The following is a 41,318-nucleotide window of genomic DNA, read 5'->3' as shown; positions in this document are numbered from 1 at the left end:
GCCCGGTGCAATACCGGACTCACTTTTATCAAGCTGCCTAATGAAATAACCGTGTCTAACTTTTAGGGGTCACTTCATTTTTAATGAGAATATTTTATGAATAAATGGATTGCTTCTTCTGGTATATAGAACTTGCCATTGCTTTCTACAACGACACTACCTAATTCATATTCTTTATTCTTAATACGAATTATATTTTTATTTACAAATAATTGAGCTTTTACATTATTACGTTTTACTATGAGCACCGGGTTTTCTGCAACAGTATTATCTATTGTTACTGTTGCACCTTTTCGTTTAAAGGCTAATTCACTCTCTACAAATAATTTGTTTGTTACTTCTTCTAAGTTAAAGTCCATTGCTTTCGCCATCGTCTTCGCAATGTCTGTGTTTTGGATCAAACCGTTTGGCTTTTGAGGACCGTAAGAATATAAAAACACATCCTCACCTGTATGGCCTCCTGTTGTGAAGCCTATGTTCGCATGATTGGCCAATAATGTAGTAAGTATTGGACCTACATCCGATTTCTTTTTTGCTGCTTTTACTCTTTCTTTTTCATCATAAGTTAAATTGTCCAAACCGTATAATTTAGCTACATCTTCTACATTTGATAAATCAGATTTTAGTTTATTTGTAGCACCTTCAAGTGTCATTTTCGATTTTTTTAATGGACCAATGTATGCAGAGACCGGCGTAATATTATAGCCTTTTGTCGTATTCGCATTCCCAATAGAAATACCGCTGTTACCATGATCAGTTACAGCTATTAACATCGTATTACCATCTTTTTTTGCAAATTCCACTGCTTCTGCAACTGCGTTATCAAATGCTAATACATCACTAATCATCCCTATTGGATCGTTCACATGAGCTGCCCAGTCTGGCTTACTTCCCTCTACAAATAAAAAGAAACCATCTTTATCTTTTGATAGTGTTTGAATTGCTTTTTCCGTCATTTGAGAAAGTGTTGGTTGCTCCGGATTTGTTGCTTCACGATCCATATCAAACGCAAGGGCATTATGTGAGAAGGAGCCCCAAATTTTCTTAGATTTAGAGTTCAATAATGCATCTTTCGTTTCAACAAAGTCGTATCCTTTGTCTTGAATCACCTTTACTAAATCTTCACCATCTTTTCTTTTTATAGGTAGCAGTGCCTCTTTTCCCCCACCTAATACGACATCTATATTTTGATACACTTGCTGCTCCGCAATTACGTCAAAACGCTTACGGTTAATATGGTGAGCAGAAAATCCAGCGGGAGTAGCATGCTGAATTTCAGCTGTAGCAACTATTCCAGTTGCGCGACCAGTGCGCTTGGCACCTTCTAAAACATTGGCAACTGGACGTAACTTGTCCTCTTCTTTTATTGATTTTAAGCCAGGTGAACTTACAATAGAAGGTAATATACCTACATATCCTGAATTCGATTTATTCCCCGTCGCTAAAGCTGTAGCTGCTGGGGCTGAGTCTGTTATAGCTGATTCCGCCGAATAGGTACGAACTCCTCCTGTTACAATTTCATCTAGTGCAAGTGGTTTCCCTTTATACAAGCGAGCTAATGTCGTTGCTGAAGAACTCGTTCCGTCCATAACCATTATGATTACATTTTTCGGTTGCCGTTCTACTTGTTTCACCTTAGCTTCCACCGTATGATAATTCATCATGCTTTCCGTACATAACATACTTAGTGTGATTGTTCCTACTAACAGTAACCTTTTCATCAATAAACCCAAATTCGACATTGTTGTTCCTCCGTATGTTTCACATTCATTTATATACAAAAAGATTTCCACAACCTATATATGTTTTATTAGTCCCCAATTTTCATGAAGCTAACAATCATTACCTTCACTTTCTTTTATTAGTAAAGCAACGAACGGTACATATCATAGCTTTTTATGTTCAAATAACTAGAGACCACACCTTTTTTATAAAAACGTCTTATCATTCTCTTCACTAAAATTTGTTTCTCAATAAAAATCCGCTTGAAATAAATAAGAATTTATTGTTAAACGATAAAATTTATGTTAAATTAAAATGATAATTTAAAAATGAGGTGCTTTATATGAAACAAGGATCAACACTCTTTTTAAAGACAGCAATTATCCTTATCGGTATTCCTGTTTTTGCTTTGTGTATATTTTTAATTCCTAATATCGGGAATTACGCAGCGGACTTATACCCGGATATTGCATATATAAAATATCTTGTTTTAATCAATCTATATGTAACGGTGATACCTTTTTATTTTGCTCTATATCAAGCCTTTAAACTTGTAAGCTACATTGATAAGGGGAACGCCTTCTCGAAATTATCTGTTAGAGCTTTAAAAAAGATAAAACAATGTGCTATTACAATTAGTGTATTATATGTAGTAGGTATGCCGCTTTTCTATCTTGTAGCAGAGAGAGATGATGCACCAGGTATTATAATAATTGGCATGATCCTTATCTTTGCTTCAATGGTTATCGCAGTCTTTGCTGCCGTTCTCCAAAGACTTTTAAAAGATGCGATAGATATAAAATCAGAAAATGATTTAACGGTCTGAGGTGAATAACATGGCAATAATAATTAATATTGATGTAATGTTAGCGAAACGTAAAATGAGTGTAACTGAACTTTCAGAGAAGGTTGGAATTACAATGGCTAACCTTTCTATATTAAAAAATGGAAAAGCAAAAGCAATTAGAATTACAACTTTAGATGCTATTTGTAAAGCGTTAGAATGCCAACCAGGGGATATTTTAGAATATCAACCGGAAGATACCGAATAAAAAGAGTCCTTCATACGAGAAGGACTCTTTTTATTACATATTACGGCGCAAAACTAATTTGACCAGTAAACAATAATATAATCGTGATAATCCAAAATATAAATAATGATAAGGACAGTATTAATGAAAGAATAACAATCCCCTTCTTCTCTGTTTGTTTCGTCATCGTAATGCTAGAAAGTATGATACCTGCAACTGTGAGGGCAACTGTAATATAATCTCCCACTACATTACCCACATTGGCTATCCTTGTCGGTGTAATAAAAACGAACAGAAAACATAAAACACCGATGAGTAAAGATATGTAGCTTATTATACTGTACTTCTTTTTAGGAACTATTTCAGTTTTCATACTAACCCACCCCTTCTCTATAGCTATGTGTTTATATTAGTATGAATAACCATAATTTGGTTAAAATAAAAAAACAGATAAAGTGGACACAACCACTTTATCTGCCATTACATTTCTACCTAATTACTAACCCAGCTATTTCTTCTTTATCGTTATAAGTTACGATAAAGGTACGTTGTTCTTTACTATACTTTGCTACAAGAATAACAGTATATAAACCATCTTTTTCTTCAATCGATTTTTTCTCAATTTTTTCGAATGTACCAGCTTTTTCAATTATAAGCGTAAGTTCTTTCATTTGCTCTTCTGATAAGGCTGATTTCATTTTACTATCAAATTTTTCATGTACTTCTTTATACTTTGCTTCATTTAATAATGATACAATTTCTTCCGCCTTCAGAATAAAGTTTTTTGATGTACTTTCATCTACTTTATTACCGGTACATGCTGCAAGCGCGAACGCCGCGATAGCACTAATAATAATAAGTAACATTCTTCTCATTTTCATACACCCTTTCTTTTTAAAGTGAAACTATAACTAAAAACGAGTAAAGCACAAATTGCTATTGAAACTTCTGACATAATGATCCCGCTTTTCCCTGGTACATATAGCGATATAATGCCAGCTAATGCATTTGCAGTTCCATGGATGAGAATTGCATAGAAAACATAACGAAATTTCTTTTGGGCGACAGCTTGTAATATAATGAAGGAAAGTCCAATATGCAATATCATCGCGAAGATGCGCTCAATACCGCCGAAATAATAACTGTCACCATTTTGAATGACTGTTCGTGACAATAATAGGGATATTACCGGGATACCAACTATCAACACCGCTTCAATACCACCATGCCCTGCTCCAAATAAAAAACCAGACTGCCAATCTCGTTGCTTCATAAAATAACGCATTGCGATAAAACGAGCTATCTCTTCAAAAATTCCAGCTGATAAACTAAGCAAAAGTACAAATAATACAGGCTGCATTATTGAAAACATTTGAAAATCTGTGCTAATTCCATTTACATAATTCAGTATTGGTATGCGGATCAATATTTGCGATACAACAAAAGCCAATACACCTAACATATATGGAATATAGCGTTTCTTCCAAACAGCATATAAAAGTGCTACAAGCGGTAAACCAAAGCAAATCATTGTTGTAAAAATAAGTCCATTCATCTCGCTTCACCCCTTACTTGAAGTGTATAAAAACGAGTGAAGAAAGTATGTAGTTCTTTCCTATTCGGTTTCATTTTCATCATAGATGGTCATTTCATCTCTTTTAATATGAGTGTTTGCGTGAAATAAGGACTTACATAAGTTGTTTCTAACGTCGCGTTATTTGTTTTATTCATAATCCGTTTTAACGAAAATAGCCCGTATCCTCTCGCTCCTGCTTTACTTGAATGGTTTTTCTCATAAATTTTTTGCAAATCAATCGCTTCACTCTTTGAACTATTACGTACGATAAAATATTGTCGTGAATCCATTTCAAAAAATACGATTTGCAATATCTTTTCCTCACTATGTACTGCTTCTTCAATTGCATTGTCTACCAAAACTGAAATGATGCGAATAAATGAAATGATCGTCATCGAAACACTTTCAATGCTCTCCGGTATATCAAGCATTACTTTTATTTGATGCTGCTGGGCAGTGCCAACTTTCGCCCTTAATACACTTCTCACTTCAGGAATATGTATACGAGATAATTTCGCAATATCAAGTTCATGATCATTTATTGTTTTTAACGTAGGTGCTATAACGTCATAGTACACTTGCTCAATTTCTTTCACATTTTTCGTACGTATTCCCTCTTCTAACGATAGTAATACATTCATATAATCGTGACGGAAACTAGCAAGCTCATCATGCATATCCTCTAATTTCTCCACATAATCTAATAACTCTTTATCCAAACGTTTTTCATGCTCTTCTTGTAACTTTGCTTTCGATAAATGTGAACTTATAAGTACTATGATGACTAATAATAAAAATACAATAATCGCTGAAATATAACTTACATCACTGTATTGTTGATTTAACTTTGCTAAAAACGAAGAAGATGGCCGAGTTAAAATTAGTTCAATAATAAATCCGGCAATTAATAATATATAAGTTACATAGTATAGCCGACTACCTACTATATATTGAGCAATTTTTTGAATTCTTTTCCGAGCTACTAAAATACCGATAAAAGTAAGTGTCGATACGATAAGATGAATAATACTACCTGTCCATAAATATAAATTGAATGTTGTTAACATAAAGATGTTCATTCCTAAATCAAATAGCAACATTTTCACTAACGTTATAATCACCATACTCACTAGTGCAAAATATACATTATGCTTAAATTTCAATTCATTTTGCATTAATCCTAAACTTATTAAAAATAACACAATCGTACTATTCAACTCTGGGTATCTCGTTACTGTTACGACAATAGCAAGTAAAATAATGAATATCGCACTTAAAGCTATTAACATTCTATATGACAATCTATTGTACCGGATTAATTGAATGTATAAAAACGTATGGCTTATACTAGTAAGCAGTATTGCAAATAAATCATAAATATACATTACATCTCACCCTTTAAGATGTTGCGTACTTTACTGAATAAACGACGTGATACTGGAATACGTTTCCCGCTTTTTAAAACTATCATTTTTTGCTTCGCATCATAAGAAGACAGTTGCTTCGTATTCACGATATATGATTGATGACAACGAAATAAACGTTCATCTACTAATTCAATTTCTTTTAAAGTCCCATAAAAATAAACAATTCGATCTAACGTCACTAATGCTAAACGGTGCGGTTCATCGGTCATAACATATTCAACTTCATGAAACGGAACCCGCACAGTTGCATTACTATTTTCAACGATAAAGTCATCGGACGGAATAATATGCTTATTACGCGCTTCATATTGGAGTAAACATTGTTCAAAAACGTTACGCCTCTCCTCGTATGGCAACCCTTTATCAATAAAAGTTAAAGCTGATACCATGTATTGATATGAAATAGGTGCAAATTCAGAATGCGTCGTTACAAACACAATAATTCCTTGCGTATCATACTTTCGTATCTCTTGTGCCACTTGTAACCCTTTACGTTCTTCTCTTTTTATCTCTATATCTAAAAAATAGATTGGGATATACTTCGCCTTAGGAATGTTAGTAATGATGTTTTCACTTTTACTACTCACCTCGATAAAATCAAAAGGCAACATATATTTCTCACAAATCTCTTCAACTAGCCGTTTCATTTGCTGCGCTTGTATGACATCATCTTCTAAAATAAAAATACTCATGTAATCACTCGTTTTATTGAAATCTTTCCATCTATAGATTTATCTATAACTATATAATTCAAATTGTTATACTAATCTCCTTCCCAAGAATTAAAATAATTAATTTGCTATTACATAGAGAAACCTCAACTATTCAAGCACAAAGTTGAGGTTTTCTTCAAATCATTCTATAACTAAATCCGCCCGATCCTTCGGCAATTCCGTTTCTAAGTAATAATCCTCTGCTTTCCAATACCTATTTTCAAACTTTGAAAGGTTTTTCTGCGTTTCTTCACTCTCACGTAGAAACCGTGTCTCTCTTGGACAATCTAAATACACCATATAATGAAAGAAATCTCTCCATTCTTTTCTCTGTAGAAAAACACCTTCTATTACAATTACGCCTACTATGGGGATCTGTACTTTTTTCATCTCGCTTGAGTCTGTCTCATTATTATAGAACGGTAATTTCAGTTTTGTGTCATTTTGTAACTTCTGAAAAAACTTCTGCCGAAGCCATTCAATATCCCATTGTAAATAATAATACTCATACCATTCTTCATAGCCAGTATGATACCGTTTATTACGTTCTACTATATGATCATCAATATGAAAAATATGGAACGGAATACTTTCTTGTTTCATATTTTCTTTTAAGTTTGTTACAAATGTTGTTTTACCCGATCGACTTAGTCCATCAATACCTAGAATGAACCTATTTTCTTTATGCTTCTTCATAACATTTATAAGCTCATTTGTACGCATTACTTCTTCCACTCTTCTTTTAATAACGAGTATAAAATTGTATCATGAGCAACTCCATTTTGAATCATATGTTTTCGAAGTAATCCTTCTTCTTGAAACCCTGCTTTACTTAATAATTTTTGAGAAGCTTTATTTTCTATATATACAACAGCTGCAATTCTTATAAGTTGTAACGTTTCAAACCCGTAAGTTAAAATCGCCTGTAACGCTTCCCTTGCATACCCTTGTCCCCAATATGTATCGTCCAATTCATAACCAATTTCAGCTCGCTTATGATGCTTGTTTATTAAATGAAATCCGCACGTTCCGATTAATTGGCCCGTACCCTTTTTCTCAATTCCCCAGCGAAATACAGTTCCTTCTTCATAACGATTTTTAAACGTTTGAATAGTCGTTTTCGCTTGCTCAATATTTTCGAAAGAATCCATTCCAAAATAACGTATAACAGATTCTTTTGAAAAATAACGGAACATCGTTTCTGCATCTAACAGTGTTAGTTCTCTTAATTGTAAACGTTCTGTTTCTAGTTTCGGAAACCCCATCTCTTTTTCTCCTTCTATTCTAATGAACTGCAAATTTCAATATAATTCCCATCTGGATCGGCAATGTATGCAATTGTTTGTCCCCACGGTTTCACAATTGGTTCAACTAAGATTTTAATTCCTTGCTCTCTAAATTGTTCGATTGTTTCTTGTACATGATTAACAACGAATCCCAATTCAAAATGAGAAGATTGTAACTCGCCTTCTGTAAGTGGTAGACCTGTTAATTCTTTCACATCTTGCCTTTTGTTCATCGCTAAAATTGTAGAACCAGTATTAAATTCAATATATGTACCATGCTCCGCTTTTATAGGTAACTGTAAAATATCTTTATAAAATCTTAAACATTCTTCGAAATTTTCTACATATAAAATGATGTACTTCATTTTTAAATTCATTTTACATCCTCCTTTATATCCATCCCTAAAATTTCGACAAATGTCTCATAAAAACCTTGTTCCTTATAGCAACGAGCACAAAAAAACGAGGCCGATCTCTCGGCCCCCCCAGCTTATTGGCATAAAACAGGAGATTTGGTTTGGACATAACCAGTTCGTACTCTTATTATATTTTATTTTTTCTGAATTTTTAATACTTTGAACACCCATTTATATTGAGAAAGTTTTTTTCTTGCATAAAATTAATGAGTTTAAGAAATGCTACAAATGGAGGTGTATACATATGGAACCAATGCTATGTCCAAGCTGTAAAACGAACCGTACTCGCTTTAATATTCTTGAGCAACAAGTAAAACCAGTCAAGTTAAATCCACAAACTGGTCAAGTAGAAGAAGAATACACAAATGAAACGATGAATGCTTTTCATATGTCCTATCAAGGACCAACATATAGAGTCCAATGTGCTGTATGCGGACTTGTTGAAAACCCAGAACAATTTATTAAACCTGCGCAAAATCAGTCTTTTTCTTAAACATTTTTATTACCCCCTACCACTTTTCTATAGGGGGTTTTTTGTTTCATATGTTAATGAAAAAACATTTTTCTTCCTTATTATAAATTACACCTCACACCTTCTTTGTCATCTTTTATTTTTTGATCCTCAATATGAATCGTTTTTTCTTCATTTATTATTTTCGGGATATTGCGGTTTTAATCTTTGCAACTATTAATCCCTTACCTTTATATAGAGTTTTATTATATAAAAAAGAGCGAACAAAAATGCAATTATATAAAACCAAAAGAAGTTGATCCCGATATTTCTCCCTACAAAATCAACTTCTTTTTAATTCTACTTTTTATTATAATATTTCACTTTTTAATTTCTTAATTTTCCAAGTGAGTCTTATAAAGAAGTACATCCACATACAACCTGTAAGACCTGTCATAACTTTCGCCCAAATTGGCACTCTTGATTCCATCGGGCTTAAAAATAGGTTATACATTGTATTTTTGTAATGCCCAACCTTGCTGATGCATCTTTCGTAAAAAAGCTTCTTCTTTTTCTAAATTCCATGCCGTAAAAAACTTAAATACGCTTTTAGTCTCCATCTTCCATTCACTCCCCTAAAATACTATTCCCATTCCTTACAGATCTCTGCAACCTGTTATACTCTAGCTCTAACACTTCTCTACCCAGTGGTGTTAACTCGTAACACTTCTTTCTATCTGTAGAGGCAACTTCAACTATTAACATCTCTTTTAGTAACTTTGTCGTATTCCCATATAAAGTACCTGGACCGAGCTTTACTTCTCCATTTGTCATCTCTTCTACCATTTGCATAATTCCGTAACCATGCATTGGTTTCACTAGTGATAACAATATGTAATATGTCGCCTCTGTTAACGGAATATATTTTTTCGCTTTCGCATTCATAATAACCACCTCCGATATATCAAGAAGCGATATTGTATAACTACATTCCAAAATATGCAAGTATAATTTAATAACTGGATATTTATTTCTTTGAATTGAAAAATCATATCAATTTTCTGAATAATTTGTTAAAATATAGAAATATCCGTTTATATTTTGAAAGGAATGATACATATGATAAATAAATTGAAAGAAAATATAGGATCAGTTTTTGTCGGTAAAGAAAATGTTATTGATTTATTACTTGTTTCTTTGCTTGCTGATGGACATGTACTGCTTGAGGATGTGCCTGGTACGGGGAAAACGTTACTTGCGAAAACACTTTCTAAAAGTATTGGTGGTAATTTTTCTCGTGTCCAATTTACACCTGATGTACTTCCGAGTGATGTAACAGGTATTGAATATTTCAATCCGAAAACGAGTGAATTCGAATTAAGACTTGGACCAGTTATGACCAATATTTTGCTTGCGGATGAAATTAACCGCGCTATGCCTAGAACACAGTCTAGTTTATTAGAATCGATGGAAGAACGACAAGTAACGCTTGAAAAACAATCTACTCCTCTTCCGAAACCGTTCTTTGTTATTGCGACGCAAAATCCAATTGAATCACAAGGAACGTTTCCTCTACCAGATGCACAGCTTGATCGTTTTTTAATGACAATTTCAATTGGTTATCCATCTACAGAAGATGAACTACAAATGATGCGACGTTTTCGTAGCGATGTACCACTAGAAAGTATCACATCTGTTATTTCTTTAGATGATATTTTAGAAGCACAGAAACGAGTAAAAGAAATTTTCGTATCAGAACCGTTAGAACATTACATTATTAAACTTGCTCACGCTACAAGAAATCATGATTACATCGCTAATGGTGTAAGCCCGCGTGCCACATTAGCTTTAGTACGCGCAGTTCAAGCACTAGCCTTTTTACGCGACAGAGAATATTGCACGCCAGAAGATATACAATTTTTAGTTCCTTCTGTTTGGAATCATCGTATCGTCTTATCAATGGAAGGGGCATTACGCACGACAAAAAATGAAATTATACAAAGGATTTTAAAAGAAGTTGACGTACCAGTGGAGATTGAACAAACATGAATGGACAGCGTGTTGTAACTGTACCTTTATTTTTCCAACTTCATATTATTCAATTAAGTGTGCCAGGTGCTATACTATTCACATTTTTTATGCCACAACGAATCATTATGTTTTTCTTTTTCTTCTACTATTTATTTGCGATTTTTATTTATAAATATGTCGCTTACATAGAGAAGAAATTTGAAGTTATAAATGAGAAACAAACTACTCGGCTTTTTCCTAATGAATCTGGGCAATTTTTTATTCATTTAAAAAACGGAGCAAATATACCACTCGTTAACGGCGTTTGTTATTTCCATTTAAATCCGTCCCTACTACCACAAAAAGATCAAGGAATTGAACAAATATCAAAAACACTATTCTCTTTCCCGTTTTCACAACCTGCTCATTCGGCGCAAAAGTGGGATTTAACATTAACCGCAACGAAACGTGGTGTGTTTCAAATTGAACAGTTCGAATGTGTCTTGAAAGATCCTTTTCATCTTTTAACTGTACATTTGCCCATTTTTGATAAATTACGGACTGAAATTATTGTGTACCCTTCTCCTAAAGAAGTAGCAGGCTTACAAGAACTACAGCAACTTTTAACCGGATCTTATCGAACGAATTTTTCTTTTTACAATGATGAAACATCTATTATCGGTGTTAAACGATATGAACGTGAGTCTTTCCGTTCTATTCATTGGAAAGCATCTGCTAAAATGCAAGAATTACAGGCGAAGCAATATGAACCTGTAAAAAATTATAGTTGGACGATTTGTCTTTCATTAGCTGCTGATCGCGGGTTTGGTTGGAAAGATAATATAGAAGACCTTATTTCATTTGCAACATACATTTGTCAATACGCAACGAAGCATCAAATACCGTTTGAACTATTTATTAGTGTATTAGCTGAAGGTGGTCCTCTGCACTTACCATTAAACGAAGGGCAAACACATTACGGAATATCTTTAGAGGAATTAGCGCGTATTTCAGATGATAGTACTTTACTTCCGAAACAAGGATTTCTTCATTATGTAACGAGAAAAAGAGAACGATCGTCTACAATGATATACATTGGTTTACAGAGAAATGAACTCCCTCTTCTCTCTCAGCCTACGTTTCTCATTACTAACGAAGGGATGGTGGAAAAGCTTGAAAACTTGGCTTTATCACGTTAATGACTTTATTCTGCTGCTCCTCCTTTCGTTATTAACGGAAAGAGATGAACTCATCGGCATTGTTATATTTTTAGCAACAGGCTATATTGGAGTATTTCTTATCCATAAACTAATGAAGAAAAAAACAACAGGTTTTGTCATACTGTTAATGACTCAAATAATTGGTTGTTCTATCTTTCTCCCTTTCTCTCTGTTTGGCACAATTATGTTACCGCTTTTCTTCTTTATCGTACATGTAGTTGGACCCGGATATCCAGTTCAAAAGTCATTAGGTGGTATTGTATGGTTTAGTATTTCAGCCATATTTTATGCGCCCTTTCCACCTTTGTGGAAACTATTACTTTTAGTTTTACACATTATGATTACATTTTGGTTAACCGGGATAAACCGTAATCAACAGTTATTACGTTTCGCTTCTCTTATTACGATTGGAATAATTAGTGCTTTCCTTATTCCTATTTTCCCATACATTCGGCTTCTTTTTTCTTATGTCGTACAAGTAGTTGCTTTAGGATTTGGATACGCCATTAATCCGTTATTTTCGGCAGCTGAATCAAAAGAAACTGACGATTTTTGGTCGAATAAAGGGAATTTAAAAGATCCTCAAATTAAAGATGAATTTGGACATCGTGCTTTTGATCCAACACTTATAAATAGCATTACAATAATAGTCTGTACAACCATTGCTATTTACGTCGTTTGGAAAATAATAAAAAAACGAAAACAATTCAGTTTACCAAATATGCCTGCCTTCGAATCTACTATCATTACTGATAAAGAAGGTATGAGCCAAAAACGTTTGAAACAAAACAAACCGCCACATAACGAAATTCGAAAAGAAATTTTCAAACTTGAAAGTAAGTTAACTCCTCCTTTAAATAGAAAACGAGGAGAAACTGTTGAAGCATGGTTAGGACGAATAAATAGTGAAGAAGATGTAAATATTGAGAGTCATATTGTTATAGATGCTTATAATACAGTGCGTTATTCAAATGAGGAAAACACCGTACTGTTACATGAATTTAAGGAAGAGATTCAAAAACTCTATGCATATCAGAAGCGTTTGAAGAAAAGAAAGAAATAACACAACAAAAAGACTCCTATTTTTTCATAGGAGTCTTTTTATACTTCTACGTTACTTGTTAAATCGAAGCATTCTTCCCTGCTTCAATTTCTAACGACTCTTCATGCCACCAAAGTGTTTCTTCAGGGTTTTCTTTAGCGATTTGGTGTGCTTCTTTTTTCGTTTCTACTGTAGGATATGAGCCTTTTAGCGCACGTCCTGAAGTTGTAACGAATAATACACTAAATGCGACTAATCCAATAATACTTACACCTGCTAAATAAAATGCTGGTGCAAGCGGGTTACCAGTAGCATGAACTAAGTATGAACATACGAGCGGTGTTGTTCCACCGAATATTGATACAGAAATATTAAATGAGATCGAAAGTGCTCGATAACGTACATCAGTGAAAAATAGTGATGGTAATAATGAAGGTAGCGTTCCTTCATATACACTTAGGAAGAATCCTAAAATGAAAATACCTGCAAATATAGCAGCAATATGTCCGTTACCTATTAATATAAATGCTGGAATTGCAAATACAGTTAAACCAAGTAAACCAATTTGCACGACGCGTTTATTACCAATTTTATCACTTAATTTACCGAAATATAATGCCAGTGGAATCATAAGTGCCATCGTAATTGAAATAATTAATAAGCCAGTTGTTTCTTTGACTTTAAGTACTTGAGTTAGATAAGAAGGAATATACGAAAGAATCATATAATTCGTAATATTAAAGAAGGCGACAATTACTGTGCTTAATAAGAAGTCTTTTTTGTGATATTTTAATATATCCATAAATGAAAATTGTTCGTTGTCTTCAGATTCCTCTTGTGCTTTTTCCATCTCTTCAAAGATGGGAGATTCATCTAAATGACGGCGTAAATATAAACCGACCAAACCAATTGGTGCAGCTATTAAGAAAGGAATACGCCAGCCCCAGCTGAGCATTTGCTCATCTGTTAACAATAACGTCAAAATGGTAACAATTACCGATGCAGCAATGTAACCTGAGAGTGTTCCAATTTCAAGACCACTACCGAGTATACCACGCTTTTTATCTGGAGAAGATTCTGCGATATAAACCATTGCTCCTGAATATTCGCCGCCTGTAGAGAAGCCTTGAATCATTCGCGCAACTAAAAGTAGTATTGGTGCCCATACACCAATTTGTTCATAGGTTGGTAGTAATGCGATGAATAATGTAGAAAGTGCCATTAAAATAATAGTAGTACTTAACACGATTTTTCGGCCGTACTTATCTCCTATTCTACCAAAGAATACACCTCCGATTGGTCGAACGAGAAAGGCTGCTGCAAATGTACCGAATGTAAGTACAAGTTGCAATCCACTATTATCAACACCTGAGAAGAATAATTGACTTAAGATAACCGCTAAATACGCGTATAATCCGAAGTCAAACCACTCCATTGCATTCCCTATACCAGTAGCAACTACTGCTTTCCTGGCTTGTTTAGGATTGACAATATTAACGTCTTGAGGTTCAAAATTTAAATCATTATTTTGTTGCATATAATAAATCAGCTCCTTTTTTAATTTAACTTCTTTAAGCACACCTTCTCTTATTGAATAAAATTAATTCGAAGCACTTAAGGAAAATCAACGTCTCCTTGTCTGTTATTATTATTTCACATAATTAATTATTTGTCCAATTAAATGCTCTTTTTATATAAATTTACACCCTATTTAACTTTTTATAAAATGAAGTTTAGGCTATATAATATATACCTTTACACTACAAATGAACCTTTCATTTATTTATATTTATAACGTTTCTATAATTGTTTCCTATAACTTAGAAACCAGTAACTTTTACTAAAGATTTGCATATATTTAAAAAGTGAACTCATTAGCTCGAATTCTGTTTTATTACATTCAACTATAATATTATTATAGTTTTAAAGGAGGCTATTTTATGTTGGAAATAATACTTTCACTTACTACTGTTTCTTTTCTCTTAATTATTTCTGGATTTTTCATTACCTTAAAACAATATAAAGAAATTAAAAATATAAAGACTATATTAACTACAAAAAAAGAAAATGAGAAAACTCCATCCGAAAACTCCATCCCTCTGCAATTAGACCTTAGCGTTCTCAATAATTTACTCGCTTCTGGAATAAATAAAGGTTCTAATACAAGTAAAGAAAATTGTGAGTCTGATAAAACTAAATGATTGTTATGCTTATAACAAGAAGAAAATATATCTCCTCTTTTATCTAATCTTATTAACAACTACCTCTGATTAAAAAGGAGACTGCTTATGTGTAAAAATTCAATTTCTATTATTATCCCCATACAACATAAAATAAAAAATTTACCTAAAATTTTGAAAGCATGTGAACAACTACAACCTTTTGAAATTATCCTTACTATTATCAGTAGTGTCGATGATTCTATTGATATTGCGCGATCTTACAATTGTGAAATTATTACACTAAAAGAGCCGATAGAATCTACTAATTGTTATGTAATTGGTGCAAAAAAAGCAAAGGGAGAGTACCTCTTATTTTTAGATGAAAATTACATTATTCACTGCCCCTCACTTATACAATTTCTTCAACCATTACTAAAACAATCGGCTGACGTCGTATTAAATAATTTAGATAATTTTTTCTATCAAAAACAACAGCCAAATATAGCAATGATTTGGCAGCAAGTTACGAATCATTTTTTTCATCGCCCAGATTTAAATGTTAACTCCTTATTATTTCCTCCCTATGCAATGACAAAAGAAGTACTTGAGGTAATTACTTCAGATAGTTTATCAAATCCAATATTGGCACAAATGAAAATTATTGAACATAAATTTCGGATTTGCGATCAATTAAACATTTCTATCCCTCAAGTTCCCTTTTTTCCTTCAACTCAACTCATTCATTATCATCTTGCAGCCATTGCAAATTGGATCAATCTAGTGCGAGATCAAAGAGCAAACTATACCGATTGTAATCGAAAGCGTGATATTATTTTAGGGCTTCAAAATGGTGAACCAAAATACATCCCAAAAATAATTACAGGTAAAGAGTTTTATTCGAATACTTATGGAGATAAACAATTATCAGTTATCATCCCTGTTCAAAATGAAGAAAAAACGATAGAATCTGTCATTTTTGAGGTGCAGAAATTAAAACCTTTTGAAATTATCGTTATTGTTAATGGATCAACAGATAAAACAGAGGAATTGGCGAAGGATTGCGATGCAACAGTTATTAGTTACGAAGAAGCACTTGGAAATGATACGGGACGTGCTGTTGGTGCCTATTTTGCCAAAGGTGACATATTATTATTTATAGATGGAGATTTCTTAATTTCTAGTTGTGATTTATTACCATTTGTACAATCTATTCAAAATGGCACGGACTTAGCTTTAAATAAACTAGATTACTACTATATGTATCGTCTCCCCTATTCTATCGTCACCGCATGTAAATATGCTATTAACTTAGCATGTAATCGAAAAGATTTAGGTATGGGATCCACAATTGCTGTCCCTCATGCTTTTAGTCGAAAATGCATTCATACAATTGGGTTTGATTCACTTCTTTCACCAACCTTAAGTCAAGTTAAAACAATTTTAGCAGGCTTTCATGTGCAAAATGTCCATTCTGTCGACGTCGATAAAATGAATCGTGTTCGACCTGAAAAACACTTCTCTGAGCAAGGTTGCCTTTCATTAGCAACACAACAAATCATTGGTGATCATATAGAAGCAATTTCTTACCTGATCGAACAAAAAGAGTACTTTTAATTATACATCCTGCCTACTAAATAATATATTATCTCATTTTTAATATATGACAGAATAAAAAAGATGGTTTGTAACCATCTTTTTTATTTTTACATCAGCTCAAAAGAAAAGTAGAAGGCAGGCTTTTCATTTCTTATTTTCTTAAGAAGTTTGAAAAGAGAGGCTTGTTAATGAAGATTCAACACTTAAATCATCTTTTAGTGCAATTGAGAAACATGCAACTAATGGTAAAGTAATAACAATTGATCCACTAGGACTAATTACAATTGTAGGACTTGTCCCACATGTGCCCCCACAATCCACTTCTGCATCAATTCCACTACCAGGGGTAATTGTAATTTTAAGACACACATCTAAACAAACATTATTCGTAGTACATGCCATAACTCTCCCTCCTTTCTCTTAACAATATATGCAGTTTATCGAATTTAGACACGACTCTCCTACTAAATTTTATAAATTAGCTGCTATTTTCTTATCAGTTTTATATATGTTTAATTTATTATTAAACTAGATAAATTAATTAATAAATTCAGATCATCTTTTACTGAAATAGAAATACATGCGGGAAATGGTATTACATTAAAATTAGATGAAAATTCATAATTGCACCTTAGAAATATTTCTGCCCCAACATTTGGATAGACCTTAATTTCTAAATACATATTAAAACACCTTTTATTGATGTAAGAAAAGGTATTCCCTCCTTACTTGCATCTGATATTAAGTTATATAGAACTTATCGTTACTTCTTTATTTATTTTTTACTTGATATACTTAAAATAAGTTAAAATAAAAAAGTAAAAACCTCTTCATGTATTTTAAGAAGTTTTTACTTTTCACTTACACCTGAACCAAAATGGTCACTTTTTTAAATTTTGTTTTCATTCCAATACTCAACTTATACTCTATCCGTTGCTATTCTACGCTTATTAGTAAAGTATCTTCCAAATTAAAATAAATCTTTAAAATCCCTATTCTTTAGTAAATATGAAAGCCCTTCTACATGATCACCGGTAATTCTCAATACAGCTGGTGGATGTCCTACTGTTGCAAAGTGCTCATTTGGACGAATACGATTTGGTTTCATTACATCTACAAAATGGACACATTCAACTTTATATCCTTCTAATATTGCCTTTACTTGCGCAACACACGCTGTATGAAGAGTATCCCAGCCAATTCCCTCTAAACATTTTCGACTAATAGCGTGGGGAACAGCAATTGTGGATCCCACACCTAAATCTTTACGATTACAAGCAATATTCAACATATATTTATATAAACTTACAATATATAGAGGAAATCTGAAATTTAAATTTAAATTATTTAAAACCATATCAACACCATCCGCAACAGCCTGCGTTAACGGATGAAGATCTTTTGCTGGAATAGCAAAATCAGCATCAATAAAGAGAAGTATATCCCCTGTGGCTTCTTGTGCACCAATTGCCCGTCCTACATCATGCCCTAATGCTTCTTGATAAACAATTACGGTTGCTCCTAATTGTTTTGCAATTACTTCTGTCCGATCTGTTGACCCATTAATGACAACAATTATTTCTTTCGGTTCAACTTTTCTTGCCTCAAGAATAACTTCTTTAATCGTCGCTTCTTCATTTTGTGCCGGTATAATAATTGATAACTGTTTCCCATTATAAATCGATGAATTCATACCCCATCCTTTATGAAAACTTGAATAATTCTTTTGTTTTTTTAGTTGCTCTATAATTTCTCTTTTTCTTCCTCCATCTGTATAGTTACCTCTATCATCTTTTCGTTGTAACCAACTTTCCAAAGCTTTTACATTCTCTTTAATCTCACATACTTCTAATTTAGTTAATTCATTTTTATAGAAAGAGGTTTTGTTTGCGGGTATATTATTCAAGGAGGTGTTAGTGATGGCTGACGAGGATTGTAGTCGCCACCCTTTCTCAATAAGAGTTACTTGGGACAGAATAGGGTTCTGCAAGATATCATATCCAATGTCTTCAATTGCTTTTTTAGTAATAGCATATGGCATAGATAACATCGAATCATATTTTAAATCCATACGCCCCAATACATCGTTTACTATTTTTCTATACACCATAGCAATGCTTGGCCATTCTACTCTCATCTTTTCAAAACATACAGAGTCTATGTTATTCAAGATTACATCCTGTTCCTTTTTTAGTAGTGGTTCTATAAATCGTTCTAATTCTACCGAAAAAATAACATCTTCTCCATTTAAAAATAAAATTACATCTCCATTAGCGATTTTCGCCCCATAAACTGGTGCTTTCCATTTATTTTTCTCTTCAATAACAACAACGTTACTCTCAACAAATGTAGGTATGGATTGTATCGCACTCATTCTATCATCAGCTACAATGATAATTTCTAATGGTTTTATATGGTGCACTTTGTTTAAAATTTGATTCAATTTCGATTTTTCTTCTCCTAAAACTATAACGACTGACAGTGCCACTTCTTTTTGTTCTTTTTTTACAGTCTGATTAGGCTTTACTTTTTTTATATATTCAATTGTTTCACTCTTACCTACCGCTGCATGCCCTGCTTTTTTATCGAAATATAAGTCTATTACAATTTGATTTACTTCTGTATCTTTATCCAGTTGTTCTAATTCAGAAATGAATGGTATTAAATGATTTTGCACATCAAATTCACACGCGAAATTTTGCAAAAAATAAATATTCGGTACATATTTAATGTGATTAAAAAATTTCACAACATTAATTCTTTCGCCAAATTTCTCCTCAACTTCTTCTCTTGATAAACCTGGATAAGACAAATCGAAAACTAGATTTATTGGTACAGGTATCCATTTTAATAAATTTGTTTGAGGATTATTAATTAAAACTGTGGAGCCCTTAACGAATCCAGCTAAAATTAAAGACATAAACCCTCCCCCGGAACTGCCATAAAACAACACATTTTTCGAATCAATTTTTAACTTTGTAAATAATATTTCTAAAATATTTGCTATATCTTGTAAGTAAAATCTATCTAACTCCCCTTGTCCCCAACCTAAAGATAATTTTCCAAGATATAATGTAGGATCATTATAATATATAACAGTATCTTCAAACTCTTCCATCCAAGAATGTCTATGAAAAATAGGTGGACCGATTGGCTGTTCTTGAAATCCACCTGCTCCGGATCCAAAAACAATAGTGTTAGAAGCACCCGGCTTAATACGAATTAAAAATTCATACGTTACTTTACCCCAATCAACCTTGAGTATAAATGGTTCTGTAGTTTGAAAATCCATTTGCCATAATTCTTCATATGAAATGTTAATTTTTTTGTACTGGTCTAACAGTTTAATCACCCTTTCCATCTATTTCAAGGTGTTCTATTAAGTAAGAGAGAGCTTCAACGTGATCACCAATTATTCTTAATACCGCTGGAGGATGTCCATTATGACTTACATTCTCCATTAAACGAATTCTATTCGGTTTTACAACATCAACGTAATGTACACATTCTACTCTATACCCTTGTAATATAGCTTTTACTTGTGCAAGACTAGGGCATAGTAAACTTTCCCAGCCTATTGCATCTAAACATGATCTACTCATAGCATGTGGAATTGCTACTAATGAGCCATTACTTAATTCTGGACGATTATATGCTAAATTAAGCATATACTTTACGACGTCTACAACATAAAACGGAGGATGTAACATCGGATTCAAATCATTTAATGCTATGTCTACACCCGCTGAAACTGCTTTTGTAAAGTGATGCAAATTACTTCCTGAAACACTAAAATCACCATCAATAAATAAAAGGATATCTCCTGTAGCTTCAAGTGCTCCAATAGCACGTCCAACATTATGACCAAGTCGTTCATTATATTCAATAATAGTAGCACCAAGTCTTTTAGCAATATTGGCCGTTTGATCTGTCGAACCATTTACAACGACAATTATTTCTAGCGGTTCTATTTTTCTTGCCTCAAGTATTACTTGTTCTATAGTCTCTTCTTCATTTTGCACTGGTATAATGACAGAAAGTTGCTTCCCGTCATAAATTGATGAATTCATACCCCATCCTCGATGATAAGAAGGATATCGCTTGCATTCACCTAACTTTTGAATAATATCTCTTCTTTTTCCTGCATCAGTAAACCCTACTCTTTTTCCCTTTTTCTCTATCCATTTAGAAATACTGATTAAATATTTCCCCACTTTCTCCCTTTCATTTTCTGACAATTCTTTTTTAACTAAATAACCTTCCTCTTCTAACGTTTCATCTCTAGATAACGTTTTTATTGCATATTGATCGTTAATCCGCCAGCCTTGATTAACTATGTTCATATGAGCTAGAACGATATTTTTTATATAATCAAAGCCGATATTTACCACTACTTCTTTCGTAAGTGCATATGGTAATGAAAGTATTGAATTGCTTTTTAAATCTGGTCGACTTAAAATTTCATTTAACATTTTTCTCCAAACAATATCCGTATTTGGACATTTACCAACTTCTATAAATTTATCTATTTTGTTTAATACTACATCAGCCTGATTTGTAACAACTGGCTCAATAAAATTCTTCATTTCATTTGAAGATAATAAAAAATTACTATCTACAAATAACAATACATCTCCTTTAGCTGCCTTTACAGAAGCTTCATACCCATCATAATACGTACTATATTTATCCATCAAAACAATATGGCATTTATGTTTCTTTGCTATTTCATACAAATTACTTCTATCGTTAGGAACGAAAATTATAATTTCAAGAGGATTTAGCTTCCATATAGATTGAATTGACTCTTCTAATATTTGTGCTCTTTCACTATACAAAATAATAACCGTTAACGATTTCATTACACGCCCCCTTTACACATCATGTGACATAAAATATTAAGTATTACCATTTCCTATGAATTTGCTACTTTATTAACATATTCAAAAGTGAATTATACTGTGTAAAAACAACCGTCTATTTTTGAAAATATAAGTTCTGCACTTACCTCCTTCCTCTTATCATTGTTTGTTACAACTCTCACCATTTAAAAACAAAAAAAGTCCTAATTTCTTTAGGACTCTATTAAACAAATTTATCAATATTATTAATTTTATATACTACCTTTTTCCATGTTATACCGCGATCTGTTGTAGTAAATATTTCTTTTTTATTACACGCCCAACCTTTACGCCGATTAAAAAAATGCAAACAAAATACATTTTTTAACAATGGATTACTTGATACTTTTATCCATTTTGATCCTTTTTTTATTATTTGATATACACTTCCATTTTCACTATTTATAACCCAGCCATAATAGGAACTAAAAAAAGAAACAGCCACTTTACTAGTATTTATTGTTTTATTTGAAATATGCCACGAATTCCCCTTATCAAATGAGTAATTCATTAAAAATTTATCATCATTCATTTTAGTTGGTATTACTAATAGGTTATTTTTGTAGATTGCTTTATAAGCCATAGCAGTCCCAGTATTAATCCCTTCAAGACTTGGAATATCTTTTATAGCTTGCCAACTTTCCCCACCATTTATTGTTTTAAATACCGTTGATGTTTCATAATGTTTTTGTAATGAAATAAATCCGACTAAATCGTTTATAAATGTTATCCCTGAAATACTATCACTAATACTTATATTTTTTATTACTTTCCAAGCTTTCCCTTTCGTTTTCAAATAGTATAAATTATGTTCAAATTTATTTGATGCAAGCTTTCTAGATAATACAATCCATATACTATCCATATTCGTAGCATGCAATTGCACTTGAACATCAGTCGATTTCTCCCAATCTTCTTCAACCGGTAAAATAAACTCACTCCATCTTTCCCCTCTATTAACTGTATAAAATATAGCTGGCAATAGATCGTCATTCGTTTTTGTTAAACCATATGCCCAAGAGCTTCGAGCGTTTATTGGATATGCAAATAATACAATTGAATTTAGAGGATTAACAACATCCCATGCTACTCCTCCGTTTCGAGTATATAAGATGGCTTGCTTTTTATTTGCATATTGAATACTAGCCCAACCATATTTATCCGTTCTCATTTGTAAAGAAGTAAATTGAATATCATTATTTTCCAATATATCACCTCATTCTTATTATTTATATATTCGTATGCTATTATTTTCAAAACGTTCTATCACTCGTTGTTAGTACCACTCGTTTTATCTACTATCTTTATATTTACTTTCTCTTTTCTTCAACAGTAAAATATCATTCAATCATGTATCAAATATAATGAAATCCCTTCTATTTTTTTCGTTATCATTTACCAACAACTGTATTTTACAAAATTCAAATATAAAAAATGCACCCCAATTGTAAAACTATTTTTAACAATTAGAGTGCACTTTATATAAAATTTAGCTTTTAACTTTTAAGCACTTACTACAGCAGCAACTTTATCCATACAAGAAATAAATTGAGTAATAAATGCATCAATTTCTTCTTTTTTAATTATATATGGAGGAAGTAAACGGATGATATTCCCTTGTGTAACATCAACTAACATCCCTTTCTCCATTAGCTCTACCTGTAATTTCTTTACATTTTCATTCGTATCATTCAAACTAATTCCAAACATCATACCAGCATGGCGGACTTCCTGAATATAATAAGAATTTTCTTTCTGAATTTCTTGCAATTTATCATTTAGATAGTGTGACGTTTCATACGCTTCTTGCATTAAACCATCGTCAATCAATGTGTTTAATACCGTTAACCCTAAAGCGGTTCCCATTGAAGAATGAGCAAACGTTGTGCCGTGATCTCCTGGTGCAAATACATCACATAACTTTTCACCTACAATAATTCCGCCAAGCGGTATCCCGCCTCCTGCTCCCTTACCAATTTGAATAATATCCGGAGTAATATTGAAATTTTGATAAGCAAATAGTTTACCAGTTCTCCCCATACCACTTTGAACTTCATCAACGATAAGAATAACATTATATTTATCACATAAGTTTTGAACACCATGTAAATATTCACTTGATAAAGGGTATATCCCCCCGCTTCCTAATACAGGCTCTAGCATAATCGCAATTGGATTTTCTTTAACGATTGTTTCTTCTAATTGCTCTATATTCTCACGCTCTACTTCATATACCGGAATCGATGTTTTAGGAAAATTTTGATATACACTTTCTTGTCTCGTAAAATGAAGTGCTCCTAACGTACGCCCATGGAAACTATTCTTCAGCACTACGATTCCTTCACGTTCCTCTCCCGTATTAGCTCTATATTTATCAATTAATTTTAATGTCGTTTCTGTCGCTTCCGTACCAGAGTTTGTAAAAAAGACCTTTCCGTTTTTTAAAGAGCAGTCAACTAATTTCTTTGCATACTCAATCGCAACTGGATTTAAAAAATGAAATGGAAGATGCAACGATTTCGTAACTTGTTCCATTGTCATTTGCACGATTTTCGGGTGATTGTACCCTAATACATTCACTCCGACACCAGAAAATAAATCTACATATTCTTTACCATCCACATCATATAGTTTGCAACCTTCTCCTCTTTCTATCGCAACCCTCGTACGACAATACGTAGACATCATATATTCTTTATCTAATTGAAACCAATCCGACATTTTAAATTCCTCCTAGTTATTTTCCCTGTTTATTTATGTTCATTCTCTATAAAGTCATGTATAAATTCATTTTTCAGATTAAAATTTTAATAGTAATTTTCTTCACGATATTCATTTTTCCATAATTTCTTCTATTTCAACAGGTCCACTACATGTGCATTTTTTTCATCTAGCGGTCTGTTACCATTTTGGACTTTGCGTGTCATACATAATCAAGGCTATGAAATCATATTTAGTAACAATGGACAAAAAAGATTTGGAGGCTATATAGATGGATGAAAACTATGATAAACAGGGGCAATCTTTACTAGGGAATGACTTTAATGAAAATAGAGAACGTAATGAACAAGCTATACTTCACTCACAAACAGTTGGTTCACGTGGACCTATTCTAAAGCAAGATAGTGTACTTCACGAGACGCTACAAGAATTTATTCACGAAAAAATTTTAGAAAGACCTGTTCATGTAAAAGGATTTGGTGCGTTCGGTTATTTTCAAACGATCTATCCAATGTCTGAACATACTAAACTACGTTTTTTACAAAATTCTAATGCGAGAGTTCCTGTTATGGTGCGATTTTCATTAGCCGTTAGTACGAAAGGAACACCTGACACTTCTAGAAATGTACGCGGTTTTTCTACAAAGTTTTATACAGAAGAAGGCATTTTCGATCTTTTATGTAATCACATCCCTGTCTTTTCCGTTCGTGATCCGATGCGTTTCCCTGAAACGATTCAAGCGTTGTTACCTTCACCTATAAATAACTTAATAGACCCTAATAGATTTTGGAGCTTTGTCGCTAGAGCGCCTGAATCCATTCATTTCGTTGTTCATTTATATTCTGATGCTGGTACGACCAAAAGTCTTCGCCACATCCCAGGACATAGTGTTAATACATATGTATGGAGAAATGCAGAAGGTAATCGAAAGTATGTAAAGTATCATTGGTACCCCTTTGAAGGTGTACAATACATTACTAGTGAGGAAGCGAATAAACTGGCTGCTGAAAACCCTGATTATAGCGGAAAAGATTTATATGATGCAATTGCAAATGGTAAACCAGTAGAATACGGTTTATATGTCCAGCTCATGGATCCGAAAGATGAAGCACATCTTTCTTATGACCCTTTAGATGATACAAAAGTATGGGATGAAAAGAAGTATCCTCTTATACCAGTAGGCAAAATGGTATTAAATAAAAATCCTGAAAATTATATGGAGCAAGTAGAAAAAGTCGCCTTCTCCCCTTCTAATTTACTAGACGGTGCAGAACTATCAAATGATAAAATGCTGCAAGGGCGTGCTAACATTTACAGTGATTCTCAAAGAAGAAGAATTGGTTCCGAATTTCGCAAATTGGCGATTAACAAACAGCAAAATTGGACGCCTGCTAATCAAATAACGAGCGGTGACGGAAGATACGTTGAAGGTAAACTTGAAAGAACTTCTATTACGAAACAGGATGACTTTACGCAGCCTAGTGAATTTTATGCGAAGTTAAAACCGATAGAAAAAGAACATCTTGCTAAAAACTTAGCTAGTGATATGAAAGTTATTTCTGATGATATTCGAAAGGTTGTTTTGGGGTATTTTCATAAAGTGTCTGCTGATTTGGTAAAGAGGATTGAAAGTGCAATGCAAAAGCTTTAAGTATATAAAAAAACGTCATTTTAAAAATAAAAAATGACGTTTTTTTATGGTGAAATTATTAGTAATTTCTACCGCTTCATTTACAATTCTTAACGGAATTTTTCCCCTTCAAAATTTCCGTTATTTCATTTTACATTATGGTACTCATTTCTCTTTTTCAGATAATCTTTTTCACATTGTAACGGTTTGAATTTCACTTTTTTCCCTTTCTTCTTTTTCGTTTTTATAACGAGCCATTCCCCTTTTTCAACGTCTAGTTTAAGGCGTTTCATTACATTAATATTATCTTTTTCTTTATAAAGTAAAAATGCTTCTTGCGCCCTCACAAATAAGCTGGGCTGCTCGCTAAATCCACCACTATCATAAATTTTAGTTAGCGAATTATAATAAGAATCATTTTCCTTTCCACCATACATCAAATGGGCAGCCTCCAGATCTCTTTTACTTACTTCCCAAAAACTGTGTGCATCAATATTTAAATCAAACGTAGATTTAATGTCCCTCATAATGTTTTTCACATACTTCTCATCTCGAATTTTCCTTTTTTCAAGACAATCAGAAGATAACCTTGGTGCATCTGATTGGGAATGTACAACGTGTTGTATCGATACACACAAAATAAATACGCTTAAAATGTAAAATATTTTTTTCATATTTACATATCACCTCAAATGATTTATATACTATATCATTTGAGTCTTACAATATTCTTATGCTAACAATGTGAAAGGCCCTATAAATTGGACTTTTATAGAGCCTTTCATATTAACATTGCTTTATTAAATTTACCGGTGAAGCCATTACCTTACTATTTTTCACATCATATAGTCCTATAGGCGTTACCCGTATAAAAGGCAAGTGCGTCGCAGAAAAGAATAAAATGGTAAATGCCGGATCGTCATACCTGTAGCCACGCTCTTGCAATAATTTCACCAACTGTTTCTCTTCCTGTATTAATTCACTCATTTTTAAATTAGACATAATCCCGAGCAATGGTAATGCGATTTCGTGTAATACTTCATTCTTTTCAGCTATTACCATTCCCCCGCCAAGCTCTTTTACTCTATGAAAAGCTGTAAGCATATCTTCTTTATTCTTCCCAATAAGAATGATGTCGCCGGTACCAGAATAAGAGCTAGCAAGACCACCTAGTTCTTTCGCAAAACCTTTCACAACTGTATTCACTCGCCACGTACCGTCACGAGCAATCATCATAAGAAAACACTCATCATGATCTAGAGAAAGTTCATCACAGTTTAAATCAATTTCACTCGTGTATGGTTTAGTTATAACGTTATTCAATAAATGTATACCCATTTTATGAGAAAAAATCATATCCTCTTTTTCTATGGACCAGTTTAATAATACTGGAGTTACTTTGAATTTACTCCAGTCTATTTGTAATGATTCATTTTTGTTTATTCCGTCACGCTTCCCCCATTTCCCTTTTGCAAGTACGCTTATTGGAACCGGATTTTCTTTACTTTCCAAAATATTAATATTAGCAATTCTACCTGTCGCAATTGAACCATGTAGATGTTCCATATTATAATAACGAGCGATATTATAACTTGCCATATGATAAGCATCTATTATTGGCACTCCTTGTTTTATCGCGGTAGCTATCATTACGTTTGTCATTCCATTTTCATAAAACGAAGGATGTGAGCCGTCTGTAGTAAGAATAAATCTATCAAACTGCTTTACTCCTAGTTCCAACAATTCTTTTAGTAACACTTCTAAATCTGGGCGGATTGAAGAATTTCTTAGGGAAACCGTGTAACCTTGCATAAGACGAGTGAAAGCTTCCTGCCCTGTCATCGCTTCATGATCACAATCTGTACCTAACAGTTTTAACTTCGCTAAAGTCGTTTCAGATGCTCCTGGAAAATGCCCTTCTACTTTTTTATGTAATCGTTTCGTTTCCTGCACCCAATGTAACATTTCATCATCGCCATGTAATAACTTTGGCCACGCTGTTAGCTCGCCACCTTGAAGAACTGCTTTATGCTTAAGCCACTCTATTATTTCTTCACGATTAAATAAAGATTCCCCGTTTTGCAATTCAGTTTGTCCATCAAAACGACACCACCAATACATACTTGCTGGAATCTTTTCAAATTCATCTAATAAACGAAATGCTTCTTCACGTTGTAATGTGAAAAATAAAGTTAAATTATCATTAATAAAAGTCGTCGTCCCAAACTGCATCGCATAATTTGCTAACGTTTCTGGATTATATAATTGATATGGATGTGCATGCGGTTCTATGTAACTTGGAACTATATACTTTCCATCACAATCAATGACTTCACATTTATGTAGTTGCGCTGGCAGTCTTTCTCCTACATAAATAATGCGATCATCATAGATCCAAATATTTGCTTGCATCCACTCGTGCATATAGGAATTTAAATAAGTTGCATTCTTAAATAAAATGTGCGGACTTCTTTTGCCATCTATTATTTCAACATGTTCTCTTAATTGCTTGTTACTCCACCTGAAATCCTTTTGTTCCACTGTATTCAACTCCAATGCTATATTAGTTAAGATGAAAAATAATTAATTAAATAAACTATTTTTCATACAAGCCCACTAAATACGTACCCCTATTATATTTAATAATCATAAAATAACAATTTTCAGAATAAATATCGTTTTTATTGTTCACTACTTCTCCTTTTGAACATAAACATTTCTGTGCAGTTGTTTTACTGAAATCTTCGAAAGAATAACGACTATTTCGTAAAGTAAAAAACGTGTCACCTTAATACGATGGCACGTTTTTTACTTTGCATTTCAAATTATGATTAGTTCATACTATTTCGGAGCTGATTTATAAAGGCATGGGCTGCATTTGAAAAAACTTGATTCTTTTTCCAAATAATATTTAAGTTCGCTTCTAATTTAGGTTGTAATGGTTTAAAGCAAAGTTTACTATTTCCTGACGTGTTAATTATCTTATCTATACATAATGCATATCCAATACCTTCTTCAACCATAAGTGCTGCATTATAAAGCAAATTATAGGTTGCGACGATGTTTAAATTATCTATACTTTGTCCAAACCATCCTGTTAATTCATTACTAACAGTAGATTGTCGTGAAATGAATAATGGTTTATCTATTAGATCCACTGGGCTAATAACTTGTTTATCCGATAAAGGACTATCTTTACACATTAATACACCCCAAGTGTCTTTAGCTGGCCATTGTGCATATTCATATTTTTGTTTATCAGTTGGCTCTATAACGACACCAAAATCTAATAATCCACTATCTAATTTACTCTTAATGTCATCAGCATTTCCGCTGTACAAATGAAATCGAATATTTGGATAGTCTTTTATTAATACTTTTAATGTTTTCGCAATAAGATGCATCGCTTCAGTTTCACCGGCACCAATGTAAACTTCCCCGCTTATCATTTCTTTTGAATCTTTTAAGTTCGCTTCCGTTTTATCTGCTAAATCAACAATCTCCTTCGCCTTTTTAAATAAGTATTTCCCCTCTTCTGTTAATGAGATTTTCCTATTTCCTCTTATAAATAAATTTGTTCCTAATTCCATTTCTAAATCTTTCAGTTGCCTTGATAATGTTGGCTGTGACAAATGTAATTGTTTTGCAGCTGCTGAAATACTTTCTTCATTTGCTACAGCAATAAAATAGCGTAACACTCGAATTTCCACGATAGTCTCCTTTTACATATAGCTAATAAGCATATGAATGTATTTAATATAGGTATTTGATATTGGAATCGTATCATTTTATGATTGTATTGAAAAGATTAGCGTTTTAGAGGGGAGTATAACAATGGATATGAAAGATTTTATAAATTTTTGTAAGGCCGGCAAGCCTATTTCAGGCGAGGATAAAGAATTACATGATCTACTAGTTCAATGTAGCTATGAAGCCCAGAAGATAACAATGAAATTAAATACATCTTATCATTCTAAAGAAGAGATTGTAGCGATATTTAGTGAATTAACAGGTAACAACATTGATCCATCTTTTATGTGTTTTCCACCGTTTCATACAGACTTCGGTAAAAATATTACAATTGGAAAAAACGTATTTTTTAACACTGGATGTTCTTTTCAAGATAGAGGCGGAATTCATATAGGAGACAATTGTATGATCGGTATGAATGTTACATTTGCCACACTTAATCACGGGCTAACTTTAGAAACAAGAAATACAACATACGCTTCCCCTGTTACAATTGGTGAAAATGTATGGATTGGTTCTAGCGCAACAATACTTCCTGGTGTTTCAATTGGGAACAATTCAATTGTTGCTGCAGGTTCAGTTATTACAAAAGATGTACCTGCAAACACCGTCGTTGCAGGGGTGCCGGCAAAAGGTGTGAAAGTCATTCATAGCAATTAAAAATATCCTAGATTTTTGAAATGCAAACAAGCTACTTTGATTGAAATTTGCTTTACTGCTTATATATTTATTTTATCGCTCTTGTTAAGAATTTTATTTCTCCTTGTGAGAAGAGAATGTACCTATATATTTTGCTATACCGCAATAAAAAGACTTATAGAATGATTCTATAAGTCTTTTACTATAAGGAATTAACCTATACCCATCGATTAACAAATTCAAAAACCAAAAGATTCGCGATGAATAAATTTCTAATAAATCACTATTCTCTCTAATCATCAAAAAGTTCACAATAGTTGAGCAGTTCCTTTTACTGCCTCGTAGCCAAAATATATTCCAAACAGAATTAAAACAATGCCTGCTACTATAGAAATCCATTTCATTACTGTATGATTAATAAATCTTCTACCAAAATGAATAGATGTAGCCATAAATATATCCCAAAGCATAATCCCAGCAAAAATGGCTGCATTATACCATAAAGCTTGTTCTTTTCCAATAGTATTCATGGCACTAGTTAGAACTAATCCATATATCCCTATCCAAAAAATAATATTTAATGGATTAGAAATTGCGATAGCAAACCCCGATAGAAAAGATTTTAAAGGATGTTCTTTTTCACCTGATGAAATATATTGAACTTGTTTAGTAGCTTCTTTCATACTTTCATAACCCAAATAAATCATCGTTACAAAACCAAAAATCCAAATGCAAAGTTGAGCAACTGGAGTTGTTAAATAAGTCGAAATACCAAAGTAAATTAAAAACATCATTACAACATCTGCTGACATTGCCCCGACTCCCACTAACCATGCACTCAAAAAACCATTTTTTATTCCTTTATTTATTTGAGCAACATTAATCGGACCGACTGGTGCAGACAATGAAATCCCTAATAATATATAACTGAATATCATGCTAATCATTTTTCTTCAACCCCGTAATAGGACATCTCATTACACTTTCTTCATTTGTTTCTGGTAACATATATTGTTTCCATTCAAAGGTTTCTTTTATTCCGTAATCCCCTATATCTGGATGCATTGGAATATCATCATATGCTAACAAACGTTTTCTAATCACTTTCCACACTTGTTTCCCTTGTTTTGTATCACCTGTAATATCATCCAAAGTACCTCGAGGTTGTAACGTAATTTCAAGGCCGGTTCCTGTATATCTACTTTTTCTCTCAGAATATATTGGAGCCCTACAAACGACAAATATAGGTTCACCACCAAAACAAAATTCCCATTTAGCGTTATAAGGATCTATTGGTATTTCTGCATTCCATGGCTCCGGATCATTTCTCATTAAAAATTGTAATACATTCCAAAATTGTTTTTTGTATTCTTCAGCCAGTAATTGTTTATTAGATGGTTTAAAAAATATTACTAAAGTAGTTCTCTTTGCAATTTGTTGATATGTTTTAATATATTCATAAATCCCATCTCTTAGTTTGAACAATTCATTTTCATCATAAGCCGATTCGGAAAATATATATCTAGACCAACCATGTTTCTCAGAATCCACTGCAAAATAACACGGAAATGGTTTAGATTGATCTAAAATGCTATCGTGAAAATTATTGAAAGATACAGTTTTCCACTCATCTAAAATCCCTTTATTTTGTTCTTCAATTATTCTCTTTTGATCGTATAAATACATTTTTGTAGTTGGCATTACTAAAAGCCCCCCTAATATATTTATGATTTTTTCTCATATAGTAAAATATTATTCTCAACAATATTTAAAATTTCATTTATACTTTTTGTAGGTATTTCAATTGTTATCTCAGGTATACCGGGAGATAATAAAAATTTATTATAGTTATAAATTTTTCGATCTATAATAAGTGTGATTTCATCTGAATAGCCAAATGGAGATACGCATCCTGGAACACAAGAAGTTTTTTCTATTAACTCCTCGGCTGAACAAATAGAAATCCTTTTTCCAACCAACTCTTTCATAAGTTTTGAATCTAATTTTTCTCCTTCAACAGTTACAAATATGTAATAGTTATTTGATTTATCTTTTAAAAATAAACTTTTACTGGGTACACCTTCTAATTTAAACCTTTCTCTAATTTTTCTATCTGTTTCATAATCTAATATTGGTTCATGTGTATATTGTTTATACGATATAGCCGCTTCTTCTAACAGTTCTACTACTTGTTTATACATATTTATCCTCTCTTTGATTTCATTACACAATTTGAAAATATAGCCTTTTCTATTGCTGTTCCCGCTCCCTATTCTTTTTCACAATATATTCAATTATAGTTTAAAACACAATTTAAATTGCAATAAAATACATATTTGTAATAAAAATGGAATTAAAATATAAAACCTATATTAATCATTAATTTCATAATAGTCAATCATTTAGACACAAATCATAATTATCTATTTTTGTATACTTAATTCTATTTGTTATTAATTCATACATATTGTTTCTTTTGAAAAAGGACTTGTATATGTGTTCTATTTTTCATCTTCCAAAAATGTTTTGTTTTATCCTTCGGAAATGCGTCAACATTAATACGCTTTAAGATATTAATTCATACGATAAAAGTACATTATTATGTAAATTAAGGAAATACATTCGAATATTTTTCAACAAAAATCAGAATTTACTTATTATTAACTCCAAAATCTAGAACTACTTACCTTTGTATGTTCCAATATTTTAAAAATGTAAAAGTCACTATAAATAAGAAATATCAAATAAATATAATAGATTTATAGTAAAATAAAAAAATTTAAATACATCATTACTTTTCTTGTAACAGCACGTAAAAACCCCGAATCATGGGAAGTAAATTGCTCATGATTCGGGGTTTTTTAAGACTATATTTTAATAATAATTAAATCGCATACAAGTCCTTATATACCTCTATAGTAGAACTCTTTTCATCTATTATTTCTTAAATTCAATTTGCATCATTTTATTAAACTGTGTAAGAATATCAACCGGACCTAAAGAGTTAACATTGACAGCAAATGTATGCTTGCCTCCAATTACTCCACCAGCAAAAGTCATATACCCAGGAATTGCTCCTCCGTGACCCCAAACTGAAACACCGTTTGGAAGTTTCGTCTCATATATCCCAAGGCCATATCCATCACCAAGATCTTTTCCTTCTATTGGAACTGTAGTAAGCATTTCTTTTAGCTCGCGTTCTTTCAATAACTTACCACCGAGCAAAGATGAAAAGAACTTATTTAAATCGTCTGCATCTGAAATCATATCTCCCGCTGAATTAGCTAAACTCGGATTATAATACGTCATGTCTTTCAATTCACTTGTTTCGTCAATTTTCATATACCCTCGAGCATGATTCTTTCCTGGGATGACTGGTGAATTACCTGGTAAAAACGTATTTGCCAAGTCCAAAGGTTCAATAATTCGTTTTTCAATTTCTTCCGCATAACTATTACCAGTTATTTTTTCAATAAGCATTCCTAGTATTACGTATCCTGTGTTTGAATACGACCAACCTTTACCTGGCGAAAAATCTGGAGGTAGAGCAAGTCCTATTTTCACTATTTCTTCTGCTGTATACGTTTTTTTCGAATTCATAATGTCAGCTTCTTTTGACTTTAAATATTCAGCTATACCACTCGTATGGTTCAAAAGTTGACGTATCGTAATTTGATTGCCATCATATCCATTTCCTTGAATGAGGCCAGGTAGCCACATTTCAATAGAATCGTCAAGTTGCACGCGATTTTCTCCTACTAATTGAAGAACAGTCGTAGCAGTAAAAGTTTTCGTCACACTACCAATCCGAAAGCGATAGTCCGATTTCATCGATTTCTTTGTACTTAAATCCGCGAGGCCAGCATTATAACTACTAATTTTTCCGTTATTATACGTCTTAGCTAATACCCCTGGCGCTCCAATTTGGATTGTTTCCTGCATGACTCGTTTCCAACCATTCAGATTCTTTTGATCATGTGCTTCTGACGAATTAGAAATATTTTGAGTAGATTCTGCTTTCACAGTAAAACCTGGTGTGAATAAAGTAGTACCCGCTAATAAAACTGCCAAACTCGCTAACTTAATTGAATAACTTTTTTTCATAAGGCTTTCTCTCCTCTATTCATATCGTATTGATTCAAGCTATACTTTCATCCTATATGATAAACCTCTCTTTTTTCTTATCCATTCCTTACGAAATACTTACGTTCAAAATTTAATGACCCAATGGAAAAAGCAATGTATGAAAATAAAAAAGAACGTGTTTTCAATTTATGAAAACACGTTCTCTTACATACTTAAAACCCTATATCAACTTTTTAGTTCATTCACTTTTACCATCCTGCACTAGCGTTCATGCCATTTCCGATAATAGTAAATAGTAATGGCCACAGCACTGGTGCTAACGTAAGAAATAGATTAAGCAGTATAAGTATTCTATATCTTCCAAGGATATTATGATTTTTACGATTAACAAATACTACAAAAACTAATAATATTATGGTCGTTACAAGTCAACTACACCCACTGAGATGAAACGTTTCAGTGGGGGCTTGAGTTAGAACGCTAGGTCTTTTCGTCTATCGCTAGACAGTTGACGCTCTAGCATTCATGCCACCTTATGGTAACACCCCAAGTATGTTTTTGGTTGGTACTGGCAACGAACGATTGTTTTCCCACTTGCACCACCCTTTCGAAAAAGAGCAGTTCTTCCTTATGGAAGAAGCCACCACTCAGATCAATCTGGCGTGTACTACAAGCCCCGACAAGTCGAGTACACATGGATGGTTGACGCACCCACTAAGCTATGCGCGAAGCAACAGCCTTACGTTTTTGTACTTCTAATAGAATCGGCGTTTTCACTTTGAGGTTGTCATCCAATTCTACAACTTTTGATTTTTTCAATGTATTCAATGCACCATTAATATCAGCGTGAATATATTTCCCTAATTTACTTTGGTACAGACCGCGCGTGATTCGTTTACCACTAAAGCGATAATGCGTCCTATCATCCTTAGACCAAGCTGGAACCGGATCTTTATCAAGAAAACTAGCTTTTGAAGTATAGCTCTCTTCTTGTTTTAAAAATCGTATACCTTCTTTTATACATTTATTCTCAATTGCCGCAATCAGTTTATGAAATGGGATTTGAACAAACTTTTGATTATTCTTTTTCCCCATATCAGATTTTTGTTTCCAACCAGCGTTATACCCTACGACAACCGTATCTATGCCAAATGCTTTCACTTTTTTGAACAACAAGCCTACCGTTTGTGAAATGTAACCATTTATTTGTCGTTCCCGTTTATGCCAAAGTGCAGCCATTTTGTTCGTTACAACTCGTTTAGAAAGTCCATTTTCTACATTTTTCAGTTGTAGATTACGTATTATTTTGTTGAAGTACTGGTTAATGGATTTTAGTTTCTTTCCATCAATTAAAAATGTATCACCTGTATTTGTTACGCAACTTACTAATCTATCTACACCTAAATCGCAACTCAAAGCGTTACTAGTAGTCGTGGATGGTTTCTTCATTTGAGAAACGTGCATTTCATATGTGTAATGCACCTCAAAGAACCGACCTTTTTGCTTCGGTACAATCTCAATATAGGAGATTTTTTTATTTCTTAAGTTTTTAGGCATACGTATTTGAATGGAACCGAATTTTTTTCTGAATGCAACATTCATCGGAATCATCCAATACCCATTATCATCCACTTTTGGAACTTGATAGATTTCAATAATTCGTTTGTCAGTTGAACCAGAATAATTCGGAAACTTAGGACGACCTGTGAAGGTTTCTGGTTTTTTCTTCCACTGTTCCCATGCTTTAAAAAAGCTTTTCACTTCTGTAAATAAGGCTCTACGAATCGCTTGAACAGAGTTTGATTGAATGCCCGAGTAATTCAAATCGGCTTGCATGGCAGTATCCACTTCTTTTACAGTAGCTATTTTATTATGGTTCAAGTAACTTTGTTTTATGGTGTACAATCCAACATTTCGCAATGCTTTTGAACTATGTGACATGCGCTGAAGTAAACGAAATTCTTTTGCCGTGAGGCACGCTCGTCCGATATTCTGTTTTTGAGTGAATCGTTGTATATTTTCTCTTTTCTTTTGTTTACGTAATACTTTCACTGCTTTCTTTCTAGCCATTGTTTTCACCACCTTTCTTAGAGAGTTCATTAAAATTATTTTTTTGACAAATTACTATTTGGAACGAAACGGAACAAAATGTGAATATGGTCTTCATCGCAATTCCTATTGGCTCAAGTAACAAAATGATTATTATTATCCAATTTCGTTGCCTTACGATCTATTCCCTCCTTATCTAAGGACAGATTGTACCGTAAGACAAAAAGAAACAAATACTCGCCTGCAAAAAATTATTATGAAAGAAACAAAAGAGTTCAGCCTACCTTCTGACAACAATTCATCTCCACCTGAATTGTTGGGCTTCACCCGTAACACAAATCAGATGGAGTCTTCTTGCCGAAAAAGATAAAAAAAGATACCCATAGCAATCGCTTAGGGTATCTTTTTCACCAAATTATTTTACTAAATCTCCATTATAAGCTTTTATATTAAGTGGAGCAGTTAAAAACTGTGCTGCTTTACTAACGAAAGATGTAAAGTGTTCACTCGTATTATGACTCGCAACTGCCTTTTCATCTTTCCATACTTCTACCATCGTATATACATTTTCATTTTCTGTATCTTTATATAAGTCATAAGATATATTTCCACTTTCTTCTCTTGAACTATGAATCAGCGGACGAATTCCTTCTAAAAATGATTGTTGTTTTGCTGGATCTACTTGAAATATTGCGTGAATAATAATCATGGTGTTTCCCCTCTCATATCTCACTTATTTCTGTATTTATAAAATTACTTCCACTCAGCAACTTTTTCAACTGGAAGACGTACTGATTGGTAACCACTATCAGCAGCTTTTCCGATTGAAATTAACATAACTGGTACGTGACGTTCTTTATCTAATCCGAAAGCTTCTGCGATTTGGTCTTTTTCAAATCCGCCAATTGGGCAAGTGTCATAACCGTGAGCACGAGCTGCTAGCATAAATTGCATTGCTACAAGACCACCGTCAATTAGTACTGTATCTTTCATTACTTCTGGTGTAACCATTGAGAAGTAACCAGAAAGTTTTTTCATTTGATCTTCTTTTACTTCTGCTGGCATTAAACCACGCTCTACTGCTGTACCGTAAATTTCTTCTGCGTTATCAAAGTTGTTTAAATCACCAAATACAGCAATCATCGCTGAAGATGTTTCTACTTGAGATTGATTAAATTTCGCTAGTGGTGCAAGTGTTGCTTTCGCTTCGTCACTTTCAATTACTAAAAATCTCCATGGTTGCATGTTTACAGAAGATGGTGCAAGTGTTGCTTCTGTAAGAATTTCTGTCATTTCTTCTTTGCTAATTTTCACTGATGTGTCGTATTTACGAATTGAACGGCGTCCTGTTAAAATTTCGTTAAAATCATTTGTTTTTACTGAGTTAGTCATAGTTGTATTCTCCCTTTTTATAGTTCTTTTATGTTTTCTTGAATGTGATTTAACATATTTAAAAGATTATCGCGCTCTTCCTCACTTAATCCTTTAAATGCAGATGCTGCAAAACGTTCTTTTTCCTCCTGATACACTTGAATTTTATTTCGTCCCTCTTCAGTTAGAGAAACTAACGTAATTCTGTTATCATTTGGATTTTTACGCCTTGTAATCATTCCGTTTGCTTCCAACTGTTTTAAATGCCTCGTAATCGCTGCATTATCAATATTCACTTCTTGCTGAAGTGCTTTTTGGCTAATTTCACCTACTTCATATAACTGAAGTATAAGTTCTAGTCTAGATTGACTCATACCCGTACACCCTTCAAATTTCGAACTTACGTCTTTATTTAGAAAGTGTAATTTATATAAAATAATTGCTTCTTTTGAGCATGAACTTGTCAAATTACCCCTCCTTTATATCCAATTTAAAAATATTTGATACATCAATAGTTGATATGTCAATTAATATAATCTATATCGATTTAAAATGCAAGCATTTTGTTTTCATTTATATTTTTCCAAATTTAGGCGCTTTGTAGCATTACAAAAAATGTAAATTACATTATAATAGTAATAATTCAAATGACTGGAGAGTGATTGTAATGCGGCAATACACAAATAGAAATGAGGAATTAAAAATGGAAAATGAAATGAGGATATTCACAAATGACAACAATAAATATAGGGATTGTCGCGCACGTAGACGCTGGCAAGACGAGTTTGACTGAGCGTATTCTTTATGAAACGAATGTGATTAAAGAAATTGGCCGAGTAGATAGTGGTAATACGCAAACTGACTCAATGGAATTAGAGAGACAACGCGGAATTACGATTAAAGCATCTGTCGTATCTTTCTTTATTGATGATGTAAAAGTAAATGTCATTGACACACCTGGACACGCTGATTTTATCGCTGAAGTGGAGCGATCATTCCGCGTTTTAGACGGTGCGATTTTAGTTATCTCTGCCGTTGAAGGTGTGCAAGCACAAACAAAGATTTTAATGTGGATATTACAGAAATTAAACATACCTACTATATTATTTGTTAATAAAATAGACCGTAGTGGCGCAAATACTGAAAAAGTTGTGAAACAAATAAAAGAGCTTCTTTCAAATGAAGCATGCCCCTTCTACTTTGTAGAAAACGAAGGTACAAAGGAAGTACGGATTATTGAATATAAATCCTATGAAGATTGTATGGAACGATTAGCACCATTTAACGAATCATTGCTTGAGTCATATGTAAATAACGAAATAATACCGGATGCACTATTAAGAAAAGAACTCGAAAAGCAAATACAGCAAGCAAATGTGTACCCAATCTTTTTCGGTTCAGCCATGACAGGTATAGGTGTAACTGAACTGCTCGAAAATATTTCAACCTTATTTCCAGCTAATAAGTCGGTAGAAAACGAAACATTATCCGGTGTTGTGTTTAAAATTGAACGTGAACCTTCTGGAGAAAAGATTGCTTATGTAAGAGTTTTTTCTGGTCGTTTACACGTAAGAAAATATGTTGATATACAGCGCGGGGACGTTCTGGGGCATAAAGAAAAGATTAAGAAAATATGCCTATTTCATAAGGGGAATGTTGTTCAATCTTCTATCGTTCCTAGCGGAGAATTTTGCAAAGTGTGGGGACTGAATGATATTAAAATTGGTGATATTATCGGTGAACGGACGAATTATATAAAAGACATTCACTTTGCCGAACCACAAATGGAAGCTGCTATTGAAGCAGTACCAAAAGAACGAATTCATGATCTATACGCTGCACTTATGGATCTATGTGAAGAAGATCCGCTCATTAAAGTGTGGAAAGATGATATTCATAATGAACTATATATTCGCCTTTTCGGGGAAGTACAAAAAGAAGTAATTGAAACAACACTTTTTGAGAAATATAATTTGCAGGTGACTTTCTCAAATACGCGGGTTGTATGTATTGAGAAGCCAATTGGCGTAGGTAATAGCGTTGAAGTAATGGGTGAAAAAACGAATCCATTTTACGCAACAATTGGCTTTAAAATCGAACGTGGTGAGCTGAATTCTGGCATAATATATAAGTTAGGCGTTGAACTTGGATCGCTGCCTTTAGCATTTCATAAAGCAATTGAAGATACAGTATTTCAAACGTTAAAACAAGGTTTGTACGGATGGGAAGTTACGGACATTATCGTCACGTTAACACATACTGGTTATGCAAGCCCTGTTACAACAGCGAGTGACTTTAGAAATTTAACACCACTCGTTTTAATGGATGCTTTAAAGCAAGCTGAAACATGTGTATTTGAACCAGTAAACGCATTTGAATTAACTGTACCAGAACGTGCAATTAGTACCGCAATGTATAAATTAGCTGCCATTCCAGCAGCTTTTGCAGATCCTATATTCAATAATGATTCTTACGAGTTAACAGGTTCATTACCTGTTGCGAAAACAGAGAATTTTAAGCGAATGCTTCATTCATTCACTGAAGGAGAAGGCATTTTTACAACGAAGCCATCTGGTTACAAAGAACTGAAGGCTCCCTTCCCTACTCGAAAACGTGTTGATTATAATCCGCTGAATCGTAAGGATTATTTGCTTCATGTGCTTAAGGCTTATTAAGTAAAAAAGAGGTGCAAATTGCACCTCTTTTTGCATGTATTGATAAGTTAGTTTGTCCTAACAACTTCTTTAAGCTTTTCTATTATTTTTGCTATTGCTTCGATTGAATTCTCGGTTTCATATTCTCCAACATTTACAGAATGATTTGCATTTTTGACAACTTCAATTTGTAAATTCGTCTTATGTAACTGATCGATTTGATCTGCATTATATTGGTGATCTTTATCTCCAATTACTAATAGCCCTTCGTGACGACTATGTAAAATCGACTCAAAAATGGAATCAAAAGTTAGTAAAGGTGTAAGTAGTATCATTTTTGACTGTAAAAAATCTTCTCTCTTCATTAAATCATTTGCAATCGGAATGGTTCCGAGTGACTTTCCTAAAAATATCGTATGATTGTATTGCTCACCTTTTAATACTTCCTTCATTACAGGATTAATATCGTCCATCATTATTTTTGTTACTTCTTCCATCAGTTTATTCATTACTTGTTCGTTATAAGAATAATGAATATGTACTACATCTATTTTATTTTCAAGCATAAGCATCGTTGCATAATAGAATAATGGTTTATCATAATTGTAACCGGAACCTGAAAACATAAAACAGATTGTATTAGAACCTTTTTCGATATGTGTGTAACGAATGACTTTGTCGTCTATATGTATTTCCTTTTTAGTTCCCTTCACCGTTTCCCCCTCCAAACACGTTTACTTTTGTAAAACGATATGTTCTGTATGAACTGATACATCCTTTACTTTATCTGTAACTACTCAGCTTTTTCAGACAAAAAAGCAGGCCAAATACATGTTTCCGATTTGAAAACATGAAAAAAAATACT

At 33.1% G+C, this 41,318-nt stretch carries 39 protein-coding genes and 2 pseudogenes; 11 read left to right on the top strand and 30 right to left on the bottom strand.

What is annotated here, in order from left to right; translation table 11 throughout:
• Positions 1 to 80: 80 nt before the first annotated feature.
• The gene (locus JDS99_RS25100; RefSeq protein ID WP_199695913.1) at positions 81 to 1,742 is read right to left on the bottom strand and encodes an alkaline phosphatase; all 1,662 of its coding nucleotides are present in this window, start codon (positions 1,740 to 1,742) and stop codon (positions 81 to 83) included.
• A 323-nt stretch (positions 1,743 to 2,065) separates the two neighbouring features.
• Here JDS99_RS25100 and JDS99_RS25095 point away from each other — a divergent pair, with 323 nt between their 5' ends.
• Both JDS99_RS25095 and JDS99_RS25090 read left to right on the top strand, forming a co-directional pair.
• Entirely contained in the window at positions 2,066 to 2,548 is a 483-nt protein-coding gene (locus JDS99_RS25095; RefSeq protein ID WP_098858111.1) for a DUF2975 domain-containing protein, read from the top strand.
• Positions 2,549 to 2,558: 10 nt separating this feature from the next.
• On the top strand, positions 2,559 to 2,774 hold the full coding sequence (locus tag JDS99_RS25090) for a helix-turn-helix domain-containing protein (protein WP_000974615.1): 216 nt from the start codon (positions 2,559 to 2,561) through the stop codon (positions 2,772 to 2,774).
• Positions 2,775 to 2,814: 40 nt separating this feature from the next.
• On the opposite strand, the gene JDS99_RS25085 is transcribed toward JDS99_RS25090, so the two are convergent.
• The 8 genes from JDS99_RS25085 to JDS99_RS25050 all read right to left on the bottom strand — a co-directional run bounded on the left by JDS99_RS25085 (position 2,815) and on the right by JDS99_RS25050 (position 8,132).
• Entirely contained in the window at positions 2,815 to 3,126 is a 312-nt protein-coding gene (locus JDS99_RS25085) for a hypothetical protein (RefSeq protein ID WP_199695912.1), read from the bottom strand.
• A gap of 115 nt (positions 3,127 to 3,241) precedes the next feature.
• The gene (locus JDS99_RS25080) at positions 3,242 to 3,628 is read right to left on the bottom strand and encodes a DUF3887 domain-containing protein (RefSeq protein WP_199695911.1); all 387 of its coding nucleotides are present in this window, start codon (positions 3,626 to 3,628) and stop codon (positions 3,242 to 3,244) included.
• Positions 3,629 to 3,630: 2 nt separating this feature from the next.
• Positions 3,631 to 4,308, bottom strand: a complete 678-nt coding sequence (locus JDS99_RS25075; protein WP_199695909.1) for a YhfC family glutamic-type intramembrane protease — start codon at positions 4,306 to 4,308, stop codon at positions 3,631 to 3,633.
• Positions 4,309 to 4,397: 89 nt separating this feature from the next.
• Positions 4,398 to 5,714: a GHKL domain-containing protein gene (locus JDS99_RS25070; protein ID WP_199695907.1), complete on the bottom strand. Its 1,317-nt coding sequence runs from the start codon at positions 5,712 to 5,714 to the stop codon at positions 4,398 to 4,400.
• On the bottom strand, positions 5,714 to 6,448 hold the full coding sequence (locus tag JDS99_RS25065) for a LytR/AlgR family response regulator transcription factor (RefSeq protein WP_088609176.1): 735 nt from the start codon (positions 6,446 to 6,448) through the stop codon (positions 5,714 to 5,716). Before JDS99_RS25065 ends, JDS99_RS25070 begins: the two co-directional genes overlap by 1 nt.
• A 162-nt stretch (positions 6,449 to 6,610) precedes the next feature.
• The gene (locus tag JDS99_RS25060) at positions 6,611 to 7,192 is read right to left on the bottom strand and encodes a kinase (RefSeq protein WP_087984631.1); all 582 of its coding nucleotides are present in this window, start codon (positions 7,190 to 7,192) and stop codon (positions 6,611 to 6,613) included.
• Positions 7,192 to 7,734, bottom strand: a complete 543-nt coding sequence (locus JDS99_RS25055; protein ID WP_199695905.1) for a GNAT family N-acetyltransferase — start codon at positions 7,732 to 7,734, stop codon at positions 7,192 to 7,194. Before JDS99_RS25055 ends, JDS99_RS25060 begins: the two co-directional genes overlap by 1 nt.
• A gap of 14 nt (positions 7,735 to 7,748) precedes the next feature.
• Positions 7,749 to 8,132 carry a VOC family protein gene (locus tag JDS99_RS25050; protein ID WP_088609178.1) on the bottom strand — a complete coding sequence of 128 codons (384 nt, stop codon included), beginning with the start codon at positions 8,130 to 8,132 and terminating at the stop codon, positions 7,749 to 7,751.
• A 283-nt stretch (positions 8,133 to 8,415) separates the two neighbouring features.
• Here JDS99_RS25050 and JDS99_RS25045 point away from each other — a divergent pair, with 283 nt between their 5' ends.
• The gene (locus tag JDS99_RS25045; RefSeq protein ID WP_048547666.1) at positions 8,416 to 8,664 is read left to right on the top strand and encodes a hypothetical protein; all 249 of its coding nucleotides are present in this window, start codon (positions 8,416 to 8,418) and stop codon (positions 8,662 to 8,664) included.
• Positions 8,665 to 8,992: 328 nt separating this feature from the next.
• Here JDS99_RS25045 and JDS99_RS25040 read toward each other — a convergent pair.
• A pseudogene (locus tag JDS99_RS25040) lies at positions 8,993 to 9,242 on the bottom strand (hypothetical protein).
• A 7-nt stretch (positions 9,243 to 9,249) separates the two neighbouring features.
• Positions 9,250 to 9,567 carry a PadR family transcriptional regulator gene (locus JDS99_RS25035; RefSeq protein ID WP_131934331.1) on the bottom strand — a complete coding sequence of 106 codons (318 nt, stop codon included), beginning with the start codon at positions 9,565 to 9,567 and terminating at the stop codon, positions 9,250 to 9,252.
• 174 nt (positions 9,568 to 9,741) lie between these two features.
• Between JDS99_RS25035 and JDS99_RS25030 the strand changes: the two genes are divergently transcribed.
• From JDS99_RS25030 to JDS99_RS25020, 3 genes are read left to right on the top strand one after another with little or no spacing between them, the layout of a single operon-like run.
• The gene (locus JDS99_RS25030) at positions 9,742 to 10,671 is read left to right on the top strand and encodes an AAA family ATPase (RefSeq protein WP_199695904.1); all 930 of its coding nucleotides are present in this window, start codon (positions 9,742 to 9,744) and stop codon (positions 10,669 to 10,671) included.
• Entirely contained in the window at positions 10,668 to 11,831 is a 1,164-nt protein-coding gene (locus JDS99_RS25025) for a DUF58 domain-containing protein (RefSeq protein ID WP_149237262.1), read from the top strand. The genes JDS99_RS25030 and JDS99_RS25025 overlap by 4 nt, the downstream gene beginning before the upstream one ends.
• Complete coding sequence (locus JDS99_RS25020) at positions 11,806 to 12,915, top strand: DUF4018 domain-containing protein (RefSeq protein ID WP_088122448.1); 1,110 nt, start codon at positions 11,806 to 11,808, stop codon at positions 12,913 to 12,915. The genes JDS99_RS25025 and JDS99_RS25020 overlap by 26 nt, the downstream gene beginning before the upstream one ends.
• Before the next feature lie 58 nt (positions 12,916 to 12,973).
• Here JDS99_RS25020 and JDS99_RS25015 read toward each other — a convergent pair whose 3' ends face one another.
• Positions 12,974 to 14,431, bottom strand: coding sequence for an MFS transporter (locus JDS99_RS25015; protein ID WP_199695902.1), 1,458 nt, complete (start codon positions 14,429 to 14,431; stop codon positions 12,974 to 12,976).
• A 403-nt stretch (positions 14,432 to 14,834) separates the two neighbouring features.
• On the opposite strand from JDS99_RS25015, the gene JDS99_RS25010 reads away from it, so the two are divergent.
• The gene (locus JDS99_RS25010; protein WP_000889750.1) at positions 14,835 to 15,095 is read left to right on the top strand and encodes a hypothetical protein; all 261 of its coding nucleotides are present in this window, start codon (positions 14,835 to 14,837) and stop codon (positions 15,093 to 15,095) included.
• A gap of 87 nt (positions 15,096 to 15,182) precedes the next feature.
• Positions 15,183 to 16,670: a glycosyltransferase gene (locus tag JDS99_RS25005; protein ID WP_199695900.1), complete on the top strand. Its 1,488-nt coding sequence runs from the start codon at positions 15,183 to 15,185 to the stop codon at positions 16,668 to 16,670.
• A gap of 141 nt (positions 16,671 to 16,811) precedes the next feature.
• Here JDS99_RS25005 and JDS99_RS25000 read toward each other — a convergent pair whose 3' ends face one another.
• The 5 genes from JDS99_RS25000 to JDS99_RS24980 all read right to left on the bottom strand — a co-directional run bounded on the left by JDS99_RS25000 (position 16,812) and on the right by JDS99_RS24980 (position 24,274).
• Positions 16,812 to 17,054 (bottom strand): hypothetical protein, encoded by a 243-nt coding sequence (locus tag JDS99_RS25000; RefSeq protein WP_000752473.1) that lies wholly within the window; start codon positions 17,052 to 17,054, stop codon positions 16,812 to 16,814.
• Positions 17,055 to 17,622: 568 nt separating this feature from the next.
• Positions 17,623 to 19,944, bottom strand: a complete 2,322-nt coding sequence (locus JDS99_RS24995) for a bifunctional glycosyltransferase/dipeptidyl aminopeptidase/acylaminoacyl peptidase (RefSeq protein WP_199695914.1) — start codon at positions 19,942 to 19,944, stop codon at positions 17,623 to 17,625.
• A gap of 52 nt (positions 19,945 to 19,996) precedes the next feature.
• Entirely contained in the window at positions 19,997 to 21,514 is a 1,518-nt protein-coding gene (locus tag JDS99_RS24990) for a glycosyltransferase family 2 protein (protein ID WP_199695898.1), read from the bottom strand.
• Between the two features lie 223 nt (positions 21,515 to 21,737).
• Positions 21,738 to 22,760 (bottom strand): hypothetical protein, encoded by a 1,023-nt coding sequence (locus JDS99_RS24985; protein ID WP_199695897.1) that lies wholly within the window; start codon positions 22,758 to 22,760, stop codon positions 21,738 to 21,740.
• A 296-nt stretch (positions 22,761 to 23,056) separates the two neighbouring features.
• Positions 23,057 to 24,274 (bottom strand): aspartate aminotransferase family protein, encoded by a 1,218-nt coding sequence (locus tag JDS99_RS24980; protein ID WP_199695895.1) that lies wholly within the window; start codon positions 24,272 to 24,274, stop codon positions 23,057 to 23,059.
• 271 nt (positions 24,275 to 24,545) lie between these two features.
• Here JDS99_RS24980 and JDS99_RS24975 point away from each other — a divergent pair, with 271 nt between their 5' ends.
• A complete protein-coding gene (locus tag JDS99_RS24975) occupies positions 24,546 to 25,925 on the top strand; it encodes a catalase (protein WP_199695893.1) in 1,380 nt (459 codons plus the stop codon).
• Positions 25,926 to 26,050: 125 nt separating this feature from the next.
• Here JDS99_RS24975 and JDS99_RS24970 read toward each other — a convergent pair whose 3' ends face one another.
• The 3 genes from JDS99_RS24970 to JDS99_RS24960 all read right to left on the bottom strand — a co-directional run bounded on the left by JDS99_RS24970 (position 26,051) and on the right by JDS99_RS24960 (position 29,614).
• The gene (locus tag JDS99_RS24970; protein WP_088609183.1) at positions 26,051 to 26,578 is read right to left on the bottom strand and encodes a hypothetical protein; all 528 of its coding nucleotides are present in this window, start codon (positions 26,576 to 26,578) and stop codon (positions 26,051 to 26,053) included.
• Positions 26,579 to 26,690: 112 nt separating this feature from the next.
• Positions 26,691 to 28,445, bottom strand: a complete 1,755-nt coding sequence (locus JDS99_RS24965; protein ID WP_199695892.1) for an adenine deaminase C-terminal domain-containing protein — start codon at positions 28,443 to 28,445, stop codon at positions 26,691 to 26,693.
• Positions 28,446 to 28,735: 290 nt separating this feature from the next.
• Positions 28,736 to 29,614, bottom strand: coding sequence for a LysR substrate-binding domain-containing protein (locus tag JDS99_RS24960; protein ID WP_199695890.1), 879 nt, complete (start codon positions 29,612 to 29,614; stop codon positions 28,736 to 28,738).
• 124 nt (positions 29,615 to 29,738) lie between these two features.
• Here JDS99_RS24960 and JDS99_RS24955 point away from each other — a divergent pair, with 124 nt between their 5' ends.
• On the top strand, positions 29,739 to 30,314 hold the full coding sequence (locus JDS99_RS24955; RefSeq protein WP_199695888.1) for a sugar O-acetyltransferase: 576 nt from the start codon (positions 29,739 to 29,741) through the stop codon (positions 30,312 to 30,314).
• A 287-nt stretch (positions 30,315 to 30,601) separates the two neighbouring features.
• On the opposite strand, the gene JDS99_RS24950 is transcribed toward JDS99_RS24955, so the two are convergent.
• From JDS99_RS24950 to JDS99_RS24910, 9 genes and pseudogenes are all read right to left on the bottom strand, one after another.
• Positions 30,602 to 31,240, bottom strand: coding sequence for a LysE family translocator (locus JDS99_RS24950; RefSeq protein WP_199695886.1), 639 nt, complete (start codon positions 31,238 to 31,240; stop codon positions 30,602 to 30,604).
• Entirely contained in the window at positions 31,233 to 31,994 is a 762-nt protein-coding gene (locus JDS99_RS24945; protein ID WP_199695885.1) for a YqcI/YcgG family protein, read from the bottom strand. The genes JDS99_RS24950 and JDS99_RS24945 overlap by 8 nt, the downstream gene beginning before the upstream one ends.
• Before the next feature lie 23 nt (positions 31,995 to 32,017).
• Positions 32,018 to 32,494 carry a YbaK/EbsC family protein gene (locus tag JDS99_RS24940; protein WP_087984608.1) on the bottom strand — a complete coding sequence of 159 codons (477 nt, stop codon included), beginning with the start codon at positions 32,492 to 32,494 and terminating at the stop codon, positions 32,018 to 32,020.
• A 736-nt stretch (positions 32,495 to 33,230) separates the two neighbouring features.
• Complete coding sequence (locus JDS99_RS24935) at positions 33,231 to 34,397, bottom strand: serine hydrolase domain-containing protein (protein WP_199695883.1); 1,167 nt, start codon at positions 34,395 to 34,397, stop codon at positions 33,231 to 33,233.
• 230 nt (positions 34,398 to 34,627) lie between these two features.
• Positions 34,628 to 34,804: pseudogene (locus tag JDS99_RS24930) on the bottom strand (DUF3902 family protein); the annotation flags it as partial.
• Between the two features lie 289 nt (positions 34,805 to 35,093).
• Entirely contained in the window at positions 35,094 to 36,449 is a 1,356-nt protein-coding gene (locus JDS99_RS24925; protein ID WP_199695881.1) for an RNA-guided endonuclease TnpB family protein, read from the bottom strand.
• 394 nt (positions 36,450 to 36,843) lie between these two features.
• Positions 36,844 to 37,137, bottom strand: a complete 294-nt coding sequence (locus JDS99_RS24920; protein WP_199695880.1) for a putative quinol monooxygenase — start codon at positions 37,135 to 37,137, stop codon at positions 36,844 to 36,846.
• A 44-nt stretch (positions 37,138 to 37,181) separates the two neighbouring features.
• Positions 37,182 to 37,820 (bottom strand): nitroreductase family protein, encoded by a 639-nt coding sequence (locus tag JDS99_RS24915; RefSeq protein WP_064057546.1) that lies wholly within the window; start codon positions 37,818 to 37,820, stop codon positions 37,182 to 37,184.
• Positions 37,821 to 37,837: 17 nt separating this feature from the next.
• Positions 37,838 to 38,266 (bottom strand): MarR family winged helix-turn-helix transcriptional regulator, encoded by a 429-nt coding sequence (locus JDS99_RS24910; protein ID WP_088609193.1) that lies wholly within the window; start codon positions 38,264 to 38,266, stop codon positions 37,838 to 37,840.
• 264 nt (positions 38,267 to 38,530) lie between these two features.
• Between JDS99_RS24910 and JDS99_RS24905 the strand changes: the two genes are divergently transcribed.
• The gene (locus JDS99_RS24905; RefSeq protein WP_199695878.1) at positions 38,531 to 40,474 is read left to right on the top strand and encodes an elongation factor G; all 1,944 of its coding nucleotides are present in this window, start codon (positions 38,531 to 38,533) and stop codon (positions 40,472 to 40,474) included.
• Between the two features lie 47 nt (positions 40,475 to 40,521).
• Here the strand turns inward: JDS99_RS24905 and JDS99_RS24900 are convergent, their stop codons facing one another.
• The gene (locus JDS99_RS24900) at positions 40,522 to 41,166 is read right to left on the bottom strand and encodes an alpha/beta family hydrolase (protein WP_199695877.1); all 645 of its coding nucleotides are present in this window, start codon (positions 41,164 to 41,166) and stop codon (positions 40,522 to 40,524) included.
• Positions 41,167 to 41,318 lie beyond the last annotated feature (152 nt).

It is taken from the genome of Bacillus cereus group sp. N6 (assembly GCF_016483705.1).
GTDB classification, from domain to species: domain Bacteria; phylum Bacillota; class Bacilli; order Bacillales; family Bacillaceae_G; genus Bacillus_A; species Bacillus_A wiedmannii.
This window is presented reverse-complemented; position numbering and strand designations above follow the sequence as displayed.

What these genes read in the sequence shown, in the direction of transcription:
- JDS99_RS25100 (WP_199695913.1), bottom strand. Translation starts at nt 1,742, where the DNA reads ATGTCGAATTTGGGTTTATTGATGAAAAGGTTACTGTTAGTAGGAACA.
- JDS99_RS25095 (WP_098858111.1), top strand. Translation starts at nt 2,066, where the DNA reads ATGAAACAAGGATCAACACTCTTTTTAAAGACAGCAATTATCCTTATC.
- JDS99_RS25090 (WP_000974615.1), top strand. Translation starts at nt 2,559, where the DNA reads ATGGCAATAATAATTAATATTGATGTAATGTTAGCGAAACGTAAAATG.
- JDS99_RS25085 (WP_199695912.1), bottom strand. Translation starts at nt 3,126, where the DNA reads ATGAAAACTGAAATAGTTCCTAAAAAGAAGTACAGTATAATAAGCTAC.
- JDS99_RS25080 (WP_199695911.1), bottom strand. Translation starts at nt 3,628, where the DNA reads ATGAGAAGAATGTTACTTATTATTATTAGTGCTATCGCGGCGTTCGCG.
- JDS99_RS25075 (WP_199695909.1), bottom strand. Translation starts at nt 4,308, where the DNA reads ATGAATGGACTTATTTTTACAACAATGATTTGCTTTGGTTTACCGCTT.
- JDS99_RS25070 (WP_199695907.1), bottom strand. Translation starts at nt 5,714, where the DNA reads ATGTATATTTATGATTTATTTGCAATACTGCTTACTAGTATAAGCCAT.
- JDS99_RS25065 (WP_088609176.1), bottom strand. Translation starts at nt 6,448, where the DNA reads ATGAGTATTTTTATTTTAGAAGATGATGTCATACAAGCGCAGCAAATG.
- JDS99_RS25060 (WP_087984631.1), bottom strand. Translation starts at nt 7,192, where the DNA reads ATGCGTACAAATGAGCTTATAAATGTTATGAAGAAGCATAAAGAAAAT.
- JDS99_RS25055 (WP_199695905.1), bottom strand. Translation starts at nt 7,734, where the DNA reads ATGGGGTTTCCGAAACTAGAAACAGAACGTTTACAATTAAGAGAACTA.
- JDS99_RS25050 (WP_088609178.1), bottom strand. Translation starts at nt 8,132, where the DNA reads ATGAATTTAAAAATGAAGTACATCATTTTATATGTAGAAAATTTCGAA.
- JDS99_RS25045 (WP_048547666.1), top strand. Translation starts at nt 8,416, where the DNA reads ATGGAACCAATGCTATGTCCAAGCTGTAAAACGAACCGTACTCGCTTT.
- JDS99_RS25035 (WP_131934331.1), bottom strand. Translation starts at nt 9,567, where the DNA reads ATGAATGCGAAAGCGAAAAAATATATTCCGTTAACAGAGGCGACATAT.
- JDS99_RS25030 (WP_199695904.1), top strand. Translation starts at nt 9,742, where the DNA reads ATGATAAATAAATTGAAAGAAAATATAGGATCAGTTTTTGTCGGTAAA.
- JDS99_RS25025 (WP_149237262.1), top strand. Translation starts at nt 10,668, where the DNA reads ATGAATGGACAGCGTGTTGTAACTGTACCTTTATTTTTCCAACTTCAT.
- JDS99_RS25015 (WP_199695902.1), bottom strand. Translation starts at nt 14,431, where the DNA reads ATGCAACAAAATAATGATTTAAATTTTGAACCTCAAGACGTTAATATT.
- JDS99_RS25010 (WP_000889750.1), top strand. Translation starts at nt 14,835, where the DNA reads ATGTTGGAAATAATACTTTCACTTACTACTGTTTCTTTTCTCTTAATT.
- JDS99_RS25005 (WP_199695900.1), top strand. Translation starts at nt 15,183, where the DNA reads ATGTGTAAAAATTCAATTTCTATTATTATCCCCATACAACATAAAATA.
- JDS99_RS25000 (WP_000752473.1), bottom strand. Translation starts at nt 17,054, where the DNA reads ATGGCATGTACTACGAATAATGTTTGTTTAGATGTGTGTCTTAAAATT.
- JDS99_RS24995 (WP_199695914.1), bottom strand. Translation starts at nt 19,944, where the DNA reads ATGGATTTTCAAACTACAGAACCATTTATACTCAAGGTTGATTGGGGT.
- JDS99_RS24990 (WP_199695898.1), bottom strand. Translation starts at nt 21,514, where the DNA reads ATGAAATCGTTAACGGTTATTATTTTGTATAGTGAAAGAGCACAAATA.
- JDS99_RS24980 (WP_199695895.1), bottom strand. Translation starts at nt 24,274, where the DNA reads ATGTCGGATTGGTTTCAATTAGATAAAGAATATATGATGTCTACGTAT.
- JDS99_RS24975 (WP_199695893.1), top strand. Translation starts at nt 24,546, where the DNA reads ATGGATGAAAACTATGATAAACAGGGGCAATCTTTACTAGGGAATGAC.
- JDS99_RS24970 (WP_088609183.1), bottom strand. Translation starts at nt 26,578, where the DNA reads ATGAAAAAAATATTTTACATTTTAAGCGTATTTATTTTGTGTGTATCG.
- JDS99_RS24955 (WP_199695888.1), top strand. Translation starts at nt 29,739, where the DNA reads ATGGATATGAAAGATTTTATAAATTTTTGTAAGGCCGGCAAGCCTATT.
- JDS99_RS24950 (WP_199695886.1), bottom strand. Translation starts at nt 31,240, where the DNA reads ATGATTAGCATGATATTCAGTTATATATTATTAGGGATTTCATTGTCT.
- JDS99_RS24945 (WP_199695885.1), bottom strand. Translation starts at nt 31,994, where the DNA reads ATGCCAACTACAAAAATGTATTTATACGATCAAAAGAGAATAATTGAA.
- JDS99_RS24940 (WP_087984608.1), bottom strand. Translation starts at nt 32,494, where the DNA reads ATGTATAAACAAGTAGTAGAACTGTTAGAAGAAGCGGCTATATCGTAT.
- JDS99_RS24935 (WP_199695883.1), bottom strand. Translation starts at nt 34,397, where the DNA reads ATGAAAAAAAGTTATTCAATTAAGTTAGCGAGTTTGGCAGTTTTATTA.
- JDS99_RS24925 (WP_199695881.1), bottom strand. Translation starts at nt 36,449, where the DNA reads ATGGCTAGAAAGAAAGCAGTGAAAGTATTACGTAAACAAAAGAAAAGA.
- JDS99_RS24920 (WP_199695880.1), bottom strand. Translation starts at nt 37,137, where the DNA reads ATGATTATTATTCACGCAATATTTCAAGTAGATCCAGCAAAACAACAA.
- JDS99_RS24915 (WP_064057546.1), bottom strand. Translation starts at nt 37,820, where the DNA reads ATGACTAACTCAGTAAAAACAAATGATTTTAACGAAATTTTAACAGGA.
- JDS99_RS24905 (WP_199695878.1), top strand. Translation starts at nt 38,531, where the DNA reads ATGACAACAATAAATATAGGGATTGTCGCGCACGTAGACGCTGGCAAG.